This is a genomic window from Clostridium pacaense, from assembly GCF_020709765.2.
Taxonomy (GTDB): domain Bacteria; phylum Bacillota; class Clostridia; order Lachnospirales; family Lachnospiraceae; genus Enterocloster; species Enterocloster hominis.
Genome location: NZ_JAJFEB020000012.1, coordinates 1 through 57671, shown reverse-complemented (window position 1 = coordinate 57671; position 57671 = coordinate 1). Strand labels below are relative to the sequence as shown.

The following is a 57671-nucleotide window of genomic DNA, read 5'->3' as shown; positions in this document are numbered from 1 at the left end:
TCCGTATACACCCGGTAGCCCGGCAGTTCACCGGACTGGGCCGTATCCCCCTGACCGCTGCGGCCTGTAGCTGGATATTCAGGCTTCAGATAGGACAAAAGGCAGGGAATCTCCGACATCATCTTATCAAAATAATAAGGTTCGCCCTCCGGCGCGTCAATATAATATACCCTGCCCGCCAGGCCGTAAAGCATGCGCTTGCCGTCAAAGTAGCCCAGCAGCATGTTCCTCCTGGCCCGTTTCCTGTCAAACTCCAATATCCCGCCAAGGTCCTGCCTGGGCGCCACATGGTACAGGTTCACGTCCTCAGGAACTTCCAGCTTTTTCTCCGTATCAATGCCGTATCCATAGATGCGCAGCACGATAATATCCTTATAGCCTTTATCTATCAGCACATCCACAGGCACGTTGTTGATACCCCCGCCGTCCATATAGTATTTGCCCCCCAGCTTTTCCTGGCGGAAACCGATTAAATATGCACTGGCCATGAGCATGTCGCCAATGGTCCCCTCCGGCGCCTCCTTTACATTGGCGATTAAAGGCTGTCGGTCTGAAAGGGAATAGGTGACCACGTAAAGCTCCCTGTCCGAGTTCCTGATTTTCTCCTCGTCCACCACATCCTCAATCAGTCCCTTTAAGGGGGCAATGTCAAATCCGCCGTCCTTGAGGATCCGTTTGATTCCTGATATAAGCTCCCCAACGTTCAGGGATGTGATGCTGGAAATCCTGCGGAGGCTGAACTTCTTAAGCCGCTCCATCATTTCATCATCCACATCCATCACCCTGGAGTAGCGGATATTTTCCCATATGCGCTCTGCCTTCTTAAAATCATCCATACAGATAAGGGCGCCGTTCAAAGCGCCCACCGAGGTGCCTGCCGCACCCTTTATCCTGATCCCGGCCTCCCGGAGGGCGCGCCATGCGCCTACCTGATAGGCGCCCTTGGCCCCGCCGCCCTCCAGTACAATGCCGTATTCCCTGTTTAAATCCAGCTGAAGTTTCATGATTTCTGCCCGTCCTTTACGTGTCTGCCCATCAAGAATGCCACTGGCCGTATAAGAATCAGCGTAAGGAATGATACTGCCACAAACCCCGCCAGCTGCTGTTCCATGGAACCGCCCGTAAGGGCCACTGCAAAGGCCCCCAGCGCACCCACTGCAAACCACAGCGAGGTAAGGCAGCAAAATACTATCTCCACGCCCATGAACACCAGAAATGATACAAGCCATCCAAGTGATGCCATGCATTGTCCTCCTTCCTGTGGGCGTCTATGGCATAGCCGGCCTACCCTTTCCGGTTCCTGCGCTGTCTTGCAGCCTCAAACATGAGGACGGACGCGGCAACCGCCGCATTCAGGGATTCCACCCTGCCCGCCATCGGAATCTTCACATAGCAGTCAGCCATGGCCGCTGTCCCGTCTGTCAGCCCGCCTGCCTCGTTGCCGATCAAAAAGCCCACATTGTCAGTATAATCTTCCTGGTCATAATTATTCATTCCCTTTAAATGAGCCGCAAACAGACGCACACCGTTGTCTTTCATGGTCTGGCATGCCTGGCGGATATCATCCACACAGACAAACGGCATCCTGCATATGGACCCCATGGTGGAACGGATGACTTTGGGATTATAGATGTCCGTGGTTTCACGGTTCATCACGATTCCTGTAATGCCGGCGCCTTCCGCGGCCCTTACGATGGTTCCGAGGTTTCCGGGATCCTGAATGGTTTCCAGAACCATGATTGCCAGCTTTCCATTCCGGGGAGCCTTCAGTATATCCTCCAGCGTGTATGTTTTCTGTCTGGCCACGGCCAGAACGCCCTGGGGTGTCTGGGTATCTGCCATCACTTTCATGACCACATCCGTTACTATCTCAAACCGGAATCCGTCCATCCACTTACGGTTCTCCCGGTCGCCTGCAAAACCTTCTGTTACATAGAGGATTTCCGTGTCCTTTATCGAAAGCTCCCGGCACATGCGCAGTCCTTCCGCCACATACACGCCTTCCTCCCTGCGCGCCTTTGCCCTGTTCCTCAAATTCACCACACGCTTTACCTGTTTATTGGCCGTGCTGTTTATCATAATTTTTCTCCTGTATCTGTTATTTCCTGATCATCCACGCTCTAGCCCAATTTCTCCAGCTCCTCCAGCCAAAGCCTGCTGCATGCATCGCTGGGCATACGCAGGTCCCCTCTGGGGGACACTGCCACAGAACCCACCTTGGGTCCGTCCGGCAGGCAGGAACGCTTAAACTGCTGGCTGAAAAATCTCCGGTAGAATACCTTCATCCACTTCAGTATGATTCCATTGTCATACTGTCCCCTGAATGCCTGTACCGCCATGCGGTAGATTTTGGACGGGGCATAGCCGTACCGCAGGATATAATATAAATAGAAGTCATGAAGCTCATAAGGCCCGACCAGATCCTCTGTCTTCTGGGAAATCTTTCCGTCCTCAGGCGGCAGCAACTCCGGGCTGACCGGGGTGTCCAGCACATCCAAAAGCACATCTGCCAGTTCTTCCTCCCTGCAGGTATCCGCGTAGTAGCGGACCAGGTGGCGCACCAGTGTCTTTGGCACGGACGCATTCACACCGTACATGGACATATGGTCGCCGTTGTAGGTGGCCCAGCCCAGCGCCAGTTCCGACATGTCCCCGGTACCGATCACAAGCCCTCCCACCTGGTTGGCAATATCCATAAGGACCTGGGTCCTTTCCCTGGCCTGGCTGTTCTCATAGGTCACGTCGTGGTTGTCCATGTCCTGTCCGATATCCGTAAAATGCTGGCTCACGGCCTGGCGGATATTGATTTCCCTAAGTTCAGCCCCAACCTTGGCCGCCATGGCGCAGGCGTTGTTGTAGGTCCGGTCCGTGGTCCCAAAGCACGGCATGGTGATGCAGTGGATATTGGTCCGCGGTAATTTAAGCGCGTCAAAGGCCCGGACAGTCACAAGCAGGGCCAGCGTGGAATCCAGGCCGCCGGAAAGGCCCACCACCGCGTGCTGGCTGCCCGTATGCTCCAGACGCTTTTTAAGCCCCATGGCCTGGATGGACAGGATTTCCTCACAGCGGCGGCTGCGCTGTCTCTCATCCCCCGGCACAAAGGGAGCCGGGTCAATGAAGCGCAGGACATCCCTGGCGGATTCTTTCAGGCCGTCTGCCTGGGCGGTCTGGGCGTTTGTATTGACAGCGCTGTCAAGGGACAGTTCAAAATCCACAATCATGTATCCGCCCTCCCTGCGGGCTTCTTCCGGGGCAGGAAAGGTGCTCATGCGCCTGCGCTCGCTGTCCAGGCGCTCCATATCCAGGTCGGCACAGATGCTTTCATTGGTAAACCGCCTGGATTCCACCAGACAGGTGCCATTCTCAGCAATTATGTTCTGGCCGCCGAATACCAGGTCCTGGGTGGACTCGCCTTCGCCTGCATTGGCATAGACATAGCCGCATACAAGCCTGGCGGACTGGCTGCAGATCAGTTCATGGCGGTACACGTCCTTGCCCGTTGTCTCATCGCTGGCGGAACAGTTGACAATAACGGTTGCGCCTGCCAGTGAGTGGCGGATGCTGGGCGGGCAGGGTACCCATACGTCCTCGCAGATCTCCGCCGCGATTGTAAGGTTCCTGAGATTACTGCACCGGAAGAGAAGATTCATGCCCATAGGGACCTGTCCGCCTTCCCATGATACGAATACCGGGCGCTCATTGCCAGGACAGAAATGGCGGGCTTCGTAAAATTCCGAATAATTGGGAAGGTTCTTCTTGGGGATGATGCCCAGGAGCTTCCCTCTGTGGATGGCTGCGGCTGCGTTGTAGAGCTTGCCGTCCCGCTCCCAGGGCATACCGATGAATGCCAGGATATCCTTATCCCTGCTGGCTTTGATGATGCGGGAAAGCTGTTCCCTGGCCTTTGCAAGCAGGGATGTCTGGAAAAACAGGTCGCTGCAGGTATAGGCCGTAAGGCAGAGCTCCGGGAATACCATGAGTTTCACGCCCCTGCTTGCGCCCTGGTTGATTAGTTCTATAATCTGCTGTGCATTATATTCCGGGTCAGCTACCTTGACTTTGGGAGTGACTGCTGCTGCCCTGATGAATCCGTCTTTCATGTTTTGGCCTCCGTGTTTTTTTGTGGGGTAGGCGCTTTGGTTTTTAGGGGTACCGGGTCCGCTGGTCCGCCATGCACCCCGATTCCGCTGCGCTCCATCGGGGTCGCGGGCTTCGCCCTCTAAAATAAGCCAAAATAGGATTTCTTTATGTGCAGGCACAACAGAAATCCTATTTTGCCTTATCTTGCATGGCTCATTGCCTACGCGGACATTATACCATAATTTTTTCCCTCAAGATACCCCCTATTCTTGCCTGTTGGAAGACAATTACATTTACTTTTTTCCTCATATGAGGTACAATTTTTGAAAATATGCTGTTTTTAGGAGTGATATGATGATAAATGAATTTTCCAGAACTGAGATGCTTCTAGGCGGGGATGGCATGGGACGGCTCAGGGATTCTGCTGTTGTTGTTTTTGGTATCGGCGGGGTTGGGTCACATGCGGCGGAGGCTTTGGCCAGGTGCGGGGTCGGCTGCCTGGTGCTGGTTGATAACGATGTGGTTTCGCTTACCAACATCAACCGGCAGAGCATTGCCCTCCACAGTACCATCGGACGCCCGAAGACACTTGTGATGAAGGAGAAAATCGCTGACATGTGCCCGGACACCCTGGTGATTACCAGCGAACAGTTCGTGCTCCCCCATAACCTGGACGCGCTCTTTGAGTCCATCATGGAACAGCTCCCTCCTTCCAAGTCCATTGCCTGCATCCTGGACGCCATCGACACCGTAACAGCCAAGCTGGCCCTGGCATCCTATGCCCGGGAACACGGCATCCCCATCATCGCTTCCATGGGCACCGGCAATAAACTCCATCCGGAGCTGCTCCGCATATCCGATATCTCGGCCACCTCCGTCTGCCCCCTGTGCCGTATCATGCGTAAGGAGTTAAAGGCCAGGGACATCAGGAACCTGAAGGTCTGCTGGTCCCCGGAACAGCCCCTGACACCCGGGCCATCCGGGGAGGATACAGGCAGCCGCCGCGCAACCCCCGGAAGCATATCCTTTGTGCCTCCTGTGGCCGGTCTTCTGATGGCAGGGGAAATTGTCCGGGATATATGCGGGATTTCATGACCCCCATCCGCCAGACGGCAGGATATGTTTCAAAATCCATTCCGGCGTCAGGGCGCCCCTACTCAAGGGGCGCCCTGTAAAACCTTCCCACAAACTGCTGGGTCCTCAGCACGTTGATGATTACGTGCTCATCCGCGCCCTGCATCACATGGATGGCGTCATTTACCTCATACGCGGAAAGGACCGTGTTCAACAGATACATTTTCTTCTTACTATAACCTCCCATCGCCTCCACACAGGACATGCCGTGGCGGAAATGCCCGATATATGCCTCCACCACCTCAGGCCCTTTCATGGTCGTGACCTGAAGGGTGACCAGTTCATATCTGTGGTGGAACGCGGATATCATCCTGGTGGAAATGAACTGGAAGATGATGGAATACCCCGCATGCTTCCAGCCAAATATGGCGCCGTAAAAGCAGTACATCACCGCATTGCCAAAGAATACATAGCTCCAGATGGACTGCCCTGTCCTGTTGGATACAAAAAGGGCAATAAAATCAGTGCCCCCGCTGGAAGCATTGCCCCTGAGGGCAATCACGATGGCACATCCAAAAATAACCCCGCCGAATATCACATTAAGCACTTCGTCGGTAAATATGGGCGTAAAGTTAAATACCTGCAGGAAAATACTGCTTAAAAATACCTGCACCAGGGAAAACACAGTGAATCTTATGCTGATTCCCTTACAGCACATAAGGGCCACCGGAATATTCAGGGCTACCATGGTTATCTGCATGGGGATGTCCACTCCCCACAGTCCTCCCAGGCGCTCCACCAGCATGGCAATACCGGTAAATCCTCCGGAGATGATGCCCGCCGGGCGGACAAACACCTGGAGGGCATAGGTCTGTATCAGCGCTGAAATGATCACAGCCGCCAGTGTGATGCCAAGTCTTACCCGCCTGTCCTTTTTCCATTTATTAATGAAGTCCGAACTACGTCTGATCCATTTCATAAGGTTCTCCCGCTCCCATTATCTGCCTTTATTTTATCCCCTCTCCCTGATGACCAGGCCATATCCCCATCACCATCAAATCACATAATTATCCTTCATGTTCCTGCGCCACTGCACCAGGTCCTCCAGCGTATAACGGTCCACAACGCCGCTGATAGCCTCGTCCAGCTCCCTCCACAGCCTGAGGGTCACACAGTCCATCTGCCTTGTGCAGGGATTCTCGCCGCCGCTCAGGCAGTCCACGGGCGCCAGGCTTCCCTCGGTCACCCTGAGTATCATTCCCACCGTGTATTCTGCTGCCGGCTTAGCCAGATAATAACCGCCCTGGTTCCCGCGGATGCTGCGCACATAACCGGCCCTGGACAGGATGGAGATGATCTGCTCCAGGTATTTGCCGGAAATCCCCTGGCGGTTTGCTATATCCTTAATCTTAACCGGCTCCCCGTCCCCGTGTATGGCCAGGTCCACCATGGTGCGCAGGGCATAACGTCCTTTTGTTGATACTAACATGTATATTCACGTCCTTTTGGTTTAGTGTTTGTAGATGCGGTGAAAATTATCCATATATGATTATCATACTATTCCTGTAGGAAATATGTCAATAGAAACTTATCCCATGTATGAATAGACCGGCACCATTTCAGGGAAACATAAGCATGTTGATACAGAACATATTGCATGACTGAAATTCAGAATGGAGGATTGACATGAAAACAGACTTGAACCAGGAACCTGTATTTCTCACTGATAAGAACCGCATCGTGGTGTTAGAAGCCCTGTGCAGCGCCCCGAATGCAGCCCTTCCCGATACCTGCAGGCCATTTGAAGTACTGGAGCCGGTCATGGCGGAAGGCGCCAGCGAAAAACATCTTCCGGTGGTGGAGACAGAGGGGCTTCACGTAACCGTGAAGGTGGGTGAGATATTCCATCCCATGGACGGCGGACACAACATCGGCTGGGTCTGCCTGGTCACAAAGGCCGGATGCACCATGCGCGTCTGCTTAACCCCGTCCTGTGAACCGGTGGCGCACTTTACATTGGAAAAAGGAGATTCGCCCAGGGCCGCTTACGCCTACTGCAACCTTCATGGATTATGGAAAACGGAAATCCAGGCTTAAGGCGGACCTGAACGGGAAGCCAGGCTTAAGGCGGATCCGAACGGGAAGCCTTGGATAAATCCGGCATATAAGACCGGATAAACAAAAAAAGGGAGCTGCCCTTCCCCCACAGAAGGCAGCTCTCAGTCACGATCAAAACCGTCACACTATTAGTTTATCTGGCATCCCCATACCAAACAAAAACCCGTAAGGCACTCCTTTGTGCTTCTTACATGGACACTATACCACCCTTTCCATGATTTGTCAACGATTTTTGTGCACATTAGCAAAAAGCGTTCCCCTGTCAGCTTCTTTTTATATAAATTTCTCCCATTTGTCTTTACTCTAAAGACAAATGTACTTATGTATAATAACATTTACTCAGTGCATACTAACTTTATGCAATTTTTTCATCTGAAGTCGCGCAGAAAGGAATAAACAATGGAATTTTCCCAAAATTTAAAAGACAATATCACCCACCTTCACGAAAAGCTGAATGTCCAGACAAATTTTGATGTGGTATACCGTATTGTCCACATCGGAGGCCGCGAGGCCTGCCTGTATTTTATAGATGGATTTACGAAGGATGATTCCCTCTTAAAAATCCTCCAGGTCTTCTCCACCATTAAGCCGGAGGACATGCCAAAGGACGCCCACGCCTTCTCCAAACAGTATGTCCCATATGGGGAAATCGGCCTGCTGTCCAATGAAACGGACATGATTACCCAGCTTCTGTCCGGCGTATCCTGTCTGTTTATTGACGGCTTTGACAAATGTATCACCATCGACTGCCGCACCTACCCTTCCAGGGGGGTAAGCGAGCCTGAGAAGGATAAGGTCATGCGTGGTTCCAGGGACGGCTTTGTGGAAACCCTGATTTTCAACACAGCCCTGATCCGCCGCCGTATCCGCGACCCAAAGCTTACCATGGAAATCATGTCCGCAGGCGAAAGCTCCCACACCGACATCGCCATCTGCTATATGGAAAACCGGGTGGATAAACAGCTTCTGAAGAAAATAAAGGACCGGATTAAGGACCTGAAGGTGGATGCCCTGACCATGAACCAGGAAAGTCTGGCAGAGTGCATTTTCCCGTATAAATGGTTCAATCCATTTCCCAAGTTTAAATTTTCAGAGCGCCCGGACACGGCCGCCGCATCGGTCCTGGAGGGAAATATCATCATACTGGTGGACAACTCCCCTTCAGCCATGATCCTTCCCTCCTCCGTGTTCGACATCATCGAGGAGGCGGATGACTACTACTTCCCGCCTGTAACAGGAACCTACCTGCGTTTATCCAGGATGACCATCTCCGTCCTGGCCCTGATGCTGACCCCCACATGGCTCCTGTTCATGCAGAATCCTGCCTATATCCCGGACTGGCTGGCATTCATACGCGTGTCCGACCCACTGAACGTGCCCCTTATATGGCAGCTGCTCATACTGGAATTTGCCATTGACGGCCTGCGGCTGGCAGCGGTGAATACCCCCAGCATGCTGACCACCCCGCTGAGTGTGATTGCAGGTATCGTGCTTGGGGAATATGCGGTGAAATCCGGATGGTTTAACAGTGAGACCATGCTGTACATGGCATTCGTGACGATTGCCAATTATTCCCAGGCCAGTTTTGAACTGGGCTATGCCATGAAGTTCATGCGTGTAATCATATTGATACTGACCGCGGTCTTTAATGTATGGGGATATATCATCGGCACGGTAATCGCCATCTGCGCCATTGTATTTAACAAGACCATTGCAGGAAAGAGTTATGTGTACCCCCTGATTCCCTTCAGTCTTAACGAGTTAAGGAAACGGTTCCTCAGGGGCCGTCTCCCCCACACTGAGAAATAGGAATCCTGCGGCAGGAAAAAGCACCGCCATACTTGTATACAGGTATGGCGGTTGTTCATTTTGCAGGTCTATATCCCTGCGGATACATAATATAATCTTACTATACAGGAGGAGGCGTGATTATGAAAATAGTAATTGTAGGAGGCGGATGGGCCGGCTGTGCGGCCAGTGCCCAGGCAGCCAAAAACGGTGCCAGCGTAACCCTGTTGGAGCGCACGGACTCCCTGCTTGGAACAGGCCTGGTAGGCGGCATCATACGCAACAACGGCCGGTTCACGGCCACGGAGGAGATGGCTGCCATGGGCGGGGACGATATGTTCCGGGCCATTGACACATGCCTGCGCCACAAATGCATTTCCTTTCCGGGCCATCAGCACGCCGACCTGTATGATATAATAAAAACGCCCGTGGCAGTAGAACAGCGGCTGCTTCAGCTGGGCGTTTCCATACACAGGCAATCCAGGGTGGCCAGCGCAGACTTATCCAAGGACAATACCACAATCCTGTCCGTCCGTGACGACAGTGGCAACTGTTATGAGGCCGACGGGTTCATCGACGCCACGGGAACCGCCGGGCCTATGAACAACTGCAGGCAATATGGAAACGGATGCGCCATGTGCGTGCTGCGCTGCCCCAGCTTCGGCGGGCGCATCAGCCTTTGCGGCCTTACCGGGCTTACCGAACTTAAGGCGGAAGCCCATGACGGCTCATATGGGGCCATGAGCGGGTCCTGCAAGCTGTTCAAGGAATCCCTGTCCCCCGAAATCATAAAAGCCCTGGATGAAAATGGAGTGGCCGTCATCCCCCTTCCCCGGGAACTTAGGGAAAACCATCTTTCCATCAAGGCCTGCCAGCAATATGCCCTGGATGAATTTGCCGAAAATATCATCCTGCTGGACACCGGACACGCCAAAATGATGACTCCCTATTACCCTCTGGAAAAGCTTCATCAGATTCCGGGATTTGAATGCGCCCGTTATGAAGACCCGTATGCAGGCGGGAAAGGCAACTCCATGCGCTATCTTGCCATGTGCAGGCGGAGCAACAGCCTGAAGGTGGACCAGCGGGCCAACCTGTTCTGTGCCGGTGAAAAGGCGGGGCTTCTGGTGGGCCACACAGAAGCCATTGTCACTGGCGTCCTGGCCGGGCATAACATGGTGCAGTTCCTCTCCGGCCGTCCCCTCCTTGAATTCCCCCGGGAACTGGCCGTGGGCGAGGCCATTGCATGGGTTAGGGAACAAATGGAAACGCCGGAAGGCCTGAGGGAAAAATATACATTTTCCGGCTCCTGCCTGTTCCGGCGCATGAACGACCTGGGGCTATATTCCATTGATAAAGGGTATATCCATAAAAAGGTGGAGGACCTGGGGCTGGCCGGTATTTTCGCCTGAATCACCAGTGCAGCATGGTTCTGTATAGCAGGATTTTTTCTCCACCCTTTTCACGGATTTACACAAAATCCTGGCGCATGGGGTTAAAGATATCCAGGAGGATACCCGCCTCAAGGCATACACAGCCATGTTCCACCCCATCCAGCTTCAGCATGGTGTCGCCGGCCTTTACAATCTTTTTCTCACCTTCAATATCAAACTCAAATTCACCGCTTACAACGTATGTGATCTGGGTGTGGGGATGATGGTGAAGGCTGCCCACCGCGCCTTTCTCAAATGTATTCTCCACACACATCAGATCCTTGCTGTAAGCCAGGACCCTTCTCACAACTCCCGGTCCAGCCTGGACTGCTTCTGCATTTTCATGAAATACCCATCTCTCATCTAACATATCCATGTACTCCTTTTCCATGATTTCATCTTCAAAGTCCAGTTCATTATAACACAGGATTTTTTGTCTGTACAGACTGGCCCTGTGCGCAAACCCCTCCTCCCCATCCTCCCTATCCTCCCCACAGTCAAAGGACCTCAAACTCGCAGTTAAGCACGCACTGGTACGCCTCCTCCTTCGTCCTGCACCGGACTAAATCGTGGATCAGGGAGGTTGTCTTCACCATGCGCATCAGGGTCACCACTGCCGGTATATGTTCCCTGGAGTCGCGGCTGGCCAGGCAGAATATGACATTGGCCTTCTTATCCCCGAATCCCACTGGTTTTCCTGTTACCAGAAGGCTTAAGCTGGTCTTCCTGATTCCCTCTGCGCCTTTTCCGTGAAGCAGTGCAAAGGACCCGTCGGAAACAGCATAAAAGCCCTGTTCTTCTATGAACCCTATCATGTTGGATACATAGGACTCCTCAATGAATCCCCGCCTAAGCAGAGGCCCTGCGCTCAAGCGCACCGCCTCCCTCCAGTCCGCGGCCTCTTCTGCCAGTTCAATGCAGTCATACTTCAGGAAGCTGCTGAAATTCCTGGGGTTATGGAACACCTGGGCGGTCTGGTAACCCAGTTCCTTCTTCACCACATCCATCACCCTGGCCCGCGTTGCCTCATCCAGGAACCCAAGCTTTTCCTCAATGGAATAATAGCTTGAAAGGATTGCCTTCCTGGAGATTCCAAGCCCCTCTATGGCAGCCCTGTCCTCCTGCTGCAGGATGGGGCTCACTGTTATGCACGGCTTTGGCAGGCTGTTATTCACCTTAATGGTGGACAAAACATAATCAATGGCAGCCCAGTCAGGGTAGGAGGACAGCTTATAGATAGGAAGGGTGTCCATGATGTGGATCTGGTATTCGCTGAGCAGCGCCTCCTTTAACATGGTAGTGGTGCCGTAACCGTGCCCGCACACCAGAAGCACCTTCTTGTAGGGCGCTGTCTTCATCCTCCGGATGCTGGCCATGAAGCAGATGGTCAGATACACCAGCTCATCCGCATTGCCCAGCTGGTCAAGGGTCTCCACCTCGCTGCAGGCCTGGGTCACCACATTGTAAAGCTGCTGCTCCTTCGGACCCAGAAGGGAAACCACGTTATCCTTGATGCTTACATGATTATTAATCCTCTGGATCAGGGGAATCATGTGGTTTAGCAGCCCTTCCACCAGGGAACTGTCCTTGTCAAAGGGCATGTTCAGCCGTTTTGACATGGAGGAAATCAGGGAAAATGTCACTGCCTGGGCGTGGACCGGGTCCACCTCCCCCTTTCCTCCTGCAATCTTATTGGTGAAATCAAACATTTTCGCCATCATGGCAATATAATCCCCTGATACCGGCCTGCCTATGATTACCTCCAGGTCCTTCCCAAACCTGCCGTAAACCTCCCTGTCATAGCCGGGCATCACCGAGATATCCAGGGGATAGACCTTGTCATGCAGTACATACCATATAAGCACCACCACATTGGACATGTACCACAGGTAGGAACTGCTGGTCAGGGTGCAGCCCAGATCCTCCAGTAATCCGTCCACCGCCATGACCACATTGGGAATGGAAATGCCCTCAAACGCCTTATGTATGATATGGATACAGTAAAATTCATAGGAATTGTATTCCGTAAAAGGATTAATCAGGTACTCAATGTATTTCCTGAACTCCTGGTTCATCAGGGTGGTCCGCTTAAGCTTTGGGCCGGAAAGGTAAAAATGTCCGGAATACCCGATACCCATCCCATCCTTCTTAAGTTCCTCATCCAGGGCCGCCATATCATTCTTCACCGTTGTCCTGGACACCCTGAACTGCTGGCTCAGCTGGTTTATCTTAAGGTCCTCGCTGCGTATCATCAGGATCAGCAGCAGGATGGACATGCGTTCCCGGCTGGTATATACCACCTCATTGCCGTCCTCCAGTCCCTTTAAGTCCAGGTTCCCGGGATACACCAGTACGCCCTTGGAGTGTTTTTCAATCTCCGGCAGGTGTTCCAGGGACAGGATATCGTTAATCCGGTCCACATCATACCGCACGCTCCGCTCCGATACCCCCAAATCCCTGGCCGCCGCCTTATAGGTGGATTCCCCCTGTTCCTTAAGATAGCGGATGATATTAAGCATTCTCCCATTAAACATAATCTTCTTCTCCTGTACGGCGCCTGCCTGTTCCTTTACCGGACGCCCTGACTGCCATGCCCCATATGGATACACGGACAAGAGGAGCGCTCCCCGCTCCCCTCATCCTTTACTTTATCTTATACACTCCCCTGACAAACCCTACTGAAAGGTATCCTGGATTTTCTTCATGACAGCGTCAGACTTCTTAATCAGGTCTGAAACCCCCATTTTCAGGACCTTCTTTCCCTTGAACCGGTCCAGTCCCTCCAGGGCCACATCATTGACAATGACCACACATGCAGCCTCGTCGATGTCCTTCTGCTTTAACTGGTTCTCAACACCGGCCCCGCCCTGTGTCTCAATGATTACTTCCATCCCCAGCTTCTCGCCGGATAATTTAAGCGCTTCTGCCGCCATGTATGTATGTGCCACGCCTGATGGGCAAGATGTAATTCCTACTACTTTCATTTTATCGTCCTCCATGTCAATCCTGTTTTATTTTCATCACTATTTATTTTCATCATTATTTACTTTTACCACATTTATCTTCTTTAAAATTCATCAAATGTTATCTCATCCAGATTCACGGTATCTTCCTTTTCAACCGTTACATCCACATAATCCTTCTTTAATAAGTTTACCATAACCGCTGTCACAAATCCACCTGCCAGGACAGAAATCAGATACCAGATTTTCCCCTCCACAACCGGAAGCACGATGATTCCGCCCCATGGCGCATGGTTCAGGACCCCTGTCAGGAATGGAATGATATTACCTGCCACGGCACCCACGATCAGGGACGGGATGACCCTTAAGGGGTCATTGGCCGCAAATGGGATGGCTCCCTCGGTAATACCCACACAGCCCATAAGGATGGCTGCCTTGCCAGCTTCCTTTTCCTCAACATTGTACTTTTTAGGAGCCAGAAGCGTTGCGATTCCCATGCCGATAGGGGGTGTACAGATGGCGACGCCAACGCCGCCCATCAGGTATGGAAGCGTATCAACCTGGGTCTGTGCAAACAGTGTTGCCACCTTATTGATGGGGCCGCCCATGTCAAATGCAGTCATGGCTCCCAGGATGGAGGCCAGCGGTACCTTACCCACATCGCCCAGCCCGGACAGCCAGGCCGTAAGACCGTTCATAAGGGCTGCAATCGGCCCTCCGATGCCCCATACAATGATACCTCCGGTAACCAGTGTCCCCACCAGCGGATAGATGAAGATGGAACCCAGTGTCTTAAGCGCGATAGGAAGCTTAATCCGTTTTAACTCCTTGACCACAACGCCGGCTATCAGGCCGGCGGCCATGCCGCCCAGGAATCCGGCGCCCATTTCCCTTGCCAGATAAGCCCCGATCATACCAGGCGCAAGGCCGGGCTTGTCGGCGATTGAATATGCAATATATCCGCCCAGCACAGGGATGAAAAGTGTCAGTCCGCCCAAACCGATCTGTGCCAGTCCTGCCAGCCAGCCTGTCTCCGGTGTTGCCGCCCCTTCCGGGTTCAGCATGACTGCCAGTGAAAACAGGATACCGCCTGCCACGATAAAGGGAATCATATGTGATGTGCCTGTCAATATATGTTTCTTTAATATCCTTAACTGCTCTTTCATCTTCCTACCCCTCCAGAACTTCACTTAATATGTTGTATACCTGTTCCCTGTCACTCTTCCTTAGGGAATCCCTGAACTCCTCATGCATCAGCTTCCTGGACAGGTTGGCCAGGATCTTCATGTGGGTGTCCCCTGCCTCGCACAAAGGAACCGCTATCAGGATGACCAGGTCAACCGTATCCCCTGACTCCTCATTCCACACCACCGGTCCCCTGGTCCTACCAAAGCACACGCTGGCCTCCAGCACATGGTCTGTCTTGCCATGAGGAAGTCCCATATCAAAGCCCACAAAGGTTGCCGCAATGGCCTCCCTTGCCAGCACGTCCTGGAAAAACTCCTCTGCGTCCGTTATCCTGCCAGCCCTGTGCAGCTCCCCTGCCAGGGTGCGGATAATGTCCTTCTTGTCCCCTTCCATATCAAATACAATACAATTCTTATTAATTAATTGACTCATCCCTTTATAACCTCCTTCCGGCCATGCCGGATATTGAAACCTCTGATTCTTAAGCGCTTAAGAAGTATGTCTTGTCCTTACAGGCTTTATCATAAATCAATTATGGAAGATTGAACAGATAGAAGATTTGCAAAAACTTTTTACAAAAAGTTGGAGGGGGTGAAATGTAAAAACAGAAGGCGGATCCAACATATCCATATCCGCCTTCTGTTCCTGTAACATATCTTTATCTTTTCTGTATCCTATCTTTATCTTTTCTGTATCCTATCTATTCCTGTGTCTTATCTGTTCCTGTATCTTATCTTAGCATTCCGAAAATCCAACACTCCTTAAGAATCTTCCAAATGCCTCACGTCCCGCTTCATCACACTTATATACACCTGCGTCCTCCAGAACCCTGGCGAACACATATCCCACTTCCTCCTGAAGGATGGACTCCACATTATCCGCAGTAACGGCAATGCCCTTTTCCTTATATTGGGGAAGGAAACCATCCACCCAGTCCGCATGTTTCTCCAGTGTTTCATTGCTGCGGATGTCCCTTCCTTCTATTATATAGGTTCCCAGTTCAGCCAGCTCCGTCTTAAGCCTGGACGGCAGCACCGCCAGACCCATGACCTCAATCAGGCCGATATTCTCCTTCTTAATATGGTGCAGTTCCTGATGGGGATGGTACACGCCCAGAGGGAATTCCTCTGTGGTGATATTGTTGCGCAGTACCAGGTCCAGCTCATACATATCCCCCACCTTACGCGCAATGGGCGTTATGGTATTATGAGGTTCACCCTCTGTCTCTGCAAATACGAATGCAGCTTCATCCGTATACCCACGCCATGCATTAAGGACCACGTCCCCCAGCTCAATCAGGTGGCCTGCATCCTCTGCCCTCAGTCTCAGCACGGACATGGGCCAGAACACGATTCCAGCCTCCACGTCCTCAAATCCTTTATATGTAAAATGCTTCTCCATGGCAGCCTTAGCCATGGCAAAGGTATAATGTCCCCCCTGGAAATGGTCATGGCTCAAAATAGAACCGCCCACAATGGGAAGGTCTGCATTGGATCCCAGGAAATAGTGGGGGAACTGCTTAATGAAGTCAAACAGCTTCCTGAAGGCGGCCTTATCTATCTTCATGGGAATATGCTGGCCGTTAAACACGATACAGTGTTCATTGTAATATACATACGGAGAATACTGGAATCCCCACTGGCTGTCATTAATCGTAACCGGGATGATCCTGTGGTTATTCCTGGCCGGATGGTTGGCGCGGCCCGCATAGCCCACATTTTCCATACAGAGCTGGCACTTGGGATACCCGCTCTGCTTGGCAAGCTTGGCAGCCGCAATTGCCTTAGGGTCTTTCTCCGGCTTGGACAGGTTAACCGTGATATCCAGCGTGCCGTACCGGGTATCGGTGGTCCACTTCATATCCTTGACAATCCGGTAGCGGCGTATATAATCCGAATCCTGGCTCAGCTTATAATACCAGTCCGTGGCTTTTTCCGGGGAAACCTTATAAAGCTCCCAAAATTCCCGCTCCACCTCGCTTGGCCTCGGCATCAGGCAGTTCATCAGCTTTGTATCAAATAAATCCCTGTATACGACGCTGTCATCCTTCAAAACCCCGGTTTCATGGGCATGGTCCATAAGAACCTTTAAGATTTCCTCCAGGCCGCCCTCAAATCCTTCCCCTTCCGGCTCCTGGTACTCATCCATCCCCATTACATCCAGGATCTGGTTCCTGGCATAAATAGCATCCACCTCAGTGATAAGGCCTGTGTTAAGGCCATACTGTACAAGTCCTTTGATTGCTTTATAAACCATATCAGCACCCTCCATTTTCTCATTACTATTAATTATATCCTGCCCCTGCTGTCAAGACAATGGCAATTTCTTAGGAAATATATCAAATTTCTCGGAAAACCCGGCTGATCCGCTGTACCACCATCCCGCCTAACAGCCCAATCATGGCTCCGGCCACGGTTCCGGCCCCAAGAAGCACGGGAAGATACGCAAATACCCCAAAGGTATGGACCACATAAGCGGCCATCATAAACTGCCCGATATTGTGGGCCACCCCGCCCAGTATACTGACCCCCACCATGCCGAACAGACGGAACTTCTTACACACACCCATGACAGTCAGACTTAAGCCTGCGCCCGCCAGGCTAAAAAGGATGGCTGATGCAGGGCCGAATGTAAAACCCGAGAAAAAGATACGGACCAGATTAACGGCAATCGCAGCCCTTACCCCCATACAATAAAGGGCAATCATGGTAACCAGATTAGCCAGTCCCAGCTTCACCCCCGGCGCGCCCAGATAAACCGGTATCAGGGACTCCACATATCCTAACACAACAGCCAGGGCAGTCAGAAGCCCGAACAGGGCTATCTTCCTGGTTGACATATGCTGTCTGCCTGCTTTCTTCTTATTATTGTTGATTACAACCATATGACACCTCTGCCTGTCCGGCCCTACAGTGCATTGCCGGATGATTTTGGAACACATCCTTTGAATCACATTTTTATGACACGTCTTTTAAACACATCCCAGTATATCATATATTCCCGGATGTATCCAAAGGATTTATCAGGAAGCCCCCTCTTCCATCTGCTGCCAATACCAGGACTCAAACCCATCATCCGTGCCGTCCCCTGTGGATTCCTGATAAAAGCCCTTAAGCTGTTCCTTAAACTCCCCAAGCCTTTCCTTATCCTCCAAATGGGGCGATGCCAGTTCCTCCCTAATCCGGCAGGCCGATAAAGAATAACGGATGGCGCTGTCCAGATCATTTTTAATTTCGGCGTAAGCAGACGCAAGGTAATGCTGCACCGATGACTCCGCAGCCTCATAACCGCCGTCCTTATTAATCAGTGTCAACGCTTCCTGATACAGTGAAAATGCCTCTTCCCCCTTCCCGGTATCCTGATACAGCATGCCAAGATTAAACCATATCACGCCCATCGTATAGTTATCCGCGCTTCCTGTCTGTGAAGCTTTCCTATAATATGATTCCGCAGATGCATAATCATCCAGCTTCTCATAGCTCCTTGCAATCCTTATATATATCCAGACCGGGTCAGACTGGTGCTTTTCATAAATCTCCAGCGCCTGCCGGTAGGATTCCAGTGCCTTGTCATGTTCCTCATTCTTTTTATAGGAGTCCCCAAGGCCAATCAAAAACTCAGCCGCATCCTCTGAATCATTTCCACTGACCTTCTTAATGGCCTTCAGGCCCTTCCTGTAATAATCAACTGATTCCTCACATTTTCCCGCTTCCCTGAGAACCCTCCCTATGGCAAAATAATCCCACGCCAGATCCTCTGTATTGGAGGTACGCTGGTCCACATCCGCGGATTCATCCAGATACTTAACCGCCTGTCCATACTCCCCAAGATTATAGTAGATAACCCCCAGGCGGTAATACAGGGGTCCGTTCTCCGGCTGAAACCGTCCGCCCCTGGCATAGATGTCATCCACCACCTGCTGATAGTATTCCGCCGCTTTTTCAAACTCCCCGTCATTATAATACTGCTCCCCCAACCCGACCTGCGCGGATTGCCCGGGGCCAAACACGAACCGGTACGTAACCCGCCTGCCGCAGGCCGGTCCCTGATACATAAAATACAGGATACAGAACAGAATCAGGCACTTGGTAATCGTCGGCCCCTTCTTGTAGCCCTTTCCCTGGCCCCCATCCAAAACCATCTCCTGCATCCCCCCGGAATCCCTTTTGTCATCTTCCTGTATCTCCCCGCAATCCCTTCCATCATCTTCCTGCATCCCCCCGCAATCCCTTCTATCATCTTCCTGCATCCCCCCGGAATCCCCTTTATCATTTTCCTGCATCCCCCCGCAATCCCTTCTATCCTCAATCCTCTCCCGCTCATCCATACACCTTTCCCCCTCCCGGCCCGGTTCCTTCCCTCAGTCCCGCCTATAAGGATTATACCATGGATTTCCATATAATGTATGTTTTCAATGCCCGTAATATCAATCCGCTCCCAATCCATCCTGGTTTAAACTTACAGCGGAATTTGATTGTATAACCGTTCTAATTGTGATAAAATAAACAATGTGCCGGGATACCTTTCAGACGGCACATTACTACTAAATTCCGAGGAGTGATACAATGAGCAGAAAAACAATGACTTCCAGCACAAGAAGCGCCATCGGCATTGCTGTCATGGCAGTGATGTCCATTGCCGTCATAGCAGTCTCGAACCCTTTGTACCACGCATTAAAAGGGCCTGTCACCACCAACCAGCCTGAGGTTCCCCTGGCTGACGGCACCTATACCTATGAAGCGCCGGAGCCTGATTCCAACGGATACAGGGATTCAACCAGCATCACCGTGGCAAACGGGATTATCGTATCCTGCGTATGGGATTCCTTTGACGCCGAAGGCAACGGCAAGCAGAAGCTGAGCATGGACGGGCACTACGTCATGACGGAAAACGGCCCCACCTGGAAAGCCCAGGCAGACGCAGTGGGCAGATACGTCATTGAACACCAGAAGGTGAACGGACTTGCCAACCAGGATGGTTATGCCACCGATGCAGTCTCTACCGTCAGCATCAATGTCTATCCATTTATCAACGGAGTGGAGGAATGCCTGAAACAGGCAGCTGAACAATGAAAGTTTTAGGAAAACGCGATATGATACTGGCCGCAGCTATCCTTCTGATTGCCGCGGCCGTATTTGGATTTAACTATGTCTCACACAGGGCGCCTGCCGCCACAGCCCAGATCAGCGTGGACGGCAAGGTGGTAAGGACCCTGGATTTAAGTAAGGATACAGAACTCACTGTCACCGGCGCAGGCGGGGGCACCAACCATCTCATTGTAAAAGACGGGGAAATCTGGTGCAGCGAAGCCAGCTGCCCTGACAAGGTCTGCGTGCACCAGGGTAAGAAGCACCTGAGCAGCGATACCATTGTATGCCTTCCCAACAAGATGATTGTAACCATCACGGGGAAGGAATAGGGTGTGCCAATGCGTAAGCCCGGCCCCCATATAGCATGCCTGTCTCAGAACTTCCTGGATGTCCCCACTCCTGCCAGGGCTTTCTTGATTGACTCAAAGTCCATTCCACCCACAGAGTCAATGGTTGCAACTACCGCCCCTTCCACCAGGGGACAGTCCACCATCTCCACCTTTTTACCTTCAAATGTCTCTATGACCATCTCCGTGGTCATTACCGCACTTCCCATATCCATCAGCACCAGTACGCCGTCATCTGAATACACGGACTCAATGGCTGCCTGTATCTTCTCAAAGCTGGTCCCAAATCCTCCGTCATCCATGCCGCCCGCTGCCGCTATCCTTGCGCTGGGCGCCATGATGGCTGTCAGTTCAACCACGCTCTTAGCCAGATTCCCGCTATGGGAAACAATCACAAATCCTACCATACCTTATCCTTGCTCCTCTCCATTTTCCTATGATATTCCAAACACGTTCCAGCCGCCTTATAATCCCAGTCACATAAGTCCGGCCACAACCTCCAGCATATAGGAATAGGAAGTTGCCCCCGGATCCTGATGGCCCAGGCCGCGCTCGCCCACATAGCTGGCGCGCCCCTTGGTGGCCACCAGGTCCTTGGTGTGCTCAGCCCCTGCCCATGCCGCCTGAACACCTGCATCCAGGGCTTCTTTTATGGTCTTCCCCTCTGCCACGGCTTCCTCCATGGCCTTCAGCGACGGAACCATGGCGTCCAGCATGGTGGCTTCCTCCACCGTTGCCTTGCCCCTCTGCTCCACTGCCTCCACCGCGGTCTTCATCATGGACAGGAAATCATCCATATCCATCTCTTCCTTCCCCGCCATGGCCATCCCCGCCTTCATATACGCAGAGCCGTACAACGGCCCCGAGGCGCCGCCCACCGTGGATACAAGAGTCATGCCGACGGTCTTTAAAATGGTCCCGATATCCTTGCCTTCCAGACCTGGAAGCTTGCCTTCCACCGCCCCGAACCCTCTTGCCATGTTAATGCCATGGTCGCTGTCCCCGATTGGCTGGTCCAATTCCGTCAGATACTCTTTCTTTTCCTCCATTTTAAGGCCGATTGCCCTGATGATTTCCAATACTTTCTTACTGTCTGCCATGGTGACCACCTTTCTGAGATTTCCTCACATCATAATCATTATAAAAACCCCGCCCGTTACAGGCGGGGAAATAATCCGTTCACCCGGTCCCTATCTTAAGGCCGGAGTATCTGCCGGGGCGTCCAGCAGCCTCTTCAGCTCCTCATCCAGACGGAGCAGGGAAATGGAGAAGCCCTGCATCTCAATGGATGTCATGTACTCTCCCACCATTGTCTTGTAAACCTTGATTCCCTTTTCAGCCAGCACATCCGATACATGGTTATTGATGATGAACAGCTCCATAAGAGGCGTTGCGCCTGCGCCATTGATCATGACAGCAACCTCAGAACCATTATAATCAATATCCCCCAGGATCTGCTCCAGCAGCATATCCGTTATCTCATCCGCTGTCTTCATGGATTCCCTGTGGGTTCCCGGCTCCCCGTGGATGCCGATTCCCACTTCCATCTCATCATCCGACAGTTCAAATCCCGGCTTTCCCGCTGCGGGAACCGTACACGCCTGGGTGGCAGCGCCCATGGTCCTCACATTATCAATGACCTTCTGGGCAACGGCCTGCACCTCGTCCAGGGTTCCCCCTTCCTCTGCCAGGGCGCCCGCGATTTTATGTACGAAAATGGTTCCGGCCACGCCTCTGCGCCCCACGGTATAAAGACTGTCCTTGACCGCCACATCATCGTTGGTCACCACATGCTTAACCGTGATTCCCTCCATCTCGGCCATCTCAGCAGCCATCTCAAAGTTCATCACGTCACCGGTATAGTTCTTCACAACCATCAGCACGCCTGCGTCCGTTGCAACCGCCTTGATGCCCTCATAAATCTGGTCCGGGGTCGGGGAGGTAAACACGGCTCCTGCAACTGCCGCATCCAACATCCCGGTTCCCACGAACCCGCCGTGCGCAGGCTCGTGTCCGCTGCCGCCGCCGCTGATCAGGGCAACCTTGCCCTCCTTCTTATGCGCGCGCACCACGACGTTGCCGCAGTCCAGCTTCCTCAGATACTGCGGATAAGCCTTGACCATGCCCTTAATCATCTGTTCCTCTACCAGCGCTACATCGTTGATAAATTTCTTCATATTGCGAACCCCCTTATATTATTATGATACAGTTCCATGACAGCCTGCAGGGTCCCTCTCCATAAGGACCCTATGCAGCCCCTTATATTACCGCACAAAGCAGGGACTCCCTCCGGGAGTCTCTGCTTTGCCTTCCCCGCTTACTCGCCCAGGCAGTTCATGTCGTTAAGGCCGCAGGTCTTGTCCTCTTCATCCGCCACACAGTTCATGTCATTGAGGCCGCAGGTCTTATCCTCTTCATCTGCCACGCAGTTCATATCATTAAGACCGCAGGTTTTATCCTCTTCTTCCGTCATTCCGTTCATGTTGTTGATGTCCAGCTGCTTTTTCTCCATGTAAAGTCCTCCTTTACCTGAGGCCGCTTTCACACGGCCCGTCTGTTAGTTACCGCCCTGCTTCATGAACCACAGGAAGCCGGCCGCTGTTTTACGGACGCTGAAAGCTTCATTCCTGTTGCTTAGAGCCTCCCTTTGGGCAGCTGCCGACTGTCTGTTTCTTGCCACGATGGTGCTCAATCGCGGACATTCCACTTACGCATTCCTGGTTGCTACAATGTCTACCCCCGTATCAGCCACATTGGCAACAATCACATCGCCAATGTGCACAGGCGCCTTTACGGTCACGCCTTTTAAGGCCTTGACACACTGGAAGATCTTTCCTTTGGGTATACTGTCCTTTGTCTTGACGGAAACCCTTCCCACCTTGCCGCCTTCCACCATGACGGTGGATGTGACAATCCTGGTGGGATTGGTGACCTCGTTCCTGGCATATACCTCCCCCCGCTTACAGGTCTGGCCTGTAATGCTGAGGATTTCCCCATCCTCCAGTTGAACGGTCAGAGGACACCCCATTGGACAACCGATACAGATAAGTTCTCTCTTTTCCATGGTTTATGCCTCCTCTACCTTTATTGTAATGGTCTTAAGTTCCGGATGCAATAGTAATTTATCTTTTTCCAGCTTTATCTCCTCCATCTCACCGGGAGCCATAACCGGACGTTTCCTGTGCATCACCCGTTCATCATTAAAGTAAACCCCGATGTAACAGTTCTTATAAACATTGCCCACACGGAACCGGACAATCTGGGTATCCTCCATACGCTCCGGATTAACGGTACACGGAACCGTATAGCGGACGCCGTCCACTGTATTCAGGACGATTTCCTGTCCGCCTCCGGCCCGTTCCCCGTCCTTCACATATTTGGCCGCGTTCTTTCCGGCTGCCGCCGCTTCCTCGGACACAAAGTCCACCAGGTCATGTACGTGGAGCACATTGCCGCAGGCAAATACGCCTTCGATGTTGGTTTCCAGGCTTTCATTGACCACCGGTCCGGATGTGACGCGGTTCATCTCCACGCCCATGGAGCCGGACAGCTCATTTTCAGGAATCAGTCCCACGGACAGAAGCAGGGTATCACATGTATAATCCTCCTCTGTTCCGGGAATGGGTTTCCCCTTTTCATCCACAGCCGCAAGGGTAATTCCCGTAAGCCGTTCCTTGCCCCGGATGTCCACCACGGTATGGCTCAGCTTCAGGGGGATGTCGTAGTCATTGAGGCACTGCACGATGTTACGCTTCAGGCCGCCGGAATACGGCATCAGTTCAGCCACCACCTTGACCTTGGCGCCTTCCAGGGTCATACGCCTTGCCATGATCAGCCCGATGTCGCCGGATCCCAGGATCACCACTTCACGCCCGGGCATGAAGCCTTCCATGTTCACCAGCCTCTGGGCCGTGCCGGCGGAGAAGATACCGGCCGGACGGTAACCCGGAATGTTCAGCGCGCCCCTGGAGCGCTCCCTGCATCCCATTGCCAGGATTACGGCTTTGGCCTGGATTTCAAACAGGCCCTCCTCCCGGTTCATGGCTGTCACCACTTTATCATGGCTGATATCCATGACCATGGTGTTTAATTTGTACTCAATGTTCCGTTCAAATACCTGCTCCTCATAGCGGGCCGCATATTCCGGCCCTGTAAGCTCCTCCTTAAACGTGTGGAGACCGAAACCATTGTGGATGCACTGGTTTAAGATTCCTCCCAGTTCCCTGTCGCGTTCCAGTATCAGGATGCTTTCTATCCCGTTATCCCTGGCCGCCACAGCTGCAGCAAGACCCGCAGGACCGCCGCCGATTATGACGATATCATATTCTTTCATCTTAAGCGCTCCTTTCTATATTCTGTCCTTGTTGGTTCCCACTACAAGTTTCGATTCCCCGCCTGACTTGGTAATCTCCGTCATGGGAAGTCCCAGTTCCCGGTGAAGCAGTTCCATGGACCTTGGCGTACAGAACCCGGCCTGGCAGCGTCCCATCCCTGCCCTGGTCCTGCGCTTGATGCCGTCCAGGGAACGGGCGCCAAGAGGCCTGTGGATCGCGTCCAGGATTTCCCCTTCCGTCACCATCTCACACCTGCAGATGATGTTGCCGTAAGCCGGCTTTTCCTTAATCAGCTCCGCCCGTTCTTCCTTTGTAAGGGTGTCCGGGTCCAGGATGCCTTTTCTGGTTCCCACAAAATCAGGATTGGGCTCCAGCCCCATCTTGTCTTTCAGTATCCCTGCCACCATCCTGCCGATGGCCGGGCAGCTGGTAAGACCAGGGGACTCGATACCGGCGCAGTCCACGAATCCGGGCGCGTCTTCCAGTTCCTCAATGATGAATTCATGATGGTCCTCATGGGCCCTTAAGCCTGCGAATGAGGTAATCACCTGCCTCATGGGCAGGTTCTTCACATTCATCCCCGCCTTGTCAATCAGTTCGTCCAGGCCTTCCCTTGTGGTTGCCGTGGCTTCCTTATCTTCAATATCTATGGCTGTAGGCCCTACTATCAGGTTGCCGTGGACCGTAGGAGATACCAGTACGCCCTTCCCATACTTTCCAGGCAGTGCAAAGATGGTACGGCTGACATGGTTTCCCGCGCTCTTATCCAGCAGACAGTAATCGCCCCGCCTTGGGGTGATGTGAATCTTTGTTTGGCTGACCATGTTGTGGAATGTGTCAGCATGGACGCCGGATGCATTTACCACATATCTGGTTTCATACACGCCCTGGTTTGTCTTTAAGGCCCAGCCTCCTTCAATCTTTTCAATATCTAGGACTTCCGTGTTGAATTTGAAGTCAATGCCGTTTGTATATGCATTCTCAGCCAATGCAATGTTTAAGTTAAATGGACATACAATTCCTGCGGTCGGTGCATAGAGGACTCCCGCCACCTCATCGGTCAGGTTAGGCTCCATTTCCCTGATTCTGGCCTTATCCGTGATGACTTCCATGTCCTTCACCCCGTTTGCCACGCCTCTCTCGTAAAGTGCCTGAAGGTCGGGCAGCTGTTCCTCGTCCAGGCATACCACAAAGGATCCGCACTGTTTAAAGGGGAAATCCAGTTCCCTCGCAAGGCCGGGCATCATCTGGTTGCCCTCCACATTCAGCTTAGCCATCAGGGAGCCTTCTGCCGCGTCATATCCGGCATGGACAATTGCGCTGTTGGCCTTGGAAGTCCCGCAGCACACATCCTCTTCCCTTTCCAGGACACAGGCATTTACCTTATATCTGGACAGCTCCCTTGCAGATGCAGAGCCTGCGACTCCGGCTCCGATTATTATTACGTCATACATTTTCCTCGTTCCCTTCCTTCGACTGCCTCATAAAAAGCGGAGCAAACAAGGTATGTTTCCATACCCATTTGCTCCGCTCCACTCTCACGCAATCAATATGTAATTATATAAAACTTATGCCCACGGAATTGCCTGGTACAGTAATGCTGCAACCACTGCTCCCACAACCGGCCCGATGATGACAACAGGAGCATAACCCCAGTTGGAATCGCCTTTGCCCTTAATCGGAAGCACTGCATGTGCAATACGTGGTCCAAGGTCACGTGCCGGGTTGATGGCATAACCTGTCAGTCCGCCAAGGGACATACCGATGGATACGATGATTCCGAATACCAGCAGTTTGTCAACGCCAGCAGGAATACCTGCTACCTGGCCAATACCCTTTATAGCAAATACAAGTACGAACGTACCGATTGCTTCACTTAAGATGTTGCGTCCCATATTCGGAACAGATGGTCCGGTAGAGAAAACACCCAGCTTGGTTGCAGCTGACTCAGTTGCGTCAAACTGATCCTTGAACAGCAGGTAAACCAGTACCGCGCCCACAAATGCGCCTGCAAACTGCGCCACGATGTATCCTGGGACCAGTCCCCATGCCAGGCTGCCGTCCACTGCCAGGGCAATGGTCAGGGCCGGGTTGAAATGCGCGCCGGACGCAGCGCCGAAGATGAACGCGGGAACCATGACCGCAAGGCCCCATGCAAAGGTAATCTGGATGGAACCAGCGCCCTTCATACCGGATTTGTTCAGCGTAACGTTAGCTACAACGCCATCACCTAAAAGTATCAGTATCATTGTTCCTAAAAACTCCGCAATATATGGCAACATATAGAAACCCCCTTGTCTAATTTGTCGTCAACAGTTCCATACCCCGTACGATTAATCTTCTTTTGCCCATCCATAGGAACATTTTACTGCCTTGTTCCAGCCTGTGACCATCTCTGTCCTCTTGTCTTCAGAGATTTCAGGTGTAAATGTCCGGTCAATTGCCCAGTTCTTAAGCACCTCTTCCTTATTGGCCCAATATCCCACTGCCAGGCCTGCCAGGTATGCGGCGCCCATTGCCGTTGTCTCCACGCACATGGGACGGTTGACAGGAGCGTTGATGATGTCAGCCTGGGTCTGCATCAGATAATTGTTGGCGCTTGCGCCGCCGTCCACCTTAAGCGCTGCCAGCTCAATGCCGGAATCAGCCTTCATGGCCTGCAGTACGTCGTTCACCTGGTAGCAGAGTGAATCCAGGGTTGCGCGGATGATATGGTACTTATTCACGCCGCGGGTAATGCCTACAATGGTGCCTCTTGCATACTGATCCCAGTGGGGTGCTCCCAGTCCTGTAAATGCAGGAACCACGTAGCAGCCATTGGTATCCTTGACCTTCTTGGCCATGTACTCGGAATCCGGCGAGGAATCAATAATCCTCATCTCATCGCGGAGCCACTGGATGGCCGCGCCTGCAACGAAGATGGATCCTTCCAGCGCATAGTTGACCTTGCCGTCAAGTCCCCATGCAATGGTGGTAACCAGGCCGTTGCTGGAGAACACCGGTTTCTCGCCTGTATTCATCAGCATGAAGCAGCCGGTTCCATATGTATTCTTTGCCTCGCCTGCATTGAAACAGGTCTGGCCGAACAATGCGGACTGCTGGTCGCCTGCCGCGCCGCCAATGGGGATTTCCCCACCAAAGAAGGAGGAATCGGAATTGCCGTAAACACAGCTGGACGGTTTTGCTTCCGGAAGCATGCACTTTGGTATGTTCAGTTCCGTCAGGATCTCGTCATCCCACTCCAGGGTATTGATGTTGAACAGCATGGTACGTGATGCATTGGAATAATCCGTCACATGGACCCTGCCCTTGGTCAGCTTCCAGATCAGCCATGTCTCCACGGTACCGAACAGCAGCTCGCCCTTTTCCGCGCGTTCCCGCACGCCTTCTACGTTATCCAGAATCCATTTTAATTTGGTTCCTGAGAAATATGCGTCAATTACAAGTCCTGTCTTGGCACGGAAGGTATCAACCAGGCCCTTATCCTTTAAACTGTCACAGTACTCAGATGTCCTGCGGCACTGCCATACGATTGCATGGTATACAGGCTCTCCTGTCTCTTTATCCCATACAATGGTGGTCTCACGCTGGTTGGTGATACCGATGGCAGCAATGTCCTCTGCCGTCGCCCCAATCTTCGACATGGCCTCTACTGCTACGCCCAGCTGTGTGGACCAGATTTCATTGGCATCGTGCTCTACCCAGCCCGGCTTCGGGAAATACTGTGTGAATTCTTTCTGGGCAACGCTGCACATCTCACCTTTCTCGTTAAAAAGGATACACCTGTTGCTTGTTGTTCCTGAATCCAGTGCCATTACATACTTTGCCATAAAAACCCTCCTTTTCTTTCCACGATATTTCCTATCGCGGAAGTTCCTAACTTGTTGTGATACACTCCATTTCCTTCCATGGTGCTTTCATCCATGGACCTGCTTATGTATCATTTATACTAAAACCGTCTTCCATTCCCCGTGGAATCCAGTTCAGTTCCGTATTGATTCCCTTTGTGTCACATGAGCCATACTTTTGGGTTGGTTGTTGAAACGGATATGGCCCCGGCTGACAATGCAGCCATCACATCTTCCTTGTCTGATATAAGCCCCCCTGCAATGACCGGTACACGGACCAGTCTGCACACCCTGCGGATTACCTTAGGCATAAGCCCCGGCAGGATTTCTATGATGTCAGGTCTGGCCACGGCCATCTGATGTTCAATGTTCTCAAATGCCATGGAATCCAGCACGAATACCCTGAGTGTCGTGTAAAGGGACAGCTCCCTGCCCCGCTTAATCAATCCGGGTTTGGTGGAAATGATGCCGTCCGCCAATGTATTGTTCTTTATGAAGTCAACCGCTACTTCCTTACCGCTGAGTCCTGTTATCAGGTCAACATGTACCATTGCCACTTTGTCTGCCTGCTTAATCTGGCTGACGATTGTCCCGATGTTGCAGATGTCTCCGAAAAGAATGAATACCACCTTGATCTCTTCCCTGGCACAGCAGGCATTCAGTCCATCCATGTCCTTGACAGCCGCTATGACCGGGTTTGATTCAATCAGGTCATAAAATTTCTGGTCCATTGGAATCCCCCTCCTTCTCAAACAAAAACAAAAAAGAGCATAGCGTTAAACCAACATTTCTGTCGTTCTACTATGCTCTCATCATCTCAGCACCATTATTTGTCTAAATCCAATATAGCATAATGCACATAGATTTGCAACACATTATATTTATTTCTTAAAATTATTACAGTTTTTTCTCAATAAATACCGCATTTTTTGTGCAGAATTAATGAATTTTTTGCTTTATTTTCCATTTTTTAGTTATTATTTTAACAAAGTGACGATTTCCTCAATTTCCTTGCTCCCCATGTGGATTTCGCTGTCATTGAAGATCATCATGGGTATCCTCTTGATATCGTACTTTGCCACCAGGTCCTCATAAAGCGCCGCGTCAATCATCTCAGCTTCAATATTGGGATTGAGGATGGCGATGCGCTGGCAGGCAGACACCACGACCGGACAGTGATGGCAGGCCAGGGAAACGCAGATCTTGATGTTGGTCTTTTTATCCAGCTTGTCAATCTTCTTCCTCAGTCCCCGGGACATCTCCTGACCGGGGCCTGCAAGGTTATAAATTGCCAGCACGAAGGAATTAATCTCCTTGCCGCCCGGCACACCGTGAAACGATGCCCGGCCATACCGGCCGTCCCTGTAAAGCCCGGTGACGGGAAGCCACTGTGTATTAAGTTCAGGCACCTGTCCGGCCTCCTCGGGCTCGTAAAGTTCCAGCTCCAGCTTATCGCTTAAGGCTGAAACCGCCTTTAAGAACGCCGCCTGCTCACAGTCCTTTTCCCTTGAAAGGTCCACCACCGCCTTTATGGCCACCCGGCCTTCCATTTTACCGAAAATGCCGGAAAGCTGTGTCTTCAGCCCCTCGTCAATCAGGCTGCTTTCTTCCGGAATCCTTGTAAGATCAATCGTAACAGTCACCTCCTTACAGCATTCCAACCAAATCCAGGCTGGGAGTCAGTGTCTCTTCACCCGGTTTCCACCTGGCAGGACACACCTGGTCACCGTGCTCTTCCACGAACTGGGCTGCCTGGACCTTGCGCAGCAGCTCCTGCGCGTTCCTGCCAATGCCCATATCATGGATTTCGTACACTTTAATCTTTCCTTCCGGGTTCACCACAAAAGTCCCCCTTAAGGCCTGGCCCTCTTCCTCCACCAGCACGCCGAAGTTTCTTGCAAGCACGCCTGCCGGGTCGCCTAACATGGGATACCGGATCTTCTTGATGGTGTCCGAAGCATCCACCCATGCTTTATGGACAAAATGTGTGTCCTCTGAGACAGAATAAATCTCACAGCCAGCCTCCTTGAAATCATCATAGAAGTCAGCCAGGTCCCCAAGCTCCGTGGGACATACAAAGGTGAAATCCGCAGGATAGAAAAAGAACACGGACCAATGGCCCAGCGTGTCTTCCCTGGTAATTTCCCTGAACCTGCCCTGGTCATATGCCTGTACCGTAAAATCATCCACTGCCTTGTTAATCAGATTCCCCATACATACGCTCCTTTCTGTATTGATTGCCAACGTTTTCAGAATTAATTCGATTGTAGCACAGGTAATCTGATATCACAACTATTTTTCCGGTCAAGCCGGTCTCAACAGGCGCTTCATGGACCTGATGGTCAAGCCGGTCTCAGCGGACGCTTCATGGACCTGATGACTGTCTTCGTCTCCTGGTCCACCCGGAAGGATTCCGTAATCTTCTGCAGCGCTTTGTTGTAGGTCCAGTCATCCAGATGATTCTGTTCCAGATAAGGCATTACCGCCTCAGGAAGCTTGATGAAGTAGATGGACAAGGCCCAGGCCACGGCCATTTTCACATAATATCCCTCATGCCTGACTGCGTCCATGCGCTCCAGCGCTTCTTTTACATGGTCTTCATCCACGAAGTGGGACAACATCATGACAACGCCGAACCGTATCCCGTACTCCTGTCCTGACTCCAGATAGGGCTGGATGAATTCCCATGCCTCCTGTCTGTATCTGCCTGCCATTTTCAGGGAGCCGCAGAAAATATCGCATACGGCCCAGTTGTTGATGGCAGGTATGAATCCGGTGATATAAGGCGCCGCGTCCTCCCACTTTTTAAATCCCCTGCATATACAGAGTCCCCAGAGGATCAGTTCATCGTAATAAACCCCATCGTCCCCCTGTCCATCCGCCTTCCAGGCGGCCTGGACCTGGCTTATGTATCCCTTCCAGTCCCCTTTAAGCAGTTCCTTTGACAATGCCCGCAGGACCGGAGTGCGCACTCCCAGGATTCCCGCGGTTCCGGGCAGGAGCCTGCTGTGGAACTCCCTGTATTCCGGGTCCGCTTCCGCCCTCAGCCGATCCCTCATGTGTTCACGTATGGTCATGTCCGGCATGATCCGTCCTCTCCTCCCAATATATTTTGATGCCCCCGTATTCATGACTGTGTTTCAAATACCTGTATTACAAATCACGACAGCAGGAATTCACTCAGCACATAATTGCTCACATCCATCCCCCACTCGGTCAGGGAAATCCAGACCCCGTTTTTCTCCAGAAGCCCGTCGGATATCAGACGTTCCATGACAGGACCGAACACGGTCTCCAGTTTGATGCCGAACATGGAAACAAAATCAATCCCGGATACCCCTTTTGTAAGACGCAGGCCCAGGAACATGAACTCCTCCATCCTGGCCTCCCTGGACAGTTCCTGCAGGGGGCCGTGAAGCTGTTCAAGGACCTCCTCCGGCGCCTGGTTAAAATCCAGACCCAGATACATATCCAGGTCACTGGTATTGCTGAACCTGCATCCGCCCAGATAGGAGGATGCGCCCAGTCCCAGCCCCAGATAGGGTACCTCTGTCCAGTAGCCGATGTTATGCCGGCACTCATGACCGGGCTTTGCATAGTTGGATATCTCGTAACGCCCATATCCCTGTTCCGTGAGGAAGGTCCTGGTCAGGTGATAAATCCTGTTTTCCGTGTCTTCATCCGGAAGCGGCGGAAAAGACGGGCCGTCAGCGGCCATAGGATGTTCCTTACCATCCTGGCCGGCTGACCGCCAGCCGCCAGCCGCCCCCTGTCCATAATGGTCCCAGAAAGGAGTCCCCTCCTCGATGATAAGGCTGTAGGCAGATATATGCTCCGGTTTCAGCATGGCAACCTTTTTCAGCGTATTCTTAAAAGACTCCAGGGTCTGCCCCGGAATACTGCTCATCAAATCCACATTGATATTAGAAAATCCAACCATCCTGGCACATTGGAAGCTTTTCAGGAATTCCTCAAAGGTGTGTATCCTTCCCAGGTCCCTCAGCTCCCGGTTATCCGTGGACTGAAGGCCGATGCTCAGACGGTTGATTCCTGCCTCACGGTAGATATGGAGTTTGTTGTATAGCAGGGTTCCCGGGTTCACCTCTATGGTAATCTCCGCATCCTCCGCCACGTCAAAATGATATTTAAGCGCGCGCATGATATCCGCTATCAGACATGGTTCCATGACAGAAGGAGTGCCTCCCCCTATGAATATGGTTGTCACCTGGTATTCACGGCAAAAGGCACCCTGCGCTTCTATCTCCCGTATCAGCTGTGCGGTATACGCCTCATGGACCGATGCCAGCGCCCTAAAGGACAGGAAATCACAGTAAAGGCATTTCCTGGCGCAAAAGGGTATATGGACATACAGCTCCATGGGCTTTTTATTTTTGCTTGTCATAATGTGGTCATCTCATCCGTTCTGTATGAAGGGTTAGCACCCTGTATGAAATCGTCATGGCATCCGATACGCCTGTTATTCATGGGATGATTATTCCTCATCCAGCTTCAACACGCTCATGAATGCCTTCTGTGGTATCTCTACATTGCCAATCTGGCGCATACGTTTCTTGCCTTCCTTCTGCTTTTCCAGAAGCTTCCTCTTACGGCTGATATCACCGCCGTAACACTTGGCAAGCACATCCTTGCGCACGGCTTTCACCGTCTCACGGGCAATGATCTTGCCGCCGATGGCAGCCTGGATGGGAATCTCGAACAGGTGTCTGGGGATTTCCTCCTTAAGCCGTTCACACATCCTCCTGCCCCGCTCATAAGCAGAATCCGCATGGACGATGAAGGAAAGGGCGTCCACCTCCTCCCGGTTGACCAGGATGTCCAGCTTCACCAGGCTGGAACGCTCGTAGCCCTTTAACTCGTAATCAAAGGACGCGTATCCTCTGGAGCGGGACTTGAGGGCGTCAAAGAAATCATAAATGATTTCATTCAGGGGCAGTTCGTATTTTAACAGTGCCCTGGTTGTCTCAATGTATTCCATGCCAAGGTAATTGCCACGGCGCTCCTGGCAGAGCGTCATGATTGGTCCTACAAATTCAGTTGTCACCATGATTTCAGCGCTGACAATAGGCTCCTCCATATATTCAATCTCCGTTGGATCCGGAAGGTTGGAAGGGTTGGTCAGTTCAATCATCTCTCCCGTGGTCTTATATACACGGTACACAACTCCAGGGGCGGTGGTGACAAGGTCCAGGTTATATTCACGCTCCAGGCGCTCTTCGATTATCTCCAGATGAAGCAGGCCCAGGAAACCGCAGCGGAAGCCAAAGCCCAGGGCAAGGGAGGTCTCCGGTTCATAGAACAGGGAGGCATCATTGAGCTGGAGCTTTTCCAGCGCGTCCCTCAGGTCGTTGTACTTGGCGCCGTCAGCAGGATAAAGGCCGCAGTACACCATGGGGGTTACCTTCTTATAGCCGGGCAAAGGGGCGGCGCAGGGGTTGTCCCGCCCTGTCACTGTGTCTCCGACCCGGGTATCCCTTACATTCTTAATGCTGGCTGTGATATATCCTACCATGCCGGCGCTCAGCTCTTCACACGGTATGAACTGTCCGGCGCCAAAATATCCCACTTCCACCACGTCTTCTTCTGCCCCGGTTGCCATCATCCGGATAGGGGTGCCCTTTTTCACCGTGCCCTCCATGATACGGCAGAAAATGATGACCCCTTTATAGGAATCATAGGTAGAGTCGAAAATCAGGGCCTGAAGCGGCGCCTGTGGGTCCCCTTCGGGGGCCGGTATCTTGTGGACAATGGCTTCCAGCACATCCTCAATGTTGACCCCTGTCTTGGCGGATATATGGGGCGCGTCGCTGGCATCCAGGCCAATCACATCCTCAATCTCCGCAGCCACCCTCTCAGGCTCCGCGCTTGGCAGGTCAATCTTATTAATGACAGGGAACACGTCCAGGTCATGGTCCAGGGCCAGATACACATTGGCCAGTGTCTGGGCCTCTATGCCCTGGGATGCGTCCACCACCAGCACCGCGCCGTCACAGGCCGCAAGGCTGCGGGATACCTCATAGTTAAAGTCTACATGTCCCGGGGTGTCGATAAGGTTGAAAATGTATTCATTCCCATCCTTTGCCTTATATACGGTGCGGACAGCCTGGGATTTGATGGTGATTCCACGCTCCCGCTCCAAATCCATATTGTCCAGTACCTGCTCCTGCATCTCCCTGCTGGTCAGCAGGCCGGTCTTCTCAATGATACGGTCAGCCAGGGTGGACTTGCCGTGGTCGATATGTGCTATGATACAAAAATTTCTGATTTTACTTTGGTCAACGTGGGCCATATTGGTTCCTTTCTCACATTCAGGTTTCTTACAGTCTATTAGCCAGCATTGCGGGGAAGGCCCCGCGCACTGGTTTCGCTTAGTAGAATATACCATTTTTTGCTTCTGAGTGCAACTTTTTGTTTTGATTATGCCTCTGCATTGCCCATAAAGTCCCCGGGGTCCCTTTATTTTCCTGACAGCACCATATCCAACAGCTCCGACAGGGGTTCCATCGCATTTAACGCCTCCTGATATGTGTTGGTCTGCGCCCCCACCTCAATCAGGCTGGACTTGGGACGCAGATGCTCATTATAGCGCAGTCCCTTGAGATAGATTTTCCTGGTAAAGCCGGGATAGTAGGCCGCTGCATCCAGCTGCATCTGCAGGCTGAAGGCCAGGTTATCCTCCCGGTTCGGGTTCTGGAGATATTCAATCGGACCTTCCGGGGTCTGGCTCAGGCCGTTAAAAAACATGATCTGGGCAGTATCCTTTCCGTCCACCTGCGTCACCAGATGCAGGTTCTCACCCACCCCGTCACGGTGGATATCCAGCACCACCTCGATGGACGGGTTCTGCTGCAGGATGTTCGTTATCCCATCCAGGGCGTAATTGTAGGCCTTGCTGCGGTCCAGCTGTCCATTTTTCAAATCATATACAGACTTGTCGTGATATACATTATAACCTTTGTCCTCCAGAAGCTTTGTCAGGTAATCCCCTACCCCAACCACGGTCTGACCCGGACCGGAATCCGCAAACGCCTCCTGGGAATGGGTATGGTAAATCAGGATCTGGGGCTTGGAATTGTCCCCCTTCATAGACATGTCTTTGCCCAGAAGGGTCTTTGCATCCATCAGGTCCCTTCCGGCTGTGGTAGAAGTATGTACGCTATAAAAATGTTTCATGAGGAAGTCATAATCCGCCAGCTGCTCCATTACATATGTATTGCCGGTAAGCGGGCGGTTCAGGGTGCCGGTAAGGGTTTCCGAGGCCTGAAGGACATTGCCGCCGGGCAGCACTCCGCCCTGGCCCGCGGTGTATAGCTGGCCGGGTGTATTTGCCTGGCCTGATGCATTTCCCTGACCTGATGCATTTCCCTGACCTGATGTATTTCCCTGGCCTGACATATTTCCTTGGCCTGACATATTTCCTTGACCCGACATATTTCCTTGGCCTGACATATTCCCCTGGCCTGATGCCATCAGGCTGCCTGGTTCCTCCAGTGACTGCTGTCCGGTCTCCTCATTGCCATACCAGGCCAGATACTGGTGTTCCTGGTAAAATGTCCTGACCGTCTGGTATTTCCGGTAGGATGGGTCAGGGTCAGTAATCCCCTGATGCTGACCGTCGCCATCCTGTCCCCTCCCTATCTGCTCCCCGGGGTGGGCCTGGGTCCATATGGCCTCCACCAGCCACTGGCCTCCGGCTTTTATCATGTTCCTGTAATCATTTCTCGGGATGCTGCCCGCGGCCCGGCCAATGAAACGTCCGCCGAGAAGCAGCAGCATAAGCAGGATCGTGCCGGCCAGAAACCGGCGCATCAGCCGCCCTGAGCCTCCACGTCTTAATCTCATATCATTTTTCACCTGTCATCATACTAGGTTGTGTTTGAAAAATGTTTTCTGCCAGCCGTGTGTCACACCTTATGGGAAATTAGGGTCCCGGCTTGGAAGACACAGCAGGCTGCGCGGACCGGACCGGGATCAAATATGCCACGGAGTGGGACAGGCTTTGTCCTGAGGGGCGTCGTAAGAAGCGTCCTATAGGACGTCCTGTGACGGATTCCTTAAGAAGGATAGCAGAAACGGATTTTCAAATACGCTCTAATATCATGATATGCAGGTGTGATATGGATATTGCGTTTTTTATTCCATGGCGGGTACATCTGCATTTCAGGCTTGTCATTACACATTGTCATTCATCATTGTCATTGGCTACTGTCATTCATTTGTCATTCATCCTTCTCTTTTAGCAGCCACTGGTTTTCCTACGGAAAAACAGCCTGGTGGATTCCCTCTGATATGGTGAAGCTCAGCTGTTTCACGGACTGGTCGATGTCAGGCGGGGTCACGTACAGGGGGCCGAATTCCGGCTCCAGCAGTTCCCGTATCAGCTGGTACTGCTGGTCTGAATCCATATCCTCAATCCAGCTGCCTGTTCCTTTTGTCTTATCGTTGCCCGCCAGGACCCGTATCAGGGCGGACACCGTATCATGGACAATGGCCGCCGCCCCAACCACGGTAGGCACCCCGATTGCAAGCACAGGGACCCCCAGGCTTTCACGGGTCAGGCTGTGCCTGTGATTCCCAACGCCTGAGCCTGGATGGATTCCGGTATCCGTAAGCTGTATGGTGGTTCCAAGCCTGCGCACGCTTCTGGCTGCCAGGGCGTCAATGGCAATGATCAGATCCGGATGGGTTTCATTGATGATTCCCTTCAGGATTTCCGCTGTCTCCATCCCTGTCTGTGCCATGACCCCTGGCGCTATCCCGCTGATGGCGGGAAGTTTCCTGTCTTTTAAGAAGGTTTCCCCATACTGTCCGTCCAGATGCCTGGTAACCTGCAGGTTTCCCAGTACCCTTGGCCCCAGGGAATCCGGGGTGACTGAACGGTTACCAAGACCCACCACCAGTACCGACGGCAGGTCCTCTTCCTTCCAATTAATCATCTCACTCATCAGCTTCCTTATCTGGTGCGCCAGCTCTTCTGATATCTCACTGTGATACTCATCATCCGCCTTGGACAGGCGGTCGGCCTCCAGTGTCAGATAGGTGCCCTTGGGCTTGCCCATAGCCCTGGCTCCCTGGTCATTGAGTATTTTCACCTCGGTCAGCTTAACCTGGCTTTTCTGGTGATGCCACTCCTTAAGCTTAACCCCGGATATCTCGCCGCCGTCCCCCTCAAAGCTTTCCCTCTGCTCCAGCGCAAGGTCGGTCCTTATGTCAAACCCTCCCTGTAACCCTGTATTTACTGCCTCTACGGCATCATTTTCCTGCATACCCATTCACCTCTCGCCTGATATTTGTACGTTTACTATGGTTATTTTAGGCAAAATAGCAGATTTTTATTCCATGATACGGGCAAAGCGAAGGATGGATGTGGTTTGACATTGATGGGAAGACAGATTAAAATATACTTATAAAATATACGTATCAGGATTCAGATACTTATCAAAGTGTATATCAGGATTCAGAACATCCCCTGGAAGACAATGTATGCCACGCCGGAGGATTCTTTATGGAGAGAGGTAAAAAGAAGGACAGGATTTACGTAAGGCCCAATGATTTGGGCATATATCTGGCAATGCTCATGACCGTCCTGCTTCTCTCCAGGGCGGTCAGTGAGCAGTTTTGGATCATGAGCATATTCCTGGGCCTCATTGCCCTTTTCCTGGCCGCATCACAGTTTGGGCGCAAATTAATTGCAGGCCCCGGAGGGATTGTAATCCATAAGCTCTGGGGAAGGACCGTCAGGTTCAGGTATTCAGACCTTACAAAAGTTGAGGTCTGCTTTTGGGGCAGAAGGACCATCATGAATTTTTACAAGGGCGGTGAGCGGATTGGACGCTGTGAATCCACGGATGAGAATTTTGAAAAACTCTTAAGCTCCCTTTTGGAAATCATGCCGGAACGGGTTATTTTCAACCGCCAGGGCTTATAAGAAGGGATTCTGGCTGCCACAGACAGGATTCTTCTGATTTCTATTGTTTTTCTTGAAAATTACTCCATTTTTGTCTTGACATTCCGTTCCAGATTAGCTAGAATACAATAGTATGTTTACATTAAACTGTCCGTGTCCAGACTTTGATGGAAAACACAAAGATTATACGTAAAGAAACGGAGGTGTATTTCATTGGCTAACATTAAATCTGCAAAGAAAAGAATCTTAGTAAACGAGACTAAGGCTGCAAGAAATAAGGCGATCAGATCCAAGGTTAAAACCGCTATCAAGAAGGTGGACGCTGCTATTGCTGCTGGGGACAAGGCTGCTGCCCAGGCTGCATTACTGGCTGCTACTTCTGAGATTGATAAGGCTTGTACCAAGGGAGTATATCACAGCAATACGGCTTCCCGCAAGGTATCCCGTTTATCCAAGGCTGTTAATTCCATCGCTTAATTTATAGAGATGACGAATGAATTGGTAATGAATAAACCATCACCGGCTTAACCCACCGATGATGGTTTTTTGTGTTATCTGCCGCCCATGAAACAATCCGCAATATGCCATCATCACAGAGCTACAGTTTTTTCAGATATTCAGCTGCTGCCTTTGCAGCCGTCTTCCCATCCGGCTTCGGAAAACATTCCGTGGTGATGAAGCCCTCATATCCGATTTCCTTAAGAGTTTCAAAAATCTTATTAAAATCCAGGCAGCCGGTTCCTGGTGCCAGACGCGTATTATCAGCAACATGCATATATCCCAATCTGCGGCCTGCCAGGCGTATGGCTTCGTACATGTCTGTTTCTTCCATATTCATATGGAATGTATCCAGATGGAGATATGTATGTTCCAGCCCATTACCCTCAATATAATCCAGGGTCTCCCTGGCCGTGATGAAGCAGTCTACCTCGTAGCGGTTAATCACCTCCACCACCAGCCGGACGCATTTCCCACCCGAATATGCATCCAGTTCTTTCATGCTTTCTGTCAGGAGATGATAGTAAAGGCTCGGAGGATTATCTGTAGAAAACCTTCCTTTTACCCATCCTATCACAACATCGGTCTTTAGGCTGGCAGCCACATCAATATAACGTTTAACCTGTTCCACTACCCAGCTTCTGCGTTCGCTTACCGGATCTGCAAGTGAAAGACCTGTCTGTGTGTACACACGCCCCGTAACCACTGCCGCTACCTTCATATCAAGTTCACTGCAGCATTCCTTAATACGCCCTACCTGTTCATCCGTGAATTCGTATTCCCTTCCATGAATCTCAATACCGTCCAGACCTATTTCCTTCGCATACCGGAGTGCCTCACAGACATCCCCACATAAAGGCAGCGGTGCAGTCAATGGCCTCTGCTGCGCATAAGAAACACCAAGCTTAAAATTATACCCCATACCTTTCCCTCCTATTCAATCCCCAAGTAGCTCTTCTTGATAATATCGTTGTCCAGCAGGTTCTCTGCCGTATCCTCAATCCTCAGCATTCCTGTTTCCATGATATATCCTCTGTCTGCCACGGTCAGGGCTGCCTGGGAGTTCTGTTCCACCAAAAGGATTGTCATTCCATCATCTTTGATTTTTTTAATGGTCTGGAAAATCTCATTGATGACAATAGGTGCCAGTCCAAGGGATGGTTCATCCATCATAAGGATTTTTGGTTTCTGCATCAAAGCCCTTCCCACAGCCAGCATCTGCTGCTCACCGCCGGAGAGGGTTCCCGCCATCTGTCCTTCCCGTTCCAAAAGGCGCGGGAACAGATTATATACGTAATCAAAGTCATCTGAAATTCCCTTTTTATCCGCTCTTGTAAATGCTCCCATCTGGAGGTTCTCCTTAACCGACAGATGCGGAAATACCTGCCTGCCTTCCAGGCACTGGGCAATCCCCATGCTGCTTATTCTGTGCGGGGGAAGGTTTTCAATATTCTTTCCCATATATTTAATCCCTCCCCGTCCGCCGCCACGGATCAGGCCTGATATGGAACGCAGCGTGGTGGTCTTCCCTGCTCCATTACTCCCTATAAGCGTGACCACTTCCCCTTCCTTCACATAAAAAGACAGCTCCCTGACAGCACAAATCTGGTCATAGTAATAACTGTAGTCCACTACTTCTAATATTTTATTTGCTCCCAATCAAACCACCTCCCAGATATGCAGCAATTACTTCCGGATTCTCCTGAATCTCCTTCGGGGTTCCCTGCGCTATCTTTTTTCCAAAGTTGATTACTGTTATCTCATGGGTAATATTCATCACCAGCTTCATATCATGTTCTACCAGAAGTATGGTAATACCCCTGTCATTGATTCTGTGAATCAAATCCGTCAAATCCATCTTTTCTTTGGAATTCATGCCGGCTGCCGGTTCATCCAGCAGTAACAGCTTTGGGTCGCCCGCCAGCGCCCTGGCTATTTCAAGCCGCCGCTGGTCTCCATAGGACAGATTCTTAGACATGAAACCGCATTTATCCTCCAGTCCTACAAACTTGAGCAGTTCCATGCCCGTCTCAATGATTTCCCGCTCCTCCCTCTTCTGGGCCGGAGTCCTCAATATATTACTTACAAGCCCTGATTTAATCCTGCTGTGCCTACCTATTTTCACATTATCCAGCACACTCAGCGTATAGAACAGATTAATATTCTGATACGTCCTGGCAATGCCCCTGCTGTTAATCTGATAAGGCTGCAGACCCTTTATACTCTTATCCTGAAACAGGATATCCCCGCTGGTCAGGGAGTGGACACCGCTAATCAGGTTAAACAATGTGGTCTTCCCTGCGCCGTTGGGACCTATCAGGCCAAAGATGGAGCCGTCCTTCACTTCAAATGACACTTCATTCACAGCCGTCAGACCGCCAAACTTAATTGTCGCTTTATCGATTGTTAGCATCCGTTTTCACCCTTCTTCCAAATAGTCCTTTCGTTTTTTCCACAATACCGTACAGTCCTTTCGGCATATACAGCACAGATGCAAGAATTATAAAACCGTAAATCAGCATCCTGTAACTTGAAAAACCCTGAAGCGTCTCATTCAATATGGTAACAATCACCGCACCGATAATAGGGCCTGCCAGATTCCCCATTCCTCCAAACAGAAGCATGGTCATAAGAAGCTGCGACTGGCTGCTTTGAAAGCTTTCCGGACTGATATAGCTTACAATATGGGCATATAGCGCACCAGCCATCCCTGTGTATACGGCACTTAGGGCAAATGCCATTATTTTATACTTTTTAATATTGATTCCCATACCGTCTGCTGCCACTACATTTTCCCTAATTGCCATAAGTGCCCGGCCGGAAGATGAGTGGACTATGCGCTGTTTGACAATTAAAAACAGGACACAAAGCACCAGGATCAGGATAGCGCAGCTTAAATTGCTTCTGAATTCAAATCCAAACAGATTCAGTTTTGGAATCCGCTTCACACCTGCCATTGCATTCGTAACCGCTTTTGCTTTGCAGGCAAATATATATACCATCTGCCCAAAGGCAATGGTGAGCAGGGACAGGAAATGACGGACCAGCTTAGCTGCCGGGAATGCCACAATAACCCCAAAAATCCCCGATACAATCATGGCTGCTATCATGGAAAGGAACACCGGCACACCAAGCTTAGTGGACAGAAGCGCCGATGTATAAGCCCCAATCGCGTAATATGCAGCATGTCCCATGGATATCTGCCCACTGTAACCAAACAGAAGATCCAGCCCCGAAACAGCAATCACATAGATTCCGGCAAAGGCAAACAGCGTCAGCAGATACTGGTCCTTACTTATAACAGCCAGGGCCAGGGATACAGCTGCAAGAAACCATATGGATGCCGGTACATTCTTTATGTTTATATTCATTTAATCATCCTCCACGCTCCCAAACTATCTATCATAAACCTTTGCCCTAAAGATTCCTCTGGGCATAAAAATCATAACGAGGATAAGCAGGAAGAAAACAATAAAATCCTTGTAGCTGGAAGTGATATATGCGGCTGTAAAGGTTTCGCAGAAGCCTATGATCAGCCCTCCCAGAATGGCCCCGTACATGTTTCCATAACCGCCTATAACTGCTGCTGCAAATCCCTTCAGTCCAATCATGGTCCCCATACCAAGGCTAACTCCCTGTACCGGACCCAGAAGGATTCCGGCCAGCCCCGCCAAAGCCGCTGCCATGGCCCATGTAATACCGGTTGTCCTTCCCACATTAATACCAACGCATGATGCAGCTAAAGGATTCATCGCCGCGGCCCTCATGGAGGTTCCAAATTTCATTTTGGTCATAAATATATGCATGGTGACCATGCTGATTAACCCTACAATCATTACAAGAAATGACTCAGGCTGGATAGCCGAGCCGAGAACATCCACCGTAACCACGGAGAATATTGATGGGAACTGAAGCGTAAGGCTTCCCCAAATCTGCTGCGCCATGTTCATGAGGACAATACTTAGCGCAATGGTGGATAAGACTACATAGATGGGGGATGCTTTTTTATCCAATAAGACACGGATCAGGAAACGCTCTATCATCAAGCCGAACACGAACATGATAATCAACGTAAGAATCAAAGCGACAATAAAAGGAAGGCCCAGGAATTTGTAGAAGGTCAGGCCCAGATATGCCCCCAGCATCAGAAGTTCCCCCTGTGTAAACGTCATCAGGCCGGATGCTGAATAAATAAGGCTGTATCCTAACGCAATCAAGCCATATACACTCCCTATCACCAAAGCACTTATAATCAACGAAACAACCATATTACCCTATCTCCTTGCATTGAGCGCTTGGCGTTACTCGGCCAGGTCCTTCCATGCTTAGTAACGCCAAGTTTCATTGCATTGAACACTTTGCGCCTGTCTTTCAGGCGTTTATGTGCGAAAGCACTTGGCGTTACTTGGCGAGGTCTTTTTGAGCTTAGTAACGCCAAGTTTCATTAGTTACAGGTCTGCTTACTTATTCTTCAGGTATTCGTCCAACATCTGGATTTTTCCTTTCACAGCTATAAATGTATTACCTGTGCTCAGTCCTTCCCCATTATCTGCCGAGAAATCAAAATTCCCGCCAATACCTGTATACTTCATACCGAGAATCGCCTCACGGATACCATCACCATCCAAGGTCTTGGCATTCCTCATGGCTTCAATCAGAATATTAGTACCGTCATAATCCCTGTAAGCAACTTCAGAAGTCGGCAGGGCGCCAAATTCAGCCACGAATTTTTCCAGGAAATCCTTTTCAAGTTCTGAACTGGCCTCCTCTACTGAATCAGGTACAAAGTAGCAACATGAGAATACAATGTCGTCAAAGGCTTCACCTGCAACACTTTTCGCATCAGGTGCCCCAAATGGCTCAATACCGTAAATATATCCTTCATAACCTTTCTGCCTTAACTGTTTTACAATCTTTCCCATATCCTCGGAACCGCCTACCACATAAACGCCATCCGCGCCTGCGGCTATGATTTTCACAATCTGGCCGGAGAAGTCGGTATCACCTGTGGTAAAGTTCTCCTGTGCAACCACGTCCATCTTACCGCCGTCTTTGACCAGGTCGTGGATGGTACTGGCTGCTGTCTGGGCATATTCCGTCTCCCCCGCCAAGGTAGCAATCTTTGTAGCCCCCATTGTTTCCATGGACTTATAACAGTCAATATTAAACTGGTCCGAACACGCAGTTCCCCTGAAGGTGTATTTAAGTCCTATATTAGTCCATATAGGGCTGGTGCCGGAGCCAATCTGCACAACCTTTGCAGCTTCGGAAATATCCACGGTTGCCAGGATGGAACCACTGATATGGGAGCCTATAATCGCTGTTACTTTATCGGACTCAACCAGCCTTGTAACAACCTTGACCGATGTTTCTGTATTTTGGGCATCGTCATAGCTGATTAACTCCAATTGTCTTCCATTGATACCGCCTGCCTCATTGGCTTCCTTGACAGCCAGTTCTACCGCTTTCTGTCCTTCCACACCTACCACGGAGGATGCACCTGTCAAAGGACCGTAGAATCCGATTTTAATCGTATCTCCTGATTCCTCCTGCGACTGCTCCCCTGCCGCTTCATTCTGGGCGGCCGTTTCCGTCTTATCTCCCGCCGGTGCTGCTGTTCCCGTATTGCTGCTTCCCGCACATCCTGTCATTCCAACTGTCATTGTTACCGCTAATAAAAGACCTGCTATTTTCTTTTTCATCATATGTCCTCCAATTTTTTCTATGAACCAATATAAAATCCACCGTTGACATCAATCATGGCTGCTGTAATATAGCCAGCTTCTTCACTTGCCAGGAAGCAGACGGCTGCCGCTATCTCTTCCGGTTCCCCAAGCCTTCCCAGCATAATCTTGGAATTAAGGTTTTTAAGTTCATCCTCCGTATATGTTTTTACAATATCCGTAGCAGTCGGCCCCGGGCAGACTGCATTGACAGTCACTCCATAAGGCGCCATTTTTCTTGCAATTCCCTTTGTTATGGCACACACACCGCCCTTTGATGCAGTGTAGCTGATTGAGTTCTCCACGCCCCCCATTCTTCCTGCTGTAGAGGAAATGTTGATGACACGGCCACAGCTGCTTTTTATCAGATAAGGCCACGCCTTTTGAATGGTAAAAAACGTTCCTGATAAATTGACTGCCAGCATTTTATCCCAGTCACATCTTTTTATGTCTGGAATTTTGGTTGAGCTCAGAATACCTGCACAGTTAACCACCACATCCACCGTACCAAACCGTTCTGCCACCTGCTCAATCATGTTCCCGATAGAGGCTTCATCTGATACATCACACGCAATCCCAACTGCATCCCCGCCCGTCTTTGCAACCTCCGCCGCCACACGTTTCACCTTTTCTTCATTCAGATCCACAAAAGCCACCTTCATTCCATTCTCACATAATTTTTTTGCGGAATGGAAGCCGATTCCCTGCGCTGCCCCAGTCACAACTGCAACCCGTCCCTTGAAAGTAAATGCCTCTTTCATTTGTTACCTCCCTTTCTTGAATGTTGATTCATAAAAGTACCATCTTCTGTACTGCTTTTTCTTTTACTGCTTCCATACACGGGCCAAACAACTTAATGCGGTCAAATTCTTTTGGATCATCTGCAAATTGCCGCCTCAGGGTCTGCCCGAACTCCATGCGCAGCGCCGTTCCGATATTAATCTTCCTGGCGCCAAACCGGATCAGTTTTGCCAGATCTTCATCCGCCACACCGGTAGAGCCATGAATCACAAGCGGAATATCCACCTGCCTTGCAATTTCCTGCAGACGGTCAAACTGCAGTTCCGCCTTCTGCATCTCCATCCTATGCACGGTTCCCACCGCGACTGCCAGTGCATCCACTCCCGTCAGCCGTGCAAACCGCTTTGCTTCCTGAGGCTCCGTAAACCTGGCATTAAACCGGATATCCGGGTCGCTGTACCCCACCGCTCCTATTTCAGCTTCCACACTGATATCCACGGCATGGGCCATCTCTACTACGCATCTGGTCTTCTCTACATTCTCATCAAACGGGAGCTGTGAACCATCGAACATGACTGATGTGTATCCGCTCCGGATTGCCCGTTCTATTACATCCATATCCGTGGCATGATCCAAATGCACGTCCACCGGCACCTCGGCCTGCGCCCCCACATGAAGCATGATTTCCCCTATCAGTTCCACGCCCATATGGTTTACCGCATCCTTATTGGCCATGATGATGACAGGACGCCCGATGGATTCTGCCGCTTCAATCACAGCCTTAGAATCCTCATATCCAAATACATTGAACGCAGCAATCCCCCTATCCTCCTTATCTACCAACCGGATGATATCTTTTAAGTTATATAACATAGCTCTACCTTCTTCATACACTGGTGCTGTATCATGGTTAATTACGCAACGCAGTACCAGCTATCATTTCACCGTACAGTTCCTTCTCCTCAACAATAAACCTGCGTATCGTCCCAATGTCCGGCATGTCATCCGAACATCCATGGCTGGCCACCAGCATGGATGCGGAGGCGCTTCCCAGTTCCAGACACTCCAGCATTTCCATTCCTTCCAGCAATCCATAGATGAATGCACTTGCGTACCCGTCTCCTCCTCCAAAGCTTTTTAAGGCGGTAACAGGAAATGGCTTAATGCTGTAAGACCCTCCATCCAGGGTATATGCGGTGGATCCCTGCTTACCATGTTTGATTACCACGATTTTTGCATTTTCATCAAACCACCGTTTGGCCGTGGATGTATCATCCAGCCCCTGATATACCAGTCCATCCGTCAAATCGTATTCCTCCCGTGATCCCATGATGATATCCGCCATCGCCGCTGCAGCCGTGTAATAGATAGAAATCTCGTCTTTATTCTTCCAGGTATAAGCCCTGTAGTCAATGTCGAACACAACCACTGTCCCATTCCTTCTTGCATAGGTCATTGCTTTTAACGCCGCTTCCCTGGATGGACTTTCGGATAGGGCCGTGCCGCTTACAACCAGTACTTTGGCTGCTTTAATATAGCTTTCGTCCACATCCGCGGGTTCCAGTTTCAAATCAGCCACATTATCCCTGTACATGATCAGTCTGGAGGTGTCCTTATCCAGTATCTCCGTAAATGCCAGACCCAGTGACTCCCCGTTCCTTGCCCGTACTATATGCGAAGTGTCGATTCCTTCTTTATCAAAATAGCCGACACAGTAATCTCCCATCTGGTCATCCGATACACAACCGATAAAACCGACTTTTTTTCCCAGACGGCTCAGCCCAACAGCAATATTAGCCGGTGAACCTCCCACATATTTTTTAAATGTGTTACATTCTGTCCACGGTTTAAAATAATCGACGGGATTAAAATCAATTGCAATCCTCCCCAAAGGAATCACATCAAACAGCCTGGTAGAATCAAAATTTATGTATGCCATACCCTCTCCCCTCCTTTAGATTGTCCCGTCCCATGTGGTCACATGGGTTGACTTTGACTGTTCCTCATCAAACCACCGGGTTGTCACGACCTTTGTCTCTGTATAAAACCGGAAACCATCCTTGCCAAGGCAGTGCAGGTCACCGATAAAGGAATTTTTATGGCCCGAAAATGGGAACATTCCCACAGGAACAGGGATCCCCACATTAACACCTACCATGCCTCCATCTGTATGCCTTGCAAACTCCCTTGCATAATGACCATTCTGTGTAAAAATAACAGATCCGTTTGCAAATGGATTCCTGTTCATGATTTCAAGCCCCTCCTCGAAGGTCTTCACCCGTTTAATACACAGGACAGGGCCAAATATTTCCGTCTCACCCACGCTCATCCCAGGCTTCACATAATCCAGAATGGTAGGGCCGAGATAAAATCCATGTTCATATCCAGGAACCGTAACATCCCTTCCGTCCAAGGCCATGACCGCTCCTTCCTCAAGCCCTTTTTCAATCCACGCCATGACGGACTTTTTATGCTCCTCATTGATAACCGGTCCCAACATAAACGACTTATCATAGGCAGGTCCTATTGTTAATCTCTTTGCCTGGTTTACAATTTCCTCTACCAGTTCATCTGCAATTCCTTCCTGCACAACCACTACCGGAAGTGCCATGCAACGCTCACCCGCACATCCGAACGCAGAATTAATGATTCCGGCCGCAACCCTCTTAACCGGTGCATCATCCAGTACCAACGCATGGTTCTTAGCTTCACATAATGCCTGTACCCTTTTTCCGTGTGCCGCCGCAGTGGAGTATATGTGCATTCCTACGGATGTGGACCCTACAAATGTGATTCCCTTGATATCCGGATGCTCCAGGAACAGCTCCGCCTCATGCCTGGAACATGTAACTATATTAATCACACCGTCCGGCAGTCCTGCTTCTTTATAAAGCTCTGCAATGCGCATACACGACTGTGGTGTAAAGCTGGCCGCTTTTAAAACAATGGTATTACCACAGGCAATGCACATAGGAGTCATCCATCCCATGGGAATCATGGCCGGAAAATTAAATGGTACAATCCCCGCAAATACCCCCAGCGGTTCCCGGTATAATACCGTATCATATCCCAAGGAGGCATCCATCATGCTTTCCCCCATCAGCAAGGACGGAGCTGAAATAGCCTGTTCTGTTCCCTCTTTTGCCTTAAGCACATCTCCCTTTGCTTCTTCCCAGGCTTTTCCATTTTCCAGGGCTACCAGATGTGTCAGCTCGTCCATATGTTCAATCAACAGGTCCCTAAGCCTGTATAAAATCTGCACCCGTTTTAAGACAGGGGTGGATGACCATGCCGGGAAAGCTGCTTTTGCACTTGCTATAGCTTCTTCCACCTCTTCTTTGGTACAGCAGGGTACTTTAGCTATCACTTTGCCGGTACTTGGGTCAAACGCATCCCGGTATTCACCGGATTTTGACTCTTTGAATTCCCCATTCACATAATAACAGATTCTCTTTACATCTCCCATTACACGCCTTCTCCTTTTTTGATTATGTTTTGGTTATTTTGGTTTTGTTGAGTAGATTATATACCATATCTTTTCATTTTTCAAGTATATTTTTGTTAATTTAAATAGTTTTTGATTTTATTTTGGCATTTATATGTATATATTTTTATCATCTTGGTATTCCAGTCAAATTTATGTACATATTTTTCAACAAATATCCCCCTCTCCCCCATATTCCATTACAGCATCTTTGCCTATGTTTTAATTATTTTGAGCATCTTAGTCTTAATGTTTTCTAATTATTTTTCCCAATTTATAATCATTTTTGAGTATATTTCCATGTCGTTCCGATTATTTTCCATTATATATAATCATAAGTTTTTCAATTCATGTATATTTTGGTAATATCTTGTTGTGCTTTCGATAAATAGTGATATAATATACTCAAAGCTAATGCAGGGGGTTTAACCATGAAAGATAACCGAATAAAAGAAATGCAGGAGTATATCCTCCTGCACCAGTCTGTGTCCTTAAAAGAATTGTGTGATACATTTAACGTTTCCATGAACACCGTCCGCAGATATATTAACGAAATTACATCTGATTCAGCCATCAAGAAGGTTTACGGAGGTGTAAAAGTCCAGTCCCCGGTCTCTTCCCTCCCCACTTTCAAGGAACGGAACCAGACACAAAGCCACGCCAAACAGTTAATTTGTAAAAAAGCAGCGGAATATATCAAAGAAAATGACATTATCTATATTGATTCCGGCACCACTACCATGTACCTCCTGGACTACATTCCCTCCAGCCTGCATGTGACTGTCATAACCAACAGCTATCACATCATTCATGCAGCAGTCGACCGTCCAGAAATAACATTGATTAATCTCCCTGGCATCCTGGACCGTAGAACGTTGTCCTTTAACGGAGAAAATTTCAAATATTTAGAATCATTAAACATACACAAGGCATTCATGGCCTGTACAGGGTTAAGTGTCAATGATGGGGCAACCAACTCTTTTTCTGCCGAATTTACCAATAAAAAGATAGCGGTCCGCAAAGCTGACCAGATTTTTCTTATGGCAGACTGCAGCAAGTTCGGTGTCTCGACACTTATGACTTACTGTCCCCTGAACGATATTGACTACATTATTACAGACAGGAATCCAGGCCCGGAATTCAGGCAGATTATTGAAGAAAATGGACATCACATCGTACTATGTGACAGCGAATGATAAAGGAACAGGGAAAAATCATGGGAAAGGAACGTCTTTTGCAGCTGGAAGAATATATCAAGGTTCAGCAGAAAGTATCACCTGAACTATTATGCGAAAAATTTGGTGTCAGTATGAGCACACTGCGCAGGGATATCAATACCCTTGTGCAAATGGGGTGTGTTAAAAAAGCTTATGGATACATCCTGTATAACTACTCTGCTGCCAAAATCATCCCCTTCCACATACGCAGCGCCATCAATCCGGAGCAAAAGCGGGATGCATGCGCAGCCGCTGCTTCTTTCATCCAAGAAAACGATACTATTTTTATTGACAGCGGCTCCACCACCTGTCATCTGGTGGATTTTATGGCGTCCTTTAAAAATCTGACCGTCATCACCAGCAATCTCGATATCATATTAAGGGCAACATCCATGGAAAATATTAACCTGCTGGTCTGTTCCGGAGAGCTGAACCGTAAAAACAACTCCCTGTCTCCAGTAACAGGCACGGATGTTTTGAACCACTTTAATTTTTCCAAGGCATTCATGGCAGCATCAGGAGTAACCCTGACCGATGGATTTTCCCACAGCTACATATCGGAACGTCCCTTAAAACAGGCGGTTCTGGAAAAAGCGGCACAGCATTATTTCATTGTCGATAACAGTAAGTTCGGTGTGAAAGCGCTGCTAAATATGGGGCCACTCTGTTTAGCTGATGCCATATGCACCAATCAACTGCCCGGACCGGACTATGTGGAGTTTTGCCAGAACCACAATATCAGCCTCCTGACTCCTGATGTAAAAAAACAACAGATAGGTAACCATGAATAAAGTCCCCGCTTTTCCGCATACTAACACCGAGGTGATAGAAATGGCATCCTATGTTTCCCCAAAAATACGGGACAAATTTGAAAGTCTTTCCATAGACCTGAAGAATGACATATTGAAGCGCAATGTGCACCTGGAAACCTTGCAGGATTTGATTCAGGTTCTGGAAAAGATTGTGAAAGAAGGCAGCTGACAGCTGCCTTTTTCGCAAACAGACAGAATATCCGAACCAGGAGGTGATAACAATGAACCAGGAAAAAGAAACAGCCCAGGCAACCAACAGGGACTGCTCCAACGACACGGACCATGTAAAGAAGGAAGGCTGCGGTTATGTGGAACCGCTGCCGGAATCTTCAAGGCCACGGCGGGATGGGCCTGGAGGGAATTAATCAATCATTGAAGGGCGCAAAAGCCAGGGACGATTTCCGATACAGTGTCATCCCTGGCTTTATCTTTATTATGGTCTTCTTTATTATGTACTATCTTACATGCCCTATATACGCCAGGGCCGCGTCCAGGCAGCCGTCTACGCCAATCAAACCGCTGTTCACGCAGATGTCATAGGCATCCATCTTTCCCCACTCGATTGGGGAATAATACTCATGATAGGCCTTGCGCCTCCTGTCCACAACTCCAATGCCGTTCACAGCCTCGTCCCTGGACAGGTCAGGATTAAGGGACATGATCCGCCTGATGCGGCTCTCCATATCAGCAAACACGAAGATATTCACTGCATCAGGAAGTATGGCATCCGCGCAGCGGCCCACAATCACACACGCTCCCTTTTCCGCCAATGATTTGATGACTGTCTCCTGGACCGCATAAATGCGCTGTGTCATGGCAATCTGGTATTCCGGTTCAATCAGACGGGTGGAGTAGTTGTCCAGGTCCGGTTCCACCTCATCATTTGCCTCCAGTATGGATGGTTCTATGTTGCCCTCTTTGGCTATCATTGCAATCAATTCCTTGTCATAGAAGGGAATCCCAAGCTTCTTAGCCAGCTTTTCCCCCAGCTCCCTGCCCCCGCTTCCATACTGACGGCTGATTGTAATCGCTCTGTTCATAAACCACTCCTCCTTGTTATTGTTTTTGCTACATATTCTCCTCATCATAGCGGGCTCTTATACCGCCAATGAACTTAGGCCTGGTTCTTGCGCATACCACGTGGGCGCTGCCGATTTCCTTGGTCTGGATGCGCACAGGCACGGCTACATCCTTTAAATGCATGCCGATAAGGGTATCCCCGATGTCAATCCCCGCATGCGCCTTTATGTGTTCCACCGCCACAGGCCGTTCCAGGGTTGCATATGCTGCCGTCGCAAAGGAACCTCCTGCTTTGAGCTGGGGAACCACATTGACCGGCTCATAGCCATATTTCAGCGCAGCCTCCTCTTCCAGGATCAGTGCTCGGTTAAGATGCTCGCAGCACTGTGCCGCCAGATAAATCCCCAGGGGCCTGCACTCCTCATTCAGGGCTGTATATACAGCCATCCCGATATCACCGTTGGAGTGGGAACCAATCTTAAAGCTGTCTATCTCGCTGGAAGAGCAGCCCACGACCAGTATCTGACCAGGCTTTAAACGGGCGGCCTCAAGCAGTTCCTTAAACACCTGTTTTACCTGGCATTCAATATCCTTCAGTTCAATTGTCTCCATCATATCCATCGCCTTCATCCTTCTTATTAATATTGATTGGTTATCAAAAGTTCCACGGCAAGCCTGTCCTGGAGCTTACCTGTCTTCACACCTTCCTCTGCATCCACACAGAGGTTCACATAGGATAGGATCTGCTCTTTTGAAAATGTCTTTGCCTGGAGCATGATTTTCCCCACCACAAAGGGCTGCAGTTTAAGTTTAGATGCAATGGTCCCCTTATCCATTCCTTTTCCCACCAGTTCCTTCACCTGTAATATCTGGTTAAACTGCCTGGCAATCAGGAAAAGAATCCGCATGGGCGGCTCCTTCAGCGTCAGAAGGTCTTCGTACAGGTCCATGGCCTTCCTTGTCTGCCTGGCTGAAATAGCGCTGATCATATCAAATATCTTGTTGGTCACCTGGGTGGTGCAGATTGTCTCCACGTCCTCATCCGTAACAATATCACGGCCCATGGTATAACTGATAAGCTTTTCCAGCTCCGAACTTATATTCTCCATGTCATCCCCGGTCTTGCTGAGGAAAAACTCCATGGTACGTCCTGTTATCTTCCTGCCATTTTTAGACAGGATGCCTGCAGCCCATCTGGCCAGCTGGCTGGAATCCTGATGTGACAGTTCCGCCGCGTACCCGTACTTTTTAACTGCCTTATATAGTCTGCTCCTTTTATCCACTTCTGATTCCACAAAAATAAGACATGTGGTTTCAGGAATGTGCTCCATGTACTGCGCCATCTCATCCGCCCCGGCACCGCCCTTGAAGAACCCGCTGTCCTCCATCAGTATAAGCCGCTTTTCAGAAAAAAATGGCATGGTATCGGAAAGGCCGATGATTTCGTTCACGTTCATGCCCTTTCCCTCATAATAATTATAATTCATGGTGTCGCCGTCCGTGATGGCATCCTTTAAGCGGTTCTTATAACTCTTTTTCAGAAATACCTCTTCGCCAAACAGGAGGTACACCGGTTTAAAGCTGTGGTCCTTTATGTCCTGGTTTAATGTCTGCATATAAGGGCTGTCCTTCCATATTCTGTATTAAGTATAGCACAAATCAGGCCATGATCACCACTCTTTTTTCAGTTCCATGTTCCAATCCATCTTAAATGGACCGTCCTCCAAAGAGTCCAGATAGTGATAAATGCTTACACGGTACTGAAACTCGGACTGTGGTTCTGTAGGGTCTGATCTGCTCCAGTACACGAATCCATACATATAGCTCTGCATGAAATCCTCCCAGGACGGGAACATGGACTGGAGCTTTTTCCCCAACTCCAGGGACTTGTCCATGGCCTCCTCATACGTATAGTACCCCGCCACATAACACTGGCCTAACAGCATCAGGGCGCGGCTGTAGTCCCATCCCGAGGCAGCATACGCCCCATATGTCCTGTATCCCATATATGCAGCCATCTGCCGGGCCGCTTCCCCATCGGAGATTTCCCCCTGGCCGCTGTCCCAGGATGCATTCAAATCTATATCCGTCTCATACTGCCCCAGATCATGCTCCTCATAATACTTCAATAGCGCCTGGTTATGCCCCTCGTTCTCCAGCCATGAAATCATTGACTGGGCAGACTGGCGGTCCCGGATACCCCAGTCCCGCTCCATGACGCTTTTAATGACCAATGCATAAAATGCTTCATCCGGCGTTCCTCCTCCCGGCGTATAAAGGTCAGCGCCATTGCGCACACTCCAGACAGCATAGGTGGCTGTGAACCAGCGTACCGTATCGGGATAGGTCCGGGATTCAGTGAACTGGGCGGTGCCTGTCTGGGACGCCGCGGCCTGGATTTTTCCTGCCTGGGATACCGCCGCCCGGAGCTTTCCTATCCGGGACGCCGCGGCATGGGGCTTTCCTGTTTGGGACGCCAGGATTTCTCCATGCATAGAAGGAATACTGCCGGAAAATACCGCACAGAGCAGTATCGCTGTTACGACTCTACTACATCTCATTATAGTTCCTCCGTTTAATCCCATGATTTGCAACATATCCCATATACTTGCTGTATATCATGGTTTGCTGTGTATCACGGTTTGCCGTGTATCACGGTTTACTGTGTATCACGATTTGCTATATATCACGGTCTGCTGTATACCATGGTTTGCTGTGTATCACGGTTTACTGTGTATCACGATTTGCTGTATATCACGGTCTGCTGTATACCATGGTTTGCTGCGTATCACGATTTTCTGTGTATCTATAGTTCGCGATATATCATGGTTTAAAGTGCATCAGCCCATATACCATTTTATCCTACTGCCCATCCGCCGGATTACGGCACACGCCCAGGAACAGCCATGTACCGGTTCTATTGTCCTGTATCCCATAGATGAACGGACGGTCCAGAATCATATCTGCCTCCATTTTCTCTTCAGACATGAAGATACCTGCTTCTTCTAAGACTATCATGGTATAAGCGGCTCCTTCCACCCCTTTCTCGTCAATCCCCATATGCGTTTCCTGAATAACATTGGTTACAAACAAGGGCGATTCTGAGATTTTGCTGAACTCAGCTTTTGGAACAAACATTTTCTCCACGCCCATGTCCTGCAACAGCCCGGTCAGTTCAAATGTACTGCCAAAGGAGAATTTAGGTACTTTCCATGTCACCTTACCGCTCTTCCATTTTCTGTAATCCGTATCCATAGAGGTTTCCAGCTGCTCCGGCGTATTAAGGAACTCATCCACACTATGCCCCTGGTCCGGCAGCAGGAATACCATGCTGCAGTTATTGCCTGTGGCCAGGGCAGACACCGTGCAGCCATCCCCTTTCCTGAATCTCCCGGAATTATCCACACGGTTCATGAAGGAACAGGTCACTTGGCTGCCATCAGTCTTTGTAAAGTTATCATCAGCTGTTTCTGCCACAGAAAAGGCACCCTTCCAGCCTCCATAAAAATACAATGTATTCAAAATCGCCATCATTGTATCGGAAGACAATTGTAATTCAGGCTGCATCACTCCATCTGTCTCCTGGGAAATCCATTTTCCCATCTGTACCCCGGCTTCCCGGCTGGTGAAATCCACCTGATAGGAAGATGCAAAGAACTGGGCGGCAGCCATTTTCCGGTAATCCTTTTTCAGTTTCAGCTGATTGGAAATCCAGAGGGAATTGGCCAACTCTATGGAACTGTCATCTTCTTCCTTATATTCCTGGTTCCGGCTCTTTCGATGCTGCCCATCATAATAAAACCATTGATAAAGCTTCTTGCATTGCCCGGATAGCTGGCTTTGGTCCTGCACCCCAAGGCTGTCCATTATCTGGGCAGCAGTCTCACCGTCTGCACCGCATCCAGCCATGGCCAGCGCATAGTACAGACTGAGGGGACTGTAATTGACATTCCCATGGCCTGCCCTCAGGACCCGGCTTCCGCTCTGAAAGGCAAATTGCTCCAGTGCATCTTTAAAGGAATCTGATATCTGGTTTTCTTGCATCAATTCATTCCAGCTGTCGTAGTCATCAGCCTTGTAATTTACTGTTTTAGGTGCTGGAGCTTTTACACTGGCGCTGCCTGTTCCTGCACAGCCGCCCAGAAACACTGCCCCGCAGAAGACTGCAGTCAAACAAAAGAAAGCGGATGTGCAGATGGTAACAGACGTATGCACCCAGCCCCTTTTCCTTTCTCTTTTCCATCCTTTTCCCATAATCCTTCATCCTCCTGCAATCACAATCCGGTAACTCAATGTTTTATTATAAGTCTGATAAAACATTAAGGGATTCACATCGTATATTTGAACTGTCATATTATGGGTTTATTATACCATAAGCCGGGCCATTTAAGGAAATCATTTCTCTCCGGTCATAAGTCCGGTCTGCAAAGCACATGGTATGCCCCTGTACTTTGTCCGGTAAGTCTTCTAAATTATCTGGCAAAACTCCAAATCCCTTCGGCAACGCTCCTGATTCGGCTAATGTCACTTCAAATTTATTTGAAAATTCTCCTGGATTCATTTAAGAACACTCCTATTACTACAGCAAACCTCGAATAATTGACTTAAATTGTACCCCCATTTTTCTGTATAATAAAAAAGGCATTTCATAACCTTTATCAGAGGCCTGCCGATCCTTTGGACCACAAATCCATTGAGCCGGTCACTCTGTACTTTCTTGTTGAGAAATCCATCCGGCCCATACAGCAGTCCTTCACCCGTGCGCCACTGGATGAAAAAGCAGTCCTTGACATCTACCGGCGGCTCCAGTCTTCCTGTGAAGTCCTATGGAAGGGCCGTTTTGTGCTGGATAAGTTCCATACGATGAAATATGTGAATGCCTCGGTATCGCATCCACCGGACAGCGCGGAAGAAGTAAAAGGTGGAATCTGAGAATGCCTGAGGGTCACCACAAAAATGTTGCAGAAGGTCTATGGTGAGATTCTGAAGGTAACAGAGGAAGACAGGAAGTATGCGGAGGTAGAGGGGGCACTTGGCGATTTCCTGAACCAATGGGACGGAATCTGAATCCGGGCGGAAGAGGCAGGGACCAACTGGAAATGCTGTGTACAAGGCCAGGTAAGCCATGTACCGAGCAAGAGGCTGAGCCGCCGCCCGATGGACTGGAGAGGGCATGGGTGCGACTGGGTGCCAGGGTTTGAACAGCATAGCCTGAAATGGATGCGCGTACGGATTAACCGGGAGCTGGTTGCCTAAAATACGTTTTATTATCTGACTACAACCATACAGGGAAGTATACGCACAAGTCAAGGAAGGCAAGCGGCAGGGAACCTTTGGTTTGTGTGTCTGCTGAACGTAAAATCAGGAAACTGAAAAGAGGCGGTAAAAAACAGACAGGATATGACAACCTGGAAGGAACAGATTTTAATCATGCCATAGGGATGAGTCCTATCCTCTTGTTTCCGAAAGTAAACTGACGCTATCACACGTAAAAATCATGATTGACAGATAAACCAAACTTGTTTTATAATAAAGGTACAAAAAAGGCAGTTCACTCCAGTGAGTGGCTTCCAAAGAATTTTAACTCAAAAAATAGTCACATTTGCTTTGGTAGGTGAAGTGAACCCCCTTTTGTTAGACAGAAAAATCGTCTAATGAAAGGGGTTTTCCTATGTCAGGAAGAAGAATGTACAGTGATGAATTAAAGCTTAAGTTGGTAAAGGAATACTTTGAGGGTGGTCTGGGTATTAAAGCGTTGGCCCAAAAATATTGCATGGACAGATCCTCCTTGAGAAAGTGGATTCATCTATATAATGAAAATGGGGAGGCCGGGCTTTGCACAAGGTCTGGAACATACAGTGGAGATTTTAAGGTTTCTGTTGTAGAATATATGCATAGCACAGGAGCCTCACAACAGCAGACTGCCGCTCATTTTAATATTCCATCCCCAAGAACGGTACTTATGTGGGAACGGAAATACGATGAAGA

The 57671-nt window shown here is 50.2% G+C and carries 60 protein-coding genes (1 of these 60 running past the window's edge); 13 read left to right on the top strand and 47 right to left on the bottom strand.

The features are described 5' to 3' along the window. The 4 genes in view from LK536_RS48205 to LK536_RS48190 are tightly spaced (at most 41 nt apart) and all read right to left on the bottom strand, a layout consistent with a single transcriptional unit that may run on beyond the window. On the bottom strand, positions 1-1004 hold the 5' portion of the coding sequence (locus LK536_RS48205) for a patatin-like phospholipase family protein (protein ID WP_040381556.1). It extends 220 nt beyond the left edge of the window; only the first 1004 of its 1224 coding nucleotides appear in the window; the start codon lies at positions 1002-1004; its stop codon lies beyond the left edge, outside the window. Continuing rightward, positions 1001-1243 carry an NfeD family protein gene (locus LK536_RS48200; protein ID WP_227796429.1) on the bottom strand — a complete coding sequence of 81 codons (243 nt, stop codon included), beginning with the start codon at positions 1241-1243 and terminating at the stop codon, positions 1001-1003. The genes LK536_RS48205 and LK536_RS48200 overlap by 4 nt, the downstream gene beginning before the upstream one ends. A gap of 41 nt (positions 1244-1284) precedes the next feature. Next, complete coding sequence (locus LK536_RS48195) at positions 1285-2079, bottom strand: TrmH family RNA methyltransferase (protein ID WP_227796430.1); 795 nt, start codon at positions 2077-2079, stop codon at positions 1285-1287. 41 nt (positions 2080-2120) lie between these two features. Beyond that, on the bottom strand, positions 2121-4100 hold the full coding sequence (locus tag LK536_RS48190) for an NAD(+) synthase (RefSeq protein ID WP_227796431.1): 1980 nt from the start codon (positions 4098-4100) through the stop codon (positions 2121-2123). A 331-nt stretch (positions 4101-4431) separates the two neighbouring features. Here LK536_RS48190 and LK536_RS48185 point away from each other — a divergent pair, with 331 nt between their 5' ends. Next, positions 4432-5175, top strand: a complete 744-nt coding sequence (locus LK536_RS48185) for a tRNA threonylcarbamoyladenosine dehydratase (protein ID WP_331472207.1) — start codon at positions 4432-4434, stop codon at positions 5173-5175. 58 nt (positions 5176-5233) lie between these two features. Here the strand turns inward: LK536_RS48185 and LK536_RS48180 are convergent, their stop codons facing one another. Together LK536_RS48180 and LK536_RS48175 are read right to left on the bottom strand one after the other, a co-directional pair. Then, positions 5234-6133 carry a YitT family protein gene (locus LK536_RS48180; RefSeq protein WP_008722795.1) on the bottom strand — a complete coding sequence of 300 codons (900 nt, stop codon included), beginning with the start codon at positions 6131-6133 and terminating at the stop codon, positions 5234-5236. Between the two features lie 75 nt (positions 6134-6208). Continuing rightward, on the bottom strand, positions 6209-6643 hold the full coding sequence (locus tag LK536_RS48175) for an RrF2 family transcriptional regulator (RefSeq protein WP_008722793.1): 435 nt from the start codon (positions 6641-6643) through the stop codon (positions 6209-6211). 197 nt (positions 6644-6840) lie between these two features. Here LK536_RS48175 and LK536_RS48170 point away from each other — a divergent pair, with 197 nt between their 5' ends. The 3 genes from LK536_RS48170 (at position 6841) to LK536_RS48160 (ending at position 10472) form a co-directional block, all read left to right on the top strand. Beyond that, a complete protein-coding gene (locus tag LK536_RS48170) occupies positions 6841-7251 on the top strand; it encodes a desulfoferrodoxin family protein (RefSeq protein WP_081739024.1) in 411 nt (136 codons plus the stop codon). 420 nt (positions 7252-7671) lie between these two features. Then, positions 7672-9081: a spore germination protein gene (locus tag LK536_RS48165; RefSeq protein WP_008722785.1), complete on the top strand. Its 1410-nt coding sequence runs from the start codon at positions 7672-7674 to the stop codon at positions 9079-9081. 122 nt (positions 9082-9203) lie between these two features. Then, on the top strand, positions 9204-10472 hold the full coding sequence (locus tag LK536_RS48160; RefSeq protein ID WP_227796432.1) for an FAD-dependent oxidoreductase: 1269 nt from the start codon (positions 9204-9206) through the stop codon (positions 10470-10472). 58 nt (positions 10473-10530) lie between these two features. Here LK536_RS48160 and LK536_RS48155 read toward each other — a convergent pair whose 3' ends face one another. The 8 genes from LK536_RS48155 to LK536_RS48120 form a co-directional block, all read right to left on the bottom strand. After that, entirely contained in the window at positions 10531-11004 is a 474-nt protein-coding gene (locus LK536_RS48155) for a cupin domain-containing protein (protein WP_506092190.1), read from the bottom strand. Beyond that, positions 10991-13027 (bottom strand): BglG family transcription antiterminator, encoded by a 2037-nt coding sequence (locus LK536_RS48150; protein WP_227796433.1) that lies wholly within the window; start codon positions 13025-13027, stop codon positions 10991-10993. The genes LK536_RS48155 and LK536_RS48150 overlap by 14 nt, the downstream gene beginning before the upstream one ends. 141 nt (positions 13028-13168) lie before the next feature. Beyond that, a complete protein-coding gene (locus tag LK536_RS48145) occupies positions 13169-13477 on the bottom strand; it encodes a PTS fructose-like transporter subunit IIB (RefSeq protein ID WP_008722775.1) in 309 nt (102 codons plus the stop codon). An 83-nt stretch (positions 13478-13560) separates the two neighbouring features. Next, entirely contained in the window at positions 13561-14622 is a 1062-nt protein-coding gene (locus LK536_RS48140) for a PTS fructose transporter subunit EIIC (RefSeq protein WP_227796434.1), read from the bottom strand. 4 nt (positions 14623-14626) lie between these two features. Then, positions 14627-15076, bottom strand: coding sequence for a PTS sugar transporter subunit IIA (locus LK536_RS48135; RefSeq protein WP_008722768.1), 450 nt, complete (start codon positions 15074-15076; stop codon positions 14627-14629). Between the two features lie 303 nt (positions 15077-15379). Continuing rightward, positions 15380-16900 carry a UDP-glucose--hexose-1-phosphate uridylyltransferase gene (gene galT, locus LK536_RS48130; protein ID WP_227796435.1) on the bottom strand — a complete coding sequence of 507 codons (1521 nt, stop codon included), beginning with the start codon at positions 16898-16900 and terminating at the stop codon, positions 15380-15382. A gap of 82 nt (positions 16901-16982) precedes the next feature. Then, entirely contained in the window at positions 16983-17528 is a 546-nt protein-coding gene (locus tag LK536_RS48125) for a Gx transporter family protein (RefSeq protein ID WP_331472209.1), read from the bottom strand. A 138-nt stretch (positions 17529-17666) separates the two neighbouring features. Next, complete coding sequence (locus LK536_RS48120) at positions 17667-18971, bottom strand: tetratricopeptide repeat protein (protein WP_227796436.1); 1305 nt, start codon at positions 18969-18971, stop codon at positions 17667-17669. Positions 18972-19209: 238 nt separating this feature from the next. Here LK536_RS48120 and LK536_RS48115 point away from each other — a divergent pair, with 238 nt between their 5' ends. Both LK536_RS48115 and LK536_RS48110 read left to right on the top strand, forming a co-directional pair. Continuing rightward, positions 19210-19716 carry a hypothetical protein gene (locus LK536_RS48115; protein WP_025482657.1) on the top strand — a complete coding sequence of 169 codons (507 nt, stop codon included), beginning with the start codon at positions 19210-19212 and terminating at the stop codon, positions 19714-19716. Further along, the gene (locus LK536_RS48110) at positions 19713-20063 is read left to right on the top strand and encodes a NusG domain II-containing protein (protein WP_025482659.1); all 351 of its coding nucleotides are present in this window, start codon (positions 19713-19715) and stop codon (positions 20061-20063) included. Before LK536_RS48115 ends, LK536_RS48110 begins: the two co-directional genes overlap by 4 nt. 44 nt (positions 20064-20107) lie before the next feature. Here LK536_RS48110 and dhaM read toward each other — a convergent pair whose 3' ends face one another. The 17 genes from dhaM to gpr all read right to left on the bottom strand — a co-directional run bounded on the left by dhaM (position 20108) and on the right by gpr (position 37547). Then, the gene (gene dhaM, locus LK536_RS48105; protein WP_008722747.1) at positions 20108-20488 is read right to left on the bottom strand and encodes a dihydroxyacetone kinase phosphoryl donor subunit DhaM; all 381 of its coding nucleotides are present in this window, start codon (positions 20486-20488) and stop codon (positions 20108-20110) included. 69 nt (positions 20489-20557) lie between these two features. Then, positions 20558-21181 (bottom strand): dihydroxyacetone kinase subunit DhaL, encoded by a 624-nt coding sequence (gene dhaL / locus LK536_RS48100; protein ID WP_227796437.1) that lies wholly within the window; start codon positions 21179-21181, stop codon positions 20558-20560. 90 nt (positions 21182-21271) lie between these two features. Beyond that, positions 21272-22258: a dihydroxyacetone kinase subunit DhaK gene (gene dhaK, locus LK536_RS48095; RefSeq protein ID WP_025482662.1), complete on the bottom strand. Its 987-nt coding sequence runs from the start codon at positions 22256-22258 to the stop codon at positions 21272-21274. A 140-nt stretch (positions 22259-22398) separates the two neighbouring features. Continuing rightward, the gene (locus tag LK536_RS48090; RefSeq protein ID WP_008722745.1) at positions 22399-22593 is read right to left on the bottom strand and encodes a hypothetical protein; all 195 of its coding nucleotides are present in this window, start codon (positions 22591-22593) and stop codon (positions 22399-22401) included. Positions 22594-22788: 195 nt separating this feature from the next. Further along, positions 22789-23145, bottom strand: a complete 357-nt coding sequence (locus LK536_RS48085) for a DUF1667 domain-containing protein (protein WP_008722744.1) — start codon at positions 23143-23145, stop codon at positions 22789-22791. Positions 23146-23148: 3 nt separating this feature from the next. Then, the gene (locus tag LK536_RS48080; protein WP_227796438.1) at positions 23149-24414 is read right to left on the bottom strand and encodes an NAD(P)/FAD-dependent oxidoreductase; all 1266 of its coding nucleotides are present in this window, start codon (positions 24412-24414) and stop codon (positions 23149-23151) included. Between the two features lie 15 nt (positions 24415-24429). Continuing rightward, positions 24430-25869, bottom strand: a complete 1440-nt coding sequence (locus tag LK536_RS48075; protein WP_120056701.1) for an NAD(P)/FAD-dependent oxidoreductase — start codon at positions 25867-25869, stop codon at positions 24430-24432. Positions 25870-25983: 114 nt separating this feature from the next. Further along, positions 25984-26697: an MIP/aquaporin family protein gene (locus LK536_RS48070; RefSeq protein WP_008722738.1), complete on the bottom strand. Its 714-nt coding sequence runs from the start codon at positions 26695-26697 to the stop codon at positions 25984-25986. A gap of 51 nt (positions 26698-26748) precedes the next feature. After that, complete coding sequence (gene glpK, locus LK536_RS48065; RefSeq protein ID WP_008722736.1) at positions 26749-28245, bottom strand: glycerol kinase GlpK; 1497 nt, start codon at positions 28243-28245, stop codon at positions 26749-26751. Positions 28246-28424: 179 nt separating this feature from the next. Further along, entirely contained in the window at positions 28425-28994 is a 570-nt protein-coding gene (locus tag LK536_RS48060) for a glycerol-3-phosphate responsive antiterminator (protein ID WP_025482666.1), read from the bottom strand. A 246-nt stretch (positions 28995-29240) separates the two neighbouring features. Further along, a complete protein-coding gene (locus tag LK536_RS48055; RefSeq protein ID WP_227796439.1) occupies positions 29241-29906 on the bottom strand; it encodes a thioredoxin family protein in 666 nt (221 codons plus the stop codon). Between the two features lie 4 nt (positions 29907-29910). Further along, positions 29911-30477, bottom strand: coding sequence for an alkyl hydroperoxide reductase subunit C (gene ahpC, locus LK536_RS48050; protein WP_227796440.1), 567 nt, complete (start codon positions 30475-30477; stop codon positions 29911-29913). Between the two features lie 128 nt (positions 30478-30605). Continuing rightward, positions 30606-31349, bottom strand: a complete 744-nt coding sequence (locus LK536_RS48045; protein WP_040381548.1) for a DNA alkylation repair protein — start codon at positions 31347-31349, stop codon at positions 30606-30608. A gap of 74 nt (positions 31350-31423) precedes the next feature. Further along, the gene (gene hemW, locus LK536_RS48040; RefSeq protein ID WP_227796441.1) at positions 31424-32665 is read right to left on the bottom strand and encodes a radical SAM family heme chaperone HemW; all 1242 of its coding nucleotides are present in this window, start codon (positions 32663-32665) and stop codon (positions 31424-31426) included. Between the two features lie 90 nt (positions 32666-32755). Continuing rightward, positions 32756-34570: a translation elongation factor 4 gene (lepA, locus tag LK536_RS48035; RefSeq protein WP_008722721.1), complete on the bottom strand. Its 1815-nt coding sequence runs from the start codon at positions 34568-34570 to the stop codon at positions 32756-32758. A 167-nt stretch (positions 34571-34737) separates the two neighbouring features. After that, positions 34738-36123 (bottom strand): stage II sporulation protein P, encoded by a 1386-nt coding sequence (locus LK536_RS48030; RefSeq protein ID WP_227796442.1) that lies wholly within the window; start codon positions 36121-36123, stop codon positions 34738-34740. A 413-nt stretch (positions 36124-36536) separates the two neighbouring features. After that, positions 36537-37547: a GPR endopeptidase gene (gpr, locus tag LK536_RS48025; protein WP_227796443.1), complete on the bottom strand. Its 1011-nt coding sequence runs from the start codon at positions 37545-37547 to the stop codon at positions 36537-36539. Positions 37548-37786: 239 nt separating this feature from the next. Here gpr and LK536_RS48020 point away from each other — a divergent pair, with 239 nt between their 5' ends. Then, on the top strand, positions 37787-38209 hold the full coding sequence (locus tag LK536_RS48020; protein ID WP_120056707.1) for a hypothetical protein: 423 nt from the start codon (positions 37787-37789) through the stop codon (positions 38207-38209). Between the two features lie 192 nt (positions 38210-38401). Continuing rightward, the gene (gene rpsT, locus LK536_RS48015) at positions 38402-38665 is read left to right on the top strand and encodes a 30S ribosomal protein S20 (protein ID WP_008722714.1); all 264 of its coding nucleotides are present in this window, start codon (positions 38402-38404) and stop codon (positions 38663-38665) included. 121 nt (positions 38666-38786) lie between these two features. Here the strand turns inward: rpsT and LK536_RS48010 are convergent, their stop codons facing one another. The 10 genes from LK536_RS48010 to LK536_RS47965 form a co-directional block, all read right to left on the bottom strand. Next, on the bottom strand, positions 38787-39608 hold the full coding sequence (locus tag LK536_RS48010; protein ID WP_227796444.1) for a sugar phosphate isomerase/epimerase family protein: 822 nt from the start codon (positions 39606-39608) through the stop codon (positions 38787-38789). An 11-nt stretch (positions 39609-39619) separates the two neighbouring features. Further along, positions 39620-40345 (bottom strand): ABC transporter ATP-binding protein, encoded by a 726-nt coding sequence (locus LK536_RS48005; protein ID WP_227796445.1) that lies wholly within the window; start codon positions 40343-40345, stop codon positions 39620-39622. Beyond that, positions 40332-41099: an ABC transporter ATP-binding protein gene (locus LK536_RS48000; protein ID WP_227796446.1), complete on the bottom strand. Its 768-nt coding sequence runs from the start codon at positions 41097-41099 to the stop codon at positions 40332-40334. Before LK536_RS48000 ends, LK536_RS48005 begins: the two co-directional genes overlap by 14 nt. After that, positions 41083-42057, bottom strand: coding sequence for a branched-chain amino acid ABC transporter permease (locus LK536_RS47995; protein ID WP_227796447.1), 975 nt, complete (start codon positions 42055-42057; stop codon positions 41083-41085). The genes LK536_RS48000 and LK536_RS47995 overlap by 17 nt, the downstream gene beginning before the upstream one ends. A gap of 24 nt (positions 42058-42081) precedes the next feature. Beyond that, the gene (locus LK536_RS47990; protein WP_227796448.1) at positions 42082-42954 is read right to left on the bottom strand and encodes a branched-chain amino acid ABC transporter permease; all 873 of its coding nucleotides are present in this window, start codon (positions 42952-42954) and stop codon (positions 42082-42084) included. Between the two features lie 192 nt (positions 42955-43146). Continuing rightward, positions 43147-44388 carry an ABC transporter substrate-binding protein gene (locus tag LK536_RS47985; protein WP_506092189.1) on the bottom strand — a complete coding sequence of 414 codons (1242 nt, stop codon included), beginning with the start codon at positions 44386-44388 and terminating at the stop codon, positions 43147-43149. A 20-nt stretch (positions 44389-44408) separates the two neighbouring features. Next, complete coding sequence (locus LK536_RS47980; protein WP_227796450.1) at positions 44409-45170, bottom strand: SDR family NAD(P)-dependent oxidoreductase; 762 nt, start codon at positions 45168-45170, stop codon at positions 44409-44411. Positions 45171-45198: 28 nt separating this feature from the next. Then, on the bottom strand, positions 45199-46023 hold the full coding sequence (locus LK536_RS47975) for a class II fructose-bisphosphate aldolase (protein ID WP_227796451.1): 825 nt from the start codon (positions 46021-46023) through the stop codon (positions 45199-45201). A 37-nt stretch (positions 46024-46060) separates the two neighbouring features. After that, on the bottom strand, positions 46061-47089 hold the full coding sequence (gene iolC, locus LK536_RS47970) for a 5-dehydro-2-deoxygluconokinase (protein ID WP_227796452.1): 1029 nt from the start codon (positions 47087-47089) through the stop codon (positions 46061-46063). 15 nt (positions 47090-47104) lie between these two features. Next, complete coding sequence (locus tag LK536_RS47965; RefSeq protein WP_227796453.1) at positions 47105-48616, bottom strand: CoA-acylating methylmalonate-semialdehyde dehydrogenase; 1512 nt, start codon at positions 48614-48616, stop codon at positions 47105-47107. Between the two features lie 449 nt (positions 48617-49065). Between LK536_RS47965 and LK536_RS47960 the strand changes: the two genes are divergently transcribed. From LK536_RS47960 to LK536_RS47950, 3 genes are all read left to right on the top strand, one after another. Beyond that, positions 49066-49830 (top strand): DeoR/GlpR family DNA-binding transcription regulator, encoded by a 765-nt coding sequence (locus LK536_RS47960; RefSeq protein WP_227796454.1) that lies wholly within the window; start codon positions 49066-49068, stop codon positions 49828-49830. Further along, a complete protein-coding gene (locus LK536_RS47955) occupies positions 49827-50642 on the top strand; it encodes a DeoR/GlpR family DNA-binding transcription regulator (RefSeq protein ID WP_227796455.1) in 816 nt (271 codons plus the stop codon). Before LK536_RS47960 ends, LK536_RS47955 begins: the two co-directional genes overlap by 4 nt. A gap of 242 nt (positions 50643-50884) precedes the next feature. After that, positions 50885-51028: a hypothetical protein gene (locus LK536_RS47950; RefSeq protein WP_227796456.1), complete on the top strand. Its 144-nt coding sequence runs from the start codon at positions 50885-50887 to the stop codon at positions 51026-51028. A gap of 90 nt (positions 51029-51118) precedes the next feature. Here the strand turns inward: LK536_RS47950 and LK536_RS47945 are convergent, their stop codons facing one another. The 6 genes from LK536_RS47945 to LK536_RS47920 form a co-directional block, all read right to left on the bottom strand. Further along, entirely contained in the window at positions 51119-51703 is a 585-nt protein-coding gene (locus LK536_RS47945) for a cytidylate kinase-like family protein (protein WP_120056711.1), read from the bottom strand. A 28-nt stretch (positions 51704-51731) separates the two neighbouring features. Continuing rightward, entirely contained in the window at positions 51732-52313 is a 582-nt protein-coding gene (locus LK536_RS47940; RefSeq protein ID WP_008722705.1) for a TIGR01440 family protein, read from the bottom strand. An 8-nt stretch (positions 52314-52321) separates the two neighbouring features. Then, on the bottom strand, positions 52322-53299 hold the full coding sequence (holA, locus tag LK536_RS47935) for a DNA polymerase III subunit delta (RefSeq protein ID WP_227796458.1): 978 nt from the start codon (positions 53297-53299) through the stop codon (positions 52322-52324). A gap of 54 nt (positions 53300-53353) precedes the next feature. Next, entirely contained in the window at positions 53354-54178 is an 825-nt protein-coding gene (locus LK536_RS47930) for a DUF1266 domain-containing protein (RefSeq protein ID WP_025482687.1), read from the bottom strand. A gap of 367 nt (positions 54179-54545) precedes the next feature. Next, on the bottom strand, positions 54546-55937 hold the full coding sequence (locus tag LK536_RS47925; protein ID WP_227796459.1) for a serpin family protein: 1392 nt from the start codon (positions 55935-55937) through the stop codon (positions 54546-54548). 100 nt (positions 55938-56037) lie between these two features. Next, positions 56038-56244, bottom strand: coding sequence for a hypothetical protein (locus tag LK536_RS47920; RefSeq protein WP_227796460.1), 207 nt, complete (start codon positions 56242-56244; stop codon positions 56038-56040). A gap of 116 nt (positions 56245-56360) precedes the next feature. Here LK536_RS47920 and LK536_RS47915 point away from each other — a divergent pair, with 116 nt between their 5' ends. Both LK536_RS47915 and LK536_RS47910 read left to right on the top strand, forming a co-directional pair. Then, the gene (locus LK536_RS47915) at positions 56361-56615 is read left to right on the top strand and encodes a hypothetical protein (RefSeq protein WP_506092188.1); all 255 of its coding nucleotides are present in this window, start codon (positions 56361-56363) and stop codon (positions 56613-56615) included. Between the two features lie 739 nt (positions 56616-57354). After that, positions 57355-57671 (top strand): helix-turn-helix domain-containing protein (locus tag LK536_RS47910; RefSeq protein WP_506092187.1); only part of this gene is annotated, 317 nt, incomplete at its 3' end.

Bases quoted from the DNA above. Each gene is read 5' to 3' on its own strand.
- LK536_RS48125 (WP_331472209.1), bottom strand. From the start codon at position 17,528: ATGGTTGTAATCAACAATAATAAGAAGAAAGCAGGCAGACAGCATATG.
- LK536_RS48195 (WP_227796430.1), bottom strand. From the start codon at position 2,079: ATGATAAACAGCACGGCCAATAAACAGGTAAAGCGTGTGGTGAATTTG.
- LK536_RS47920 (WP_227796460.1), bottom strand. From the start codon at position 56,244: ATGAATCCAGGAGAATTTTCAAATAAATTTGAAGTGACATTAGCCGAA.
- LK536_RS48120 (WP_227796436.1), bottom strand. From the start codon at position 18,971: ATGGATGAGCGGGAGAGGATTGAGGATAGAAGGGATTGCGGGGGGATG.
- LK536_RS48160 (WP_227796432.1), top strand. From the start codon at position 9,204: ATGAAAATAGTAATTGTAGGAGGCGGATGGGCCGGCTGTGCGGCCAGT.
- LK536_RS48170 (WP_081739024.1), top strand. From the start codon at position 6,841: ATGAAAACAGACTTGAACCAGGAACCTGTATTTCTCACTGATAAGAAC.
- holA (WP_227796458.1), bottom strand. From the start codon at position 53,299: ATGCAGACATTAAACCAGGACATAAAGGACCACAGCTTTAAACCGGTG.
- LK536_RS47995 (WP_227796447.1), bottom strand. From the start codon at position 42,057: ATGAATATAAACATAAAGAATGTACCGGCATCCATATGGTTTCTTGCA.
- LK536_RS47950 (WP_227796456.1), top strand. From the start codon at position 50,885: ATGAACCAGGAAAAAGAAACAGCCCAGGCAACCAACAGGGACTGCTCC.
- LK536_RS48180 (WP_008722795.1), bottom strand. From the start codon at position 6,133: ATGAAATGGATCAGACGTAGTTCGGACTTCATTAATAAATGGAAAAAG.
- LK536_RS48110 (WP_025482659.1), top strand. From the start codon at position 19,713: ATGAAAGTTTTAGGAAAACGCGATATGATACTGGCCGCAGCTATCCTT.
- LK536_RS48060 (WP_025482666.1), bottom strand. From the start codon at position 28,994: ATGGACCAGAAATTTTATGACCTGATTGAATCAAACCCGGTCATAGCG.
- gpr (WP_227796443.1), bottom strand. From the start codon at position 37,547: ATGCAGGAAAATGATGCCGTAGAGGCAGTAAATACAGGGTTACAGGGA.
- LK536_RS47990 (WP_227796448.1), bottom strand. From the start codon at position 42,954: ATGGTTGTTTCGTTGATTATAAGTGCTTTGGTGATAGGGAGTGTATAT.
- LK536_RS48115 (WP_025482657.1), top strand. From the start codon at position 19,210: ATGAGCAGAAAAACAATGACTTCCAGCACAAGAAGCGCCATCGGCATT.
- LK536_RS48140 (WP_227796434.1), bottom strand. From the start codon at position 14,622: ATGAAAGAGCAGTTAAGGATATTAAAGAAACATATATTGACAGGCACA.
- dhaK (WP_025482662.1), bottom strand. From the start codon at position 22,258: ATGAAGAAATTTATCAACGATGTAGCGCTGGTAGAGGAACAGATGATT.
- LK536_RS48000 (WP_227796446.1), bottom strand. From the start codon at position 41,099: ATGCTAACAATCGATAAAGCGACAATTAAGTTTGGCGGTCTGACGGCT.
- LK536_RS47965 (WP_227796453.1), bottom strand. From the start codon at position 48,616: ATGGGAGATGTAAAGAGAATCTGTTATTATGTGAATGGGGAATTCAAA.
- LK536_RS48150 (WP_227796433.1), bottom strand. From the start codon at position 13,027: ATGTTTAATGGGAGAATGCTTAATATCATCCGCTATCTTAAGGAACAG.
- glpK (WP_008722736.1), bottom strand. From the start codon at position 28,245: ATGGCAAAGTATGTAATGGCACTGGATTCAGGAACAACAAGCAACAGG.
- LK536_RS48045 (WP_040381548.1), bottom strand. From the start codon at position 31,349: ATGCCGGACATGACCATACGTGAACACATGAGGGATCGGCTGAGGGCG.
- LK536_RS48030 (WP_227796442.1), bottom strand. From the start codon at position 36,123: ATGAGATTAAGACGTGGAGGCTCAGGGCGGCTGATGCGCCGGTTTCTG.
- LK536_RS48135 (WP_008722768.1), bottom strand. From the start codon at position 15,076: ATGAGTCAATTAATTAATAAGAATTGTATTGTATTTGATATGGAAGGG.
- LK536_RS48185 (WP_331472207.1), top strand. From the start codon at position 4,432: ATGATGATAAATGAATTTTCCAGAACTGAGATGCTTCTAGGCGGGGAT.
- LK536_RS48165 (WP_008722785.1), top strand. From the start codon at position 7,672: ATGGAATTTTCCCAAAATTTAAAAGACAATATCACCCACCTTCACGAA.
- LK536_RS47985 (WP_506092189.1), bottom strand. From the start codon at position 44,388: ATGAAAAAGAAAATAGCAGGTCTTTTATTAGCGGTAACAATGACAGTT.
- galT (WP_227796435.1), bottom strand. From the start codon at position 16,900: ATGGTTTATAAAGCAATCAAAGGACTTGTACAGTATGGCCTTAACACA.
- hemW (WP_227796441.1), bottom strand. From the start codon at position 32,665: ATGACAAGCAAAAATAAAAAGCCCATGGAGCTGTATGTCCATATACCC.
- LK536_RS48200 (WP_227796429.1), bottom strand. From the start codon at position 1,243: ATGGCATCACTTGGATGGCTTGTATCATTTCTGGTGTTCATGGGCGTG.
- LK536_RS47955 (WP_227796455.1), top strand. From the start codon at position 49,827: ATGATAAAGGAACAGGGAAAAATCATGGGAAAGGAACGTCTTTTGCAG.
- LK536_RS47930 (WP_025482687.1), bottom strand. From the start codon at position 54,178: ATGCATGGAGAAATCCTGGCGTCCCAAACAGGAAAGCCCCATGCCGCG.
- LK536_RS48085 (WP_008722744.1), bottom strand. From the start codon at position 23,145: ATGGAAAAGAGAGAACTTATCTGTATCGGTTGTCCAATGGGGTGTCCT.
- LK536_RS48070 (WP_008722738.1), bottom strand. From the start codon at position 26,697: ATGTTGCCATATATTGCGGAGTTTTTAGGAACAATGATACTGATACTT.
- LK536_RS48080 (WP_227796438.1), bottom strand. From the start codon at position 24,414: ATGAAAGAATATGATATCGTCATAATCGGCGGCGGTCCTGCGGGTCTT.
- LK536_RS48010 (WP_227796444.1), bottom strand. From the start codon at position 39,608: ATGGGGTATAATTTTAAGCTTGGTGTTTCTTATGCGCAGCAGAGGCCA.
- LK536_RS48145 (WP_008722775.1), bottom strand. From the start codon at position 13,477: ATGAAAGTAGTAGGAATTACATCTTGCCCATCAGGCGTGGCACATACA.
- dhaL (WP_227796437.1), bottom strand. From the start codon at position 21,181: ATGGCAGACAGTAAGAAAGTATTGGAAATCATCAGGGCAATCGGCCTT.
- LK536_RS48190 (WP_227796431.1), bottom strand. From the start codon at position 4,100: ATGAAAGACGGATTCATCAGGGCAGCAGCAGTCACTCCCAAAGTCAAG.
- LK536_RS48090 (WP_008722745.1), bottom strand. From the start codon at position 22,593: ATGGAGAAAAAGCAGCTGGACATCAACAACATGAACGGAATGACGGAA.
- LK536_RS48020 (WP_120056707.1), top strand. From the start codon at position 37,787: ATGGAGAGAGGTAAAAAGAAGGACAGGATTTACGTAAGGCCCAATGAT.
- lepA (WP_008722721.1), bottom strand. From the start codon at position 34,570: ATGGCCCACGTTGACCAAAGTAAAATCAGAAATTTTTGTATCATAGCA.
- LK536_RS47945 (WP_120056711.1), bottom strand. From the start codon at position 51,703: ATGAACAGAGCGATTACAATCAGCCGTCAGTATGGAAGCGGGGGCAGG.
- LK536_RS47980 (WP_227796450.1), bottom strand. From the start codon at position 45,170: ATGAAAGAGGCATTTACTTTCAAGGGACGGGTTGCAGTTGTGACTGGG.
- LK536_RS47925 (WP_227796459.1), bottom strand. From the start codon at position 55,937: ATGGGAAAAGGATGGAAAAGAGAAAGGAAAAGGGGCTGGGTGCATACG.
- dhaM (WP_008722747.1), bottom strand. From the start codon at position 20,488: ATGGTAGGATTTGTGATTGTTTCCCATAGCGGGAATCTGGCTAAGAGC.
- LK536_RS48175 (WP_008722793.1), bottom strand. From the start codon at position 6,643: ATGTTAGTATCAACAAAAGGACGTTATGCCCTGCGCACCATGGTGGAC.
- LK536_RS48075 (WP_120056701.1), bottom strand. From the start codon at position 25,869: ATGTATGACGTAATAATAATCGGAGCCGGAGTCGCAGGCTCTGCATCT.
- iolC (WP_227796452.1), bottom strand. From the start codon at position 47,089: ATGGCATACATAAATTTTGATTCTACCAGGCTGTTTGATGTGATTCCT.
- LK536_RS47940 (WP_008722705.1), bottom strand. From the start codon at position 52,313: ATGAAGGCGATGGATATGATGGAGACAATTGAACTGAAGGATATTGAA.
- ahpC (WP_227796440.1), bottom strand. From the start codon at position 30,477: ATGGGGAATCTGATTAACAAGGCAGTGGATGATTTTACGGTACAGGCA.
- LK536_RS47975 (WP_227796451.1), bottom strand. From the start codon at position 46,023: ATGTTATATAACTTAAAAGATATCATCCGGTTGGTAGATAAGGAGGAT.
- LK536_RS47960 (WP_227796454.1), top strand. From the start codon at position 49,066: ATGAAAGATAACCGAATAAAAGAAATGCAGGAGTATATCCTCCTGCAC.